Below are 57,671 nucleotides of genomic sequence, written 5' to 3'. Positions count from 1 at the left end.
GCATGATACTGTCCCGTTCTGACCGGCCGGCTAACAGGAGCCGGCTGTGTTATTCAGTGTACCTGACAATGCCGCATACAGGTATGCTGTCTGGTTGTTAAGTATCTCTGACTACTCCGGCATGATACTAGATACTTTACCGCAGCCGGCGCAGAAAAAACCAGTGATTAAGCTTCGCTGGCACCAAATAACAGATTTTCTTTAATCGCACGGATTTTGTCACGAATCTGTGCTGCCTCTTCAAACTGTAAATCACGTGCAGCAGCCTGCATGGCTTTTTCCAGCTTGGCGATTTCTTTAACAGCATCATCTTCGTTACGGATTTCTCCGACTTTGAGTTTGCTGCGCCCACGCCCTTTGCTGCCGTTTTCATCGTGGTAAACGCCATCTATCAGGTCGCGTACCTGTTTTTTAATTTGCTGCGGCACGATACCGTGTTCTGCATTAAAAGATATCTGGCGGGCACGGCGGCGCTCAGTTTCATCTATGGCGGCTTTCATGGAATCGGTAATCTTATCGGCATACAGTATAGCTTTACCGTTAACATTACGTGCAGCGCGGCCTATGGTCTGAATCAGGCTGCGGTGACTGCGCAGAAAACCTTCTTTATCCGCATCCAGAATTGCCACCAGTGAAACTTCGGGAATATCCAGCCCTTCACGCAGCAGGTTAATACCTACCAGTACATCAAACAATCCCAGACGCAGGTCACGAATGATTTCTACCCGTTCGACGGTATCAATGTCACTGTGCAGATAGCGTACTTTTACACCCAGCTCAGCGTAGTAATCGGTGAGCTGTTCGGCCATGCGTTTGGTCAGCGTGGTGACCAGCACGCGCTCCCCCTGCTCACGGCGGATATTGATTTCCGAGAGTAAGTCGTCTACCTGTGTGGCCACAGGACGGATAATGATTTCCGGATCCACCAGACCAGTGGGTCGCACCACCTGCTCGACTACCTGACCGGCATGTTCTTCTTCATATTTCGCCGGTGTAGCCGAAACAAATATGGTTTGCGGCATCACCCGCTCAAATTCATGGAATTTTAACGGCCGGTTATCCCGTGCAGACGGCAGGCGAAAGCCATAATCCACCAGATTCTGCTTACGTGAAGCATCGCCCTTGTACATACCGCCAATCTGGCTGACGGTCACATGGCTCTCATCGATAAACATCAGTGCATTTTTGGGCAGATAATCCATTAAAGTAGGCGGCGGCTCTCCTTCCGGTTTGCCGGAAAAGTGGCGCGAGTAGTTTTCAATACCTTTGCAAAAGCCCATTTCATAGAGCATTTCCAGATCAAAGCGGGTGCGCTGTTCAATGCGCTGCGCTTCGACCAGACGTCCTTCATGGGTAAACCATTTAATCCGGTCGCCCAGCTCCTGTTTGATGTTTTCGCATGCCCGCAATACAGTTTCGCGCGGGGTGACATAGTGGCTGGACGGGAATACAGTATAGCGCCCGACCCGCTGTTGCAGGCTGCCGGATATCGGGTCGAACAGCTGCATACGGTCTACTTCGTCGTCAAACAGACTGACACGCAAAGCCAGCTCAGAGCTTTCCGCGGGGAAAATATCAATCACATCTCCGCGCACGCGGAAAGAACCGCGGGCAAAGTCGATATCGCCACGCTCATACTGCATGGCTACCAGACGCGCGATGATATCGCGCTGGTCGATTTTCTGCCCTTCTTTCAGGTGCAGAATCATCTGATGATACTCATTAGGGTCGCCAATACCATAAATGGCCGATACAGTTGCCACAATCACCACATCCTGACGCTGCATCAGGCTTTTGGTGGCACTCAGACGCATCTGCTCAATATGCTCGTTAATGGCCGAATCTTTTTCAATAAACAGGTCACGGCTGGGCACATAGGCTTCCGGCTGATAGTAATCATAATAGGAAACAAAATACTCGACTGCGTTTTCCGGAAAAAACTCACGCATTTCCGCATATAACTGGGCAGCAAGCGTTTTGTTGTGTGCCATGATAATCGCCGGCCGGCCGCTTTGCGCAATCACATTGGCCATAGTGAATGTTTTACCGGAACCGGTAACGCCCAGCAGAGTCTGGCCGGACAAACCGTCTTCCAGCCCCTCCAGCAATCCTTTGATTGCAGCCGGCTGATCACCAGCAGGGGGAAATGGCTGGTGCAGTTTAAACACACTACCCGGATACTGAATAACATCCATAAATTTGTAACCTAAATAAAATTCAACTCAGCAAAAAATCACGGCTGAAACAGCCAAAACCGCCGGCAGCGGTTTTGGCTTACAAATAAGGCCATTACAGGTAAAAAGCAAGTTTGTACATAATGCTTTATATCACTTCTGCTTGCTGAAATACTGGCTGCTGCCAGACTTTACTTTTTATAGTAGTTTTCTAACAAATCAGTGATTTAATCAGAAAGTTAATATTCATAGCAGCCAATCAGGCATATTATGCAGAGCCTGTCCTGCCGGCCGGTGGTTTTGCGTTAGCCGACAGCAGGCAAGAGATAGTTGGTGTAATCATACTGTGCCATGTCTGGCTATGTTGTAAAACCCGCAAAGGGTATATTTTTATGCGCTTTTCCAGATTGATTTCTGTATTACAGCCATTCAGAAACATTATAATCAAATCATTGATTACACCAACCAGAATAACCGGTGAGTACCGGCAGAATATTGCTATACAGGGGGAAAAGTATTATGGGTAAACTTAGTCTGAGCAAATGCCAGCCAATCGAAATTGATGCCGACAATCCGTTTAAAAACGATGCACTGGGCAGAGAGGAAAATATCACCGTTCTGACTCAATTTATTACCAGCTTTAAACAGTCTATTGTACTGTGTATTGATGGTGGCTGGGGACAGGGTAAAACCACCTTTATCAAAATGTGGCAACAGTATCTGAAGAATCAGCATATTCCTACAATTTATTTCAATGCATGGGAAAGTGATTATACTGACGATGCTTTGATTGCGCTGATTGGGGAAATTAGTTTATCTATAGAAAAATTAAAAGTTCAGGATAAAACTGAGGCCGAAAAAATAATTACCCGTATCTATGAATATACAGCCAATCTTACTAAAGTTGTTTTACCTTCTATTACTAATCTAAGTATTAAAGCTATTACAGGTGGTTTAACCAGTGCTGATGAATTATCTAAAACCTTAGGTGCATTGGGGGAATCCCTGGTGAAAGAACAGATTAAAAAATACGAAGAATCCCGGAGAACTTTAAGCAAATTTAAAGAAGAATTAAGTAAACTGGCAAAATGCTATGCCGATGGCGATAAACAAAAGCCGTTGGTAATTTTTATAGATGAACTGGATCGCTGCCGTCCTGATTTTGCAATTGAGGTACTGGAAAAAGCCAAGCATTTGTTTAATGTCGATAATATTATTTTTGTACTGGCGACGGATAAAACTCAGCTTGGTCATTCTATCAGGGCTGTGTACGGTCAAGGGCTGGATGTTAACGGCTATTTGCGCCGGTTTATTGATTTTGATTATTTTCTACCACAATCAAATCAACCATATATACTTTATTTAATGAATAAATTTTCACTTGGAAAGTATTTTCAAACAAAAGACACAAACGTACCGGCTAGTGAATTTTTAGTAGACATTGTTCACAAATACACATTAAGCTTAAGAGAACAAGAATCTCTTTGTAATATTTTCAATGTTGTTATTAGAACGAAAATTAATATTCGTTTAAAAAATTGGACACTTATTACATTTATCTTTTTAATTATATTAAAATTAAAATTTCCGGATATTTATAAAAATTTGGATAATACAAATATTAGTGATTTTCTTGATGAAACAATAAAAAATATTGATTCACATTGTACTTCAGATGATAATAATTCTAATTATTACTTAGAATTATTAGAAATTTTATTTTTAGAACTTTTAAGATCATTACCATATATTTATAATTCAAATTTATTAGAAGATGTAATTGAGCAAAATGCAAAAAAATTTAATTTTGATGAAAATAAAATAGAAAGACTAATTGACATTGCATTTGAATATGAATACGGAAAACTTAAAATAAATTTACAAATGCTGTTAAACATAAAAAAAGCCATTGAAATTTCTAATTCATTTAAAATTAATTAATTTTCCGGATAGGTACTTATCTACATTTTTTATCTTTTTTACGAATAAAGAATTAATATCTGAAATATTGAAACCTGCTGGCAAAAATAAAATTTGAATAAAAAAACCGCCATACAGGCGGTTAAATATTTATTTTTTCGGTGTACGTTTAGAATAATCAATGGCTTTGTAATAATCTGCGCCACTACCTGCCGGCGGTTTGGCTGCCTTTTTAAGACAGGCATTAATCACTGTTTCATCATTCAGTCTGAACTGTTTACTGTCCAGTTTACCGCTTAAGGCCTGATTTTTGATTTTTTTAGCGATATTGATTAAATCCTCACGTGACATAAAACCGGTCAGATTATAAATCCGGTTCTCTGCAATTTCCTTTTCAAGGCCGTTTCTTTTTATCAGATTATAATATTGCAGCATGCCATTATTCAGATATTCTTCTGGCGTCCCTTTCAGAAACGCCGCTCTGATTTCGGTGGAAACAACATTATCGGCAGCAGATAAAGATTTCTGCCCTTTATAGGCCATGTCATACTGATTGTTGGCTGTGGATACAAAAGCTTTTAACGTAATGCACTGCGGTGGCAGATCATTCACATCGCTGGTTTCATAATTGTATTCTTTGGCAGCGGCACCGGCGGATATACAAAAAAATAAAACTGAGGTAAGCAGCAGTTTGTTCATACAGTTTTCCTGGTTAATCAGATATTGCTTTAACTTTATTTATCAAATCAGATAAAGCCAGAGCTTTTATTCAGACAGCAGACAATAAAGCTTAAATTCTGTTTCTCTTAATTTATGATAACTTCACAATAAAGATATCATTAAATCATTAATGTTTAAAGATATAGTGTGTATGGTAAATAAGTTTTATATTTTTTTGTCTGCCGAAGTCATTTTCTCTGCATATTGTGCTGATTAATTACCGAATGGTTTCAGTGGTCGGATTAGCAATTTTTAGATAAATCTGAATAGCTTTGCTGGTGTATCCCAGAGTATATTGTGTGTCAGCTGTTTATCCTGCAACAGCATATTCAGCTGCGTAGACAGATAATCAGGGGTAATCTGCTGTTCAAATTGGGTATGCGGCCAGTCGCTTCCCCACATCAGCCGATGGCTGCCCAGATTTTCTACTAATAAAGGGATAGCAGAAGCAAAGAATTTGTGACCTTCTGCTGCGGCAGCACTAATCCGGTATGCTCCCGACAGTTTGCACCATATCATTCCGCTACGCCCCCACTCGAGCAACTGCTGAAAACCATAATCGCGGGCAGGCTGACAATCCGAAGGCCGGCCGAAATGATCAATCACCACTTTCACATCTTGTTTGAGCAGTGTTGCAATCATGTCACTGAGTTTATTACTGCGGCAATGTACTTCTACATGCCAGTTAAGCTCTTTCACTTTATCAAGCAGATTTTGCCATGAATCGGTTTGTAAATCCGGCTGGACACCATCAATAATATTCAGGCGTATACCGACAATACCGCCTTTATTTAGTGCTTCAAGTTCAGGCATTGTGACAGAGGGCTCAACACAGGCAACGCCTCTGAGACGGGGTTTAGTCTGTGCAATAGCCTGGAGCATAAAGCTGTTGTCATAACCCAGAAAACTGGGCTGAATCAATACGCCATGTGTACAGCCATGAGCATCCAGATGTGCCAGATAATCAACGAGCGGCGCATTTTGTGCCGGTGTATAGCGACGGCCGGCCGCCATCGGTAAATCCAGCATAAAAACATGGGCGTGGCTGTCTATAATACCTACCGACTCCTGATTCATGTTATTTCTCTTTCTCAATCTGCTATTTGTCAGATATCTGACCGTCCTGATCAATTTCGCTTAAGTCGCGCCCTTTGGTTTCCGGTAACAGCAATACGCTAATGACCACGATTGAATAAGCCCAGCTGGCATCTATACCGATGGCTGAACCCAGCGACATTGAAGCGCTCATATGCCCGACCAGAAATGGAAATACAGAAGAAAGAATACGGCCGAAGTTATAACAGAAGCCCACTCCGGCACCTCTGTACTTCTGCGGATACAATTCATTAAATAATGCGCCCAGACTGGAAGGAATACCGGCAGCAAAAAATCCCAGCGGAAAACCCAGAAACAGCATCTGGGTATTGGTTAAGGGGACAAACAGATAAATACGTACTGTAATTACACAGCAGATAGCAAAACAGGCAACATTAAAACGCCTGCCGATTTTGTCGATTAAAACTGAGCTGGCCATACAGCCACACCAGAAGGCAACGATGATTACTGCCAGATAAGCACTGGAATTGAGCACAGAAAGGTGACGTTCTGCTTTCAGATACGTAGGCAGCCACGACATGATTGCATGATAACCGCCATGAGCACCCAAACCCAGCAAACCGCCTAGTAAAGTAGTACGAATCAGTGAAGGAGAAAAGATGCCGAACAGTGCTTCGGTAATAGGCATGCTGTTTTCGTTTTTCGAAACTACACTAGCTTGTTTTACCGGCTCCTGTACATGCCGGCGTACATAGAAAATCAGTAGTGCCGGCAATAAACCAACTGCAAACATGATGCGCCAGGCGAAAGTTTCCGGAGCCAGACTGAATACAACGGAAAACAGTATAACGGCCAGTCCCCACCCCACAGCCCATGCACTTTGTACTGTTGCCATCACTTTGCCGCGATACTGGCTGGAAATGGTTTCTGCCATCAGTACAGCTCCGGCTGCCCATTCACCGCCAATACCAAATCCCTGTAAAGCTTTCAGCGCCAGCAACCAGTGATATTCGGTAACAAATGCCGCCAGAAATGTAAAAATTGCAAACCATATAATCATAATTTGCAATGTTTTAACGCGTCCGTACCGGTCTGAAAGAGCTCCTGCAAACCAGCCACCCAGTGCTGAAGTGACAAGTGTGGCACTACTGAATAAGCCAGCCTCCCCTTTACTGATAGCAAAATATACAAGCAGTGACGGAATCACCAAACCAAACATCTGTGTTTCCAGAGCATCGAGTGCCCAGCCACTAAAGCATGCCCAAAAGGTTTTTCTTTCATTTGCTGAAACTGCCCGGTACCACTTAAACATAAAGTTTCTCTTTCTTTATCTAATTTTGAGAATATCAATTTGTTATGCTTGCAGCAGATATAAAACTTAATTTTTAAAACTTTATGTCTTTAATTTACGCTTAATAGCATTTAAAGCCAATAAAAAAACATAATGTAATTCAAAATAAAATAAAACAGATGAAATTTTTCATTAATCACCCTATTTCGATAATCAATCTATTAAACATTAAGATATACAAGATTTATCTTTCCAGATACATACACTAGTATATTAGTCTTTTTCCATTTAACTACAATTATATACAATAAAGTTTTGATTTTAAGCAAATCTTTAAGTCTTTATTGCACATAAAGGTTATTAATTAATAAATTATTTTAATTCTAATAAAATTGGCACATTTTGTGCACCTTTTTTTCTATTATATTTGTTTTAGCAATAAATTATGAAAATTTATTCTTAATAACAAATATTATTTTAATAAAAATATATTTTTTAAAAATAAATACCAATAAATATCCAATATTTATCCGTAGTTGTCCCTGACAAGCATTAAAACATACATTTTATTTGGCATACAATTTATGCAAATAATATTAAATGATTATTATGGTGAATGAACCATTTTATGGACAGACAATATATAATTTTATTTTTATAAAAAAAAATTATATATATCTCTGTCTTGATGTTTATTTATAATCCATCTTATCCTCCCTGAATTTAAGCTTTGATTAAATTAAAACAAACCCATATATCAGATTATATTTTTAAACAATATATTTAATCAAATTAATTTTTACATAAAAAATTTAATTTTAACATTAAATAATTTTACTTTATTTATTGCTATAATTTAAGGTTTTTAATACCGCTGAAATTTATTTCAAAATTATCTATAAAACAGATGAAAGTTTTGAATTAGATAATAAATATAGTGTATTAATACTAAACAGAATAATTTCTGCAATTTCCATACCTGATAAGATTAAGAAACCGAATTCCATTTTTTATAATTTATTAAAGTAAATATGAAATTACAGCTAAGAATATTTTTATTTACGCCTTTATTTGATTTTTCAGTAAGCAAACACTCTATTTTTTAATCATTTAAACCGGACAGTGTTAATTGTGAGAATGTGCTGTAATACTCCTCTTCCCTATTTTGGTTTTAAAAATAATTATTTTCTTCATACAAACTGACTTTCTCTTACTTCGTGATTATCTAAATACGAACTCCATAATTATTTATTTTCGGGCAAATATACAGGGAAAGAAGATAGCTATGTTTTCGAATAGCAATCTTTATACAAGATTTTCAGGATAATTCTGTAACAGCAATTAATATTATTCTCTAAAACTGTAGTGATGAAAAAAACACCATCAATACTGGCGAAGTAATATTAACAATAAAACCAAAGCTGATTGCCACCGGTACGGCAGTAATGCCGCCGGAAGACTGTATTACCGGCAAAGTAAAATCCAGACTGGTTGCACCGCCTACGCTGACGGCTGTAGTGGGATAACGACGCATCAGTACGGGAATAAAAATAAGCGCAAAGAATTCGCGTGCCAGATCATTAAACATGGCAATACTGCCCCAGACTGCCCCGTAAGCCTGACTCATGATAATGCTGGAAAGTGAATACCAGCCATAACCGCTGCTGAGTGCCAGCCCTTTACTTACAGACACATCAGGCATAATCAGAGCAAATAGCAAACCGCCAAGCAGGCTGGCCAGTGTGAACAATCCGGCACAGATAACGCCGCGGCGATTGAGAAATACCTGATGCAGGGTAATGCCGCTGCTGCGCAACTGCATGCCCACCAGTAAAAGTAAAATTATCAGCGCTTTATTAACAGCAGCCAGCGGGCTGCCCAGCCAGTCAAAAGAGAGGTAATTGCCGGCGATCAGCCCGGCAAGCAGACAACCAACCTGCTTGAGACTGCCCATAATACTGGTATTGCCGGACTGGCCTGTTTGCTGCTGCCGGTTCAGCCGCCACGGATAACGACGGTCAAACCAGATAAATATCAGGAGGTTGGCTGCGATAAGGCAGACGAATAATACCGCTACAGTTAAGCTGATATTAGCCAGTTGTGCGCCCAGATCGGGCTCTTGCGCCAGAGATAATCCTATTAGAAATAAAATCAGATACACCAGCCATGCCAGCCCGTAATTCAGCCAGTTTACAACCCGTGCCGGTGTGGGTATGCAAAATCCGATAAACAAGGGAACTAGGATGATTAGCAGGGAGATTAAATGTTGCATGGATAATTGTGTACGGCAGAATTAGGGATAATAAACGGTTTAGCTACAGGCAGGTACAAAACAGGCAGCACATTGTGTGACAATGGCTGCCTGTGAAATACACGTTCAGGTTTTACTGATCAACGAAAGCGCGTTCGATAACGTAGTCACCACGCTGCCCCATTTTCGGGGAAATAGTCAAACCAAAACTGTTAAGTGTTTCACAGCTGTCTCTGAGCATTTCGGGGCTGCCGCAAATCATTGCCCGGTCGTCAGCAGGATTAATCGGCGGCAAGCCAATGTCGGTAAACAGTTTACCCGATTTCATTAAATCAGTCAGGCGCCCGTGGTGGATGAAATCTTCCCGGGAAACCACCGGATAGTAAATCAGTTTTTCACGTACTAATTCACCCAGATATTCATGATTGGGTAACTCTGTGGTGAAATGATCATAATAGGCCAGATCTTTTTTATAGCGCACGCCGTGAATCAGAATGATTTTTTCAAACTGTTCATAGATGTCCGGGTCTTTGGTTACGCTGAGAAATGGTGCCAGACCGGTACCGGTAGACAACAGATACAGATGTTTGCCGGGGTTAAGGTCACCGGCAATCAGGGTACCGGTAGGCTTTTTACTCACCAGTACTTCGTCACCCGGTTTCAGATGCTGCAGGCGGCTGGTTAACGGACCGTCCTGTACTTTAATACTGAAAAAAGCCAGCTCTTCTTCCCAATTGGCACTGGCAATACTGTAGGCTCTCATCAGGGGTTTACCGTCTACCATCAGACCAATCATCACAAACTGACCATTCTGAAAACGTAATGATTCGTCCCGTGTACAGGTAAATGTGAAATATGCGTCTGTCCAGTGGTGTACAGACAATACTTTTTGTGTGTTATAGGCTGCCATTAATTATCCATGGTTAAGGAAAGCGGTATCATTAGCGTAAACCGAAAACACGCCAGCTTTCTGTTGCCATTCAGGGACATTTTATGCTCTGGTCGCTGACGTAAGGTGTGAATTTTAAGACAATTTGATGTGCTGTTCAATGGGTTTTAGAGTATTCACTTTAATAAAAGTACTCTGTTTCAGACAGTTTTATCTGAACAGCAGTAAATATATCAACAGGTTGCCATAATTATAGCAACCTGTTGATGTTAAGCTGGTTTATCCGCAGTTACAGACGGCCATGGCACAGTTTATATTTCAAACCGCTGCCACACGGGCACGGATCGTTACGACGAATAACAATACCGCGCGCTTCCAGAGCTTCCGGGCTGAAATCTTCATCTTCTGCTACATTATCAGCAGCGAATACTTCTTGCTGCTCTTCTTCAGAGGCCGGTTGAAAACGCACTGAAATCAGCAATGAAGCAACGGTATGGCGAATATTGCTCCACATGGCCTGAAACATTTCAAATGCTTCGCGTTTGTATTCCTGTTTCGGATTTTTCTGGGCATAACCGCGCAGATGAATACCCTGACGCAGGTAATCCATATCGGCCAGATGTTCACGCCAGCGGCTGTCAATGATTTGCAGCATGATGTCGCGTTCAAATTTGCGCATGGTGTCGATGCCAACCAGTTCGACTTTATAAGCATAATCTTTTTCTACTATATCCAGCAGACGTTCAGAAATGCTTTCGTTGTCGAGGCTGTTGTCTTCTTTAAGCCAGTCATTGATGGAAACTTCAATGTTGTAATCAGCAGCCAGTTTGTTTTCCAGACCGGAAATATCCCACTGCTCCTCCATACTATCCGGCGGAATAAAGCTGTCTACAGTATCAACAATTGCATCATGGCGTATTTCCTGCATCAGACCGTCAATATCGTTGCTGGCCAGAATATCGGCACGCTGATGATAAATAACCTTACGCTGGTCGTTGGCTACATCGTCGTATTCAAGTACTTGTTTGCGCATGTCGAAGTTACGGTTTTCGACTTTGCGCTGTGCTCCTTCAATCTGGCGATTGAGCATTCCGGCTTCTATGGCTACGCCGCGTTCAGGAGCCAGACGGTTAAGAATGGCTGTTGCACGGTCAAGTGCAAACAGGCGCAACAGCGGATCTTCAAACGACAGGTAAAAGCGGCTGGAACCGGCATCACCCTGACGACCGGCACGGCCGCGCAGCTGATTATCAATACGGCGGCTTTCATGGCGTTCGGTACCGATAATGTGTAAACCGCCAGCTGCAATCACGGCATCGTGGTCAATCTGCCATTGCTGCTGTAATTTGTCGATTTCGTTCTTTTTCGCTTCTTCGGTGAGGCTGTCGTCGGCATTAATGGCATCTATCTGCGGTTTGATATTGCCGCCGAGCACAATATCCGTACCACGACCGGCCATATTGGTGGCTACGGTAATCATGCCGGGGCGGCCTGCCTGAGCAATAATATCCGCTTCACGCGCATGTTCTTTGGCATTGAGAACATTGTGTCTGAGGTGTTCTTTATCCAGTAAGGAGGATACCAGTTCGGAATTTTCAATACTGGTGGTACCAACAAGGATTGGCTGACCTTTGGCATGGCGCTCTTTGATATCGGCAACCACAGCTTCGTATTTTTCTTCGATAGAACGATATATCTGGTCGTTCAGATCTTTACGTATCATCGGGCGGTTTGGCGGGATGATAACGGTTTCCAGACCGTAAATATTCTGGAATTCAAAGGCTTCCGTGTCGGCAGTACCGGTCATGCCGGCCAGTTTGTCATACAGACGGAAGAAATTCTGGAAAGTAATGGAAGCCAGTGTCTGGTTTTCTTTGTTGATTTCCACGCCTTCTTTGGCTTCAACAGCCTGATGCAGACCATCAGACCAGCGCCGGCCGGCCATCAGGCGGCCGGTAAATTCGTCAACAATAATTACTTCCCCATCCTGTACCACATAATGCTGGTCGCGCTGGTAGAGTGTATAAGCACGCAGCGCAGCCATCAGATGATGCATCAGCATGATATTGGTAGTGGAATACAGGGAATCGCCTTCCTGCAGCAAACCCATTTTGGTGAGAATCTGCTCAGCATGCTCATGCCCCTGATCACTGAGCACTACCTGCCGTGCTTTTTCGTCTACCCAGTAATCGCCCTCACCGTCTTCGCTTTTCTGGGCAATCAGCTGTGGCGGAATCTGATTCATTACCTGATAAAGGGTGACGTTATCGTCAGCCTGACCGGAAATAATCAACGGTGTACGGGCTTCGTCAATCAGAATGGAGTCTACTTCATCAACTACTGCAAATGAGAGCTCACGCTGCACTTTTTCGCTTTGATCACTTACCATGTTATCGCGTAAATAATCGAAGCCGTATTCATTGTTGGTACCGTAGGTAATATCAGCCAGATAAGCGGCTTTTTTATCGGCATGATCCATGTTGCTGATAATGATGCCGACAGACATGCCCAGAAACTCATACAGCGGGCGCATGATTCCGGCATCACGTGCAGCCAGATAATCATTCACGGTAACCACATGTACGCCTTTACCGGTCAGAGCATTCAGATAGACGGCTGTCGTGGCAACCAGTGTTTTCCCTTCACCGGTACGCATTTCAGCAATTTTGCCATAATGCAGTACCATACCGCCGATAAGCTGCACATCAAAATGCCGCATACCCAGTACACGCTTACTGGCTTCACGGCATACAGCAAAAGCTTCTACCAGCAGACTATCGAGTTTTTCCCCATCAGCCAGACGTTGTTTGAATTCAGCAGTTTTAGCCTGTAGTTCAGTATCGCTTAAAGCCTGAATTTGTGGTTCGAGCGCATTGATTCTGGATACTTCTTTACGATATTGTTTCAAAAGCCGGTCGTTGCGGCTTCCGAGAATTTTTTTAGCTAAGTTTTTCAACATAAATCAACAGTCCGGCACCTGCTGGCGCAATAAATAGTAAGCTTGAAATAGGAGATTTTAACACAAGCGCCTACGCTGCTGTGCGGCTGTTTGCATGCCTGTGTCAATTATGTGCAATCTGAAGCTGTTCAGAAGTTACTGATTGCTGTTTATGGTGCTTAATATAATGGTAAAACCCTTTTTTCCAAGCGCTGTCTGACACTACAGAAGCTGTTCATGTCTTTAACGCTGCTATGTGAAGATGAAAAAATTTATATGCAATACCGATTATTACTGTTCCGGCAACTGAATTTTGTTTAAAAAATAGTTGATTGCACACCAGTACAAGAATAATGATTCATAATCAGGACTGAATAAATATTATTTATATTTGTTTAATCTTGTCATCCTGATTAAATTATTTTTTATCATTGTTTAAAGCATCTGACAAATGTACAGACTGAAATAGCTCAATTGCTCTTTTCACTTAAACGGCGCAGTGCTGCCGCCAGTTCCGGATGATGTGTTAAGGCCTCTGCCGAACGTGCCAGCGTATCACGCGCCACAGGGCTTAAGCTGGCATGCTTTACTGCTTCGGGTTTTGATTCTGCCGGCTGAACTTTAACCTTTACGGTTTCAATTGAAGCATCAATCTGCCGCAGTTGCGGCAATAATGCCGGCAACACCATACGTAAACGTGAAGCAGCCATACTATTTTGCGCAATCACCACCAGACAACCGGTGCGTACACAGGCGACATTAAACTGAGTTCGCATACTTGCCGGCAACTCCTGTTTCAGACAGTTACTCAGGCGTTGCCAGTGTGCGGATTGCTGCAATAATTGATTAAGCTGGGCGTTTTTTTTGCCGAATTGATTCAGGTTCATACTGCCATACTAACTTAATTTGCCGGTGACATCAGAATATTTGGTTTAATTTGAAAGTTATAGCTAAGTTTACACTCGTTATATCAGAAGCTGATTTTATCCGGTGATTAAAAGCCGTTTTCCATAATAATCTGTCCCGGTACTCTGTTACGGTGCATGCTATACCCCATATCCAGTAAGGTCTGAAAAGTATCGGTAACCATGGCCGGATTACCACACAGCATAAAACGGGTTTGTTCAGGAGTGAACTTCAAACCCAGACCTTCTGCCAGCGTACCATTCTGCAATAATTGCGGCAGACGCTGACCGAGTGCTCCGGCAGTTGGTTCACGGGTAACTACCGGCTGGTAAGTCAGTTGATCTGTATATTCGCCAATCAGAGGGTGATGGATTAACTCGTTTATATGCTGGCTGAAAATCAATTCATTGGCATATGAAACGGAATGTACCAGCCCGATATGCCGGAAACGTTCCCAGACAGCAGGCTGTTGCAGCATAGACAGAAACGGCGCAATGCCGCTACCGGTACTGAGCATGATCAGCTGCTCGCCGTCAGTAAACCGCCCCGGCAGAAAAAAGCCAAAAGCGGTTTTATCCAGCAGTATAGAATCGCCCGCCTGCAATTGTGCCAGCCGGGCACTCATCGGTCCGCCTTCAATCAATACTACAAAGTATTCGAGTGTATCTGCATATTCGGCAGATACAACAGAATAGGCGCGCCAGATAAAACCTGCGCCATCACGAAAGCCCAGACGCGAAAACTGACCGGCACTGAAGCGATAGGCTTCAGGCCGAGTGATGGCAAAAGTAAGCAGTTTAGGGGTATGCTGTTTAACCCAGAGTACGGTTTCTTCAGTAAATTTGGCTTCTGCGGCAGCCTGCATGCAGTTATTCCTGTGTGTGTACCACCGCCTGAGCGGTGACAGTATGATTACAGTCTGATATCGATATCCTGATATTTTCGGCTGGCTTCGGTATGACTGATTTCAATACCATCACTTACTGCCCATTTTCCATCATTAATACGCTGGTATTGCAGGCTGAAACTGCCATCACCGATTTTATGCAGGGTAAAGGTTTCGCCCGCCGGAATATAAAAGGTGCGTATAGCAGTAAATTTACCGGCGTGCAATTCGTATAATTGGGCAAATACCGGCGATTGCAAGGAGGTGGCATGTACGACAATATTGTTATTGCCGCGCTCACGCAAAACCGGATAACCGGATACATAAGCAGCTTTAAGCGGAAAAAGCTGTCCATTGGGTGCCGCGGTAACGGGCATGCTACTCTGCTCATTAACGTTATCAGCCGGCGGATATGCCAGCCTCCACCACACTCCGCCCATAGCAATCAGTACGGCAATCCCCACAATCCATAACCAGCCATGACCGCGTTCGTGCAGGTCGACAACTTTATCCTGATGGTTAGGCAATAAAACCGGAGGCGCAAATGGTGTCTGCCGGCGCGCCAGCAATGCCGGTGACAACCTTGCCTGCAGGCTTTGCCGCGCAATCCACACATCATGATGATGGCGCTGCTCCGGATCAGACAATACTGCATATGCTTTATTAATCTCAGCCATACGCTGATGCGCCTGCGGATTATGCGGATTGCGGTCAGGATGGTATTTTTGTGACAAAGCCCGATAGGCCGCACGAATAACTTCGTCGGATGCCCCTTGAGCAACATTTAATACTTCATAATAATTGTGCACGGATTTTTCACTTACACAGGTTAAATCAAGGTATTGAGTGCATGATTGATATCATCCCAGATATCTTCAATATCTTCGATACCGGCTGAAATGCGCAACAGGCCTTCACGGATGCCCAGAGATTCTTTAACTTCTTTACTCATGCCGCTATGCGACTGGCTGGCACTGTGATTAATCAGGCTTTCGACGCCGCCAAGGCTGGCCGCCATCCGAATCATGCGCAGATTTTTTATCACACTATTGGCTGCTTCGCGACTGTTCTGACGTAAATATATGGAGACCACTCCGCCAAATCCATGCTGCATCTGTTTACAGGCGATATCATGGTGCTCATGCTCCGCCAGACCCGGATAAAATACTTTTTCTACCGCAGGGTGCTGCTGCAAGCGTCTGGCCAGCTCAGCCGCATTGGATAAATGCCGGTCCATACGCACAACCAGTGTTTTGATACCGCGTAATACCAGTGCACAGTCCATCGGGCCGGCCACGCCGCCGGTATTAATACTTAAGGCACGTAATAATTTTTCATGTGCTGGATCTTTTACCACAACAATACCCATCAGCACATCTGAATGTCCGCACAGGTATTTGGTTGCGGAATGAAAGACGATATCCACACCCAGATTCAGCGGATTCTGTACATAGGGTGTCGCAAAAGTATTATCCATACCGACAATGGCACCGGCAGCTTTGGCTTTAGCAGACAGTTCGGCGATGTCTACCAGACGCAGCAGCGGATTACTCGGGGTTTCCAGCCATACCATTTTTACTTTGGTCTGTGCCAGTATCCGGTCCAGATTATCCGGATTGGTAAGATCGGCAAAAATAACATTTACACCCCACTGGGCATATACTTCGGTTAATAAATCATAAGCTCCGCCATAAATATCGGCTACCGCAACAATGGTATCACCCGGCCGCAGAAATGTACGCCACACAGCATCGATTCCGGCCATACCACTGCCATAGGCAAAACCGGCACAGCCATTTTCCAGCTCGGCGACTGTGTCTTCAAGTACTTGCCGTGTCGGATTGGAAATACGCGCATAACGGAACGGAATATTTTCGCCGATTTCATTCATGGCGAACATGCTGTTCTGATAAATAGGCGGCATTAGGGCACGGTTATGCTCTTCCGGCTGATAACTGGAATGGATGGTCTGTGTGGCAAATTTCATATTTTCTCCGTTTGATTACTGGTTTTGCTGTTCAGACAGCTGTTTATACGGGTAACGGCATTAGTACTGAGGCTGCTAGTTTAGCACGCACTCTGGTTATCAGGCAGCATGCTGTTTCTTTTACACTAATCCCGACTGATTTGCTCGGAATTAAGGCATACAGTATAATTTTACGCCTTATATGCCGGCGGTTTCTGTGGTTTAACTATACTGCGCCGGCTGGATTCAGATTTGTTTTGCAAGGAAAATTATCAGAATGGACACTATTGCCGACGTGCAAAGCAGTGTTGATAAACGCAATATGCCAATCAATCAGGTTGGCGTGAAAGGCTTACGCCTGCCGCTGAGTATTATTTGTGCTGCAGGTAAACAACATACTGTTGCTGATTTAACCATGACTGTGTCACTGCCGGCCGAACAGAAAGGCACACATATGTCACGCTTTATTGAGTTAATGCAGACACAGCATGACAGTATTGATTTTGCTGTACTGCGGCAGCTGACTACCGCCATGTTAGAAAAACTTCAGGCAACAGCAGGTAAAATCAGTATGCGCTTTCCTTTTTTCCGGCAAAAGCAGGCTCCGGTAAGCGGTATTTCCAGCCTGCTGGATTATGAAGTGGTACTCAGTGGCGAAATTCAGGCTGGTATTTATCAGCAAACATTACAGGTTATTATTCCGGTTACCAGCCTGTGTCCGTGCAGTAAGGAAATTTCTGCTTACGGAGCGCATAATCAGCGTTCACATGTCACTGTTACGCTGGTATGCACTGAATCAATTGCTATTGAAGAAATTATTGATCTGGTAGAACAACAGGGTTCATGTCAGTTATACGGTTTGCTGAAACGGCCGGATGAAAAGTATGTCACTGAATATGCTTATGATAACCCCAAATTTGTTGAAGATATGGTTCGTGATGTTGCTACCGCGCTAAAAACTGATACACGTATTCAGTCTTTTACAGTAGAAAGTGAAAATTTTGAATCTATTCATAACCATTCTGCCTATGCACTGATACAATACCCGTAAACTGATTGTTTGCAGACTTAGCTTTATCTGGATAAACGAAATCAGAAAGCACTTAAGGGGAGATAATGACTACCCTTCGGTTCTGCCGGTAGTCATTTTCTTTGTTGATTGTTCAGGTTGAAATTACACTGGTTACTGTGACCATTTTTTATGTATCACAATCCTACCCGTTCTCGTGTCTGTATGGCTTCCCTGTTAAAACTGCTGTTTATGCTCCTGGTATTGCTGCCGGGGCTGAATAGTGCGGTACTGGCTGCGGACAATAAAAATTTATTACCTCCGGAACAGGCTTTTGTACCGGAACTGATCGTTCATAATCAGGATATTCGTGTACATTTTGTTATCGCCGACGGCTATTACCTGTACCGGAATAAAATTCAGATTACTACTGAACCGGCGGATATATTTGGTGAAGGACAATTTATCCGGCAGGGACAGCAAAAGCACGATGAGTTTTTTGGTACCCAGCAGGTTTACTACAATCATGCAGATGCAGTCTGGCACTATAAGGCAGATGCACAGACTGTTCCGTATCAGTTAACTTTATCTTATCAGGGCTGTGCAGATGCAGGAATCTGTTATCCGCCGGTAGAAAATACATTTACCATCAGCCGTACCGGCAAATATCGTATTACGCCACAATCAACACATATTCAGCCAGTCCCGCCGGATACTTTTACTGACCCTCCGGTTAAGGCTCCGCCACCGGAGTGGTCAGGCAGCTCAGGCGGAGACAGTCTGTTTCAGCTTTCCCGCGCAACACTGATTACCAATTTAATGACTTTTTTTATTGCTGGGATGGGATTGAGTCTGACAGCATGCATGTATCCGCTGCTGCCGATAGTATCAGCCATCGTCATGGGTACCCGCCGGAAAACCACTAAATTGCGGGCATTTATCCTGTCATTTGTTTATGTACAGGGGCTTGCTTTTACCTACACTATTGTTGGTATTGTTACTGCCCGTACCGGTGCGTTTCTGACCGGATGGCTGCAACAGCCTGCGGTAGTGCTGGCTGCCGCAGCCATACTGGTAATACTGGCTTTATCAATGTTTGATTTATACAGTATTCAGTTGCCGGCACGCTGGCAGACGTTTTTTCAGCGGGTCAGCGGTCGCTTTCATGGCGGACATTTGCTCTCTGTGCTGATAATGGGGGCATTGTCAGCGCTGATTGTCGGCCCCTGTGTCGCACCACCTCTGGCTTTTGCACTGGGTTATATTGCTCAGAGCGGGGATGCTGCTCTGGGCGGCATGGCTCTGTATGTTATGGCACTGGGTACCGGCATCCCGCTGATTCTGATTTCTGTATTCGGTGTGCATATTCTGCCCCGTGCCGGTAAGTGGATGATTGGTGTCAAATATCTGTTCGGTCTGATGCTGCTGGGTGCCGCTACCTATATTGCCACTCCGTTTCTGAATTACTATCTGGTAGTCACTATTTATACTTTACTGATGCTGATACCCGCAATCTATTTAGGCTGGCAGTGGTATCATTCATCAGCACGCCAGCGCTGGTTTAATGCGATTACCGGTATACTGTTTCTGGCTTGTGGCATTGGTTTTGTTTCTGCCAGCATAATGAACTGTGTGACGCCTTTACATCGTTTTCTTACTTTAACTCCGCCAAACGGTCAGCATTTCGGTCGTTATTTTGATAAGCCGGAACAATTGCGTCAGGCTATGCAAGAGTTGTTTGATGAAGATCCGAATAAGCCGGTACTGGTAGATTTTTATGCAGACTGGTGTATATCCTGCAAGGAAATGACTGCATTTACTTTAAGTAAAGCTTCAGTCAGACGGGTAATTGAAGAAAAGCGTTTTTTACAGATTGATGTAACCAATAATACGCCGGCACAGCGCAGAATGATGCAACGTTATGGTTTATACGGACCTCCGGGATTATTTGTTGTACACAGAAACGGCTATCGCAGCCAGCCACTGATTGGCTATGTACCGGCCTCAGAATTGTTAAGCTGGTATGACAAACAAGTACAGAAAGCACAATAAATTAACAGCCTCTTTGCTTGCAAAGAGGCTATTGCACAGAGAGTTAACAGTGCATACTTTTTCTGTTTGAGTGTGTTTCAATCCTGATAATGACGATCAGCCACTTTTAAAGCGCGCCGTGCCAGTGCCAGATTGGCTGTTTTGCGGTCGAGTACCATAAACATAAACACACCTTGAACATTCTTCATCGGCCGCAATAAATAATATTGTTTATGCAGGCTGATAAGAATATCGTCTATAGCATCTTCATTGTTGTCCTGACCATAAAGGCGCTCAATAGCCTTTATTTCTGAACGCACAATTTCGGTATTGCCGGCGGACAGAATGTCAAGATCCATGCCTGACGGACTAACCCCGTCTATAAACATTCCGCTTTCATAATCCACGACAGCACACGCCATGACACCTTTAGTTGCCGCTAACTCATCAATGACGCCATCAAATCTCACTGTGATATCCTTCTTTATATTGCCAGTATTTTAATTATGGCAGAGTATTTAATTACCTATTTTCCAATTTTTTCCAGCTTTTGACCAGTATTAACTATTCTTATAAAGAAATTTTTTAATTTGATATCTGTAAACATGCATTTATGTCATAGCAATAAAATCGGCACAGAAGCAAATTTGTATCCGGATAACCGCTCAAGTTACTTTGGTACAGCTATAATAACAGTCTTAACTGGTGCCGGATGCTGTTATGCTGTATGTTTATCAATCCAATCAACTATCTGATTTAGCTGCTTTGTTTGCCAGCGTATATCAGCATACCTCACCACAGTCAGCATGGGCTGCAACAGAAATCGTGGTACAGAGTCAGGGTATGCGCCGCTATCTGAATCACTATCTGGCTCAGGAGCACGGTATTGCCGCTAATCTGCATTTCAGTCTGCCGGCCAGCTACATCTGGCAATTAACTCATCAGGTATTACCGCAAACACCAGCGCTTAACCCGTTTCAGTCAGAAGTATTGCGCTGGCGTTTACTGGGATTGTTTCATAGCCCGGCGTTCAGACAACCCCAGTTATGCCAAACTGCTACCGCACTACATTCTTATCTTGATAGCAGTACTCAGGCACCTTACCATCTGGCCGGAAAACTTGCTGATATGTTTGACCAATATTTAATCTATCGCAATGATTGGATAAATAATTGGCAGGAAAACAAATCTGCGAATCTGGGTGAAGATGAGCAATGGCAGGCAGAGCTATGGCGCTGGCTGAACAATGAATCAGATTTACCACACCGTGCCGGCTTAATGCAGGAATTTCTGAGCAAACTTGATTCTGAACATTTACCTGAGCGGATATTCGTATTCGGTATTGCCACACTGGCACCGGTTTATCTGCATGCATTACAGGTAATAGCACAATATACTGATGTGCATATATTTGCAGTAAACCCGTGTGCTGAGTACTGGGGCAATGTTCTCTCAGCAGATATGCTGCTCAATAGTCAGGAAACTGACCTGAGTGTGGTTGGTCATCCTTTACTGGCCAGTCTGGGCAAACAGGGGCGGGATTTTTTTGATGCGCTCAATGATCTGGGTGAAGTAGTGTATATGCCTTCTGTCTATGCTCAGTGTGATGAAGTGGCAGATACTCTGTTACACCGGCTGCAAAACGATATCCAATGCCTGCAACATCCGAAACAGTCTGAACCACCCTACCGGCTGCAGGAATATGATAATTCCATTCAGATTGTGGCGGCGCATTCCTGCCTGCGCGAGCTGCAAATTCTCAAAGAGCAGCTGATTCAGGACCTGGCCGCACATCCGCACTGGCAACCGCAGGATATTGCGGTACTTACACCACATATTGGGCCTTATCTGCCTTTTATCCACGCAGTATTCGGACAAACGCAGGGCGACACGCCTGCTCTGCCTTACAATATTGCTGACGTTAAAATCAGCCTGCATGAACCACTACTGCAATTATTCGAAAAACTGCTGCAACTGATGCAGAGCCGGTTTGATATTGAAACTGTGCTGCCTTTGCTGGATGAATCTGCTCTGCGCGCACGTTTTGATTTAAACGACAGCGATGCAGAACTGATTCACCGTGTCTGGAGCGAACAGGGAGTACGCTGGGGCGTGGATGCAGATATGCGTCATGAATATGGCGGACAGGGTAAGCACTTTACCTGGCAGCAGGCGCGTGAACGTACAGTACTCGGCTGGCTGCTGCCGGAAAATAAATATACGGCACTGTGGCAGCAACAGCTTCCGTGGTTCGGTGATATCGGCCAGACTGAAATTCTGGCACGCGCACAACAGTTAATAGACTGTCTGATTAAACATCATAGCTGCTGGCAAAAAGCAGCTACCATTCCCGAATGGATTGCGCGTACACGACAACTTCTGCGGGATTTAGCCGATACCGATTCTCTGTCCGGACATGCCATGCAGCAACTGGAAACCAGTCTGGCTGAATGGCAAGCGCAGGCAGCACTGGCACAATTTAATCTGACTATTGAACCGGCCATTGCAATCGAGCATTTGCAGAATTATTTATCCACTACCCGTCAGGCCGGATTTCTGCGCGGCGGGATTACCTTTTGCAGTATGGTACCGATGCGCAGCCTGCCCTTTCGCTGTATCTGTCTGCTCGGTCTGAATGACGGCGAATTTCCCCGTACTACCAAATCTGCTGCTTTCGACCTGATTGCACAGTATCCGCGCCGCGGCGATCGTGCCCGTCGCAACGATGACCGCTATCTGTTTCTTGAATCTATTTTAAGTGCGCGCGAAAAACTGTATTTGTCGTATATCGGTAAAGATATTCGCAAAAACGAAGAACTGGCCCCCTCTGCTCTGCTTTATGAGCTGACCGATGTTCTGGCCGCCATGACCGGCTGTAATCCGCTGGTATTTAATCAGCAGCATATCATCAGACACCCGTTACAACCCTTTTCCTATCGCTATTTTAACGGCGATTTAGTCAGCTGCCGCAGTGATTACGCCACGGCCCTGAATCAGAATATAGTTAAGCCTGAGCCATTTTATGCAAAAATAACTGAACCGGAAAAACAGAATCAGGAAGTTGATATTGAATCCTTTATCCGGTTCTGGCGTAATCCGGTACGTCACTGGCTTCAGCAGCAGTTACAATGGCAGGCACCCTATCAGGAAACACCAGTCAGTGCAGCAGAACCGTTTGCAATTGAAAACAGTGCATCGATTTATACTGCCTATACCCGTGCACGCCGGCAGCATCTGGATTTTGCTGAGGTAGATGCAGCACTGGCAGTAAGCGGACTGGTGCCTGAAGGCGAGCTGGGTGTGATTGTCAGCCAGGTTTTACGCAATCAGACACTGGCTCTGGACAGCAGCATACTGTTCAGTCCCGCTGTCGCCGATATTGCCTTTATTTTTGAACACGAACAGTTACAGCTAAGTGGCAACATCAGCCGTTTACATCAGTGCGGGCAACTGATTGAACGGAATCACGCCCCGACAGCACCGGATAATATTGAGTTATATCTGCGCCATTTACTCCTCTGCGCTACTGAAAGCGAAGGTGCACAGGACACATATGAGCTTTATCCGGCCAAACCGCGCATGCTGGCAGCAATGAGCCGGATTGATGCACAAGCGCAACTGGCTTTATGGCTTGAGTATTACCGGCTGGGTCAAAGCCGGCCACTGCCCTTTTTTCCGAAAACCAGCCTTACCACAGCCCTTAAATGGTATCGTAACCTGCAAAAGAAAAACCGTACGCCCGAATATGGTGCCGAAGAACGCAGCACCGCGTTTAAAGTCTATGCAGACAGCCATAACGGAAAACCGCAGGCCGACTATCCCGAAGTAGCTCAGGTATTTGGCCGCGATGAAGAACTGCCGATTGACACCCCTCTGTTCTGGCAACTGATTGAAGAATTACTGCTGCCCATGACAGCAGTGCTGGAAACCGCTGATAAATTATAATGAGCCAAGCATTAAATCCGATTACCATGCCCTTAAACGGCAGCAGCCTGATTGAAGCTTCTGCCGGTACCGGGAAAACCTTTAACATTGCCGCCCTGTTTGCACGGCTGGTGTTACTGGAACGTATGCCGGTTGACGCTATTCTGGTGGTCACTTTTACCAAAGCAGCTACAGCGGAGCTGAAAACCCGTCTGCGTACCCGCCTTAATCAGGCTCTGGCTCTGTTACAAAATAATCTGCCTGCGGAACAGAATGACCCGGTACTGCAACAGCTGATTGACTGTGCCCGCAGTCAGGATGATGATGCCAGCCTTATTCTCCGTCTGCAGGCAGCCATTACCCAGTTTGACCGTGCAGCCGTTTACACCATTCACGGATTCTGCCAGCGCGTACTCACTGATTATGCCTTTTTATGCCAGACACCATTTGATACGGAAACTATTGAAACTGATCCGGAAATGCTGTGCCGGTTTGCCGAAGACTTCTGGCGGCAGCAGGTAAGCAATAACAGCAGCATGGCCACGCTGGCCGTCGCTTACAAACTTACCCCTGCCCGGCTTATGCAGGAAATGGGACGGCACTGCGGCATGGTAGACTTACAGGTACGCCAGCCGCCGGTTGCGGATATAGCCGGCATAAATAACTGCTGGCAACAGGCATGGCAGAGCGTATGTACACATTTCAGCCTTATTCAGGATTCATTCTGGCAGTTACATCAGCAACTAAATGGCAATATTTACCGCCAGAAAAGTTATCAGCAGCTTTTCACCGACCTGCAGCAGGTAATGGAAAGCGAAGTAAACTGCCATTCTTTTTCTTCTTCTGTACTGGAAAAATGTGCCAAACTGGCCTCATCTCAGTTACAGGAAAACACCAAAAAAAATCAAACGCTCAATAATGAGCTGATAGCTAACATTGCCCCACTGGTCGAACTGGCAGAAGCTGTTACTGCCATGCTGACTGCTGAAGACAGCATATCACTGCAATTACAACTGGACTGTTTTAACTACGTGCGCCAGTGTCTGAATCAGCACCGGCGCAACAGCCATCAGCGCAGCTTTGACGATTTACTGGCAGATCTGGGTCTGGCACTGTCTGCGGATAATCCCATGTCTGAAACACTGGCCGCAGCACTGGCGCAAACATGGCAGATTGCACTGGTAGATGAATGTCAGGATACTGATCCGTTGCAGTATCGAATTTTCAAAACTGCGTTTGCCGAACAAAACCGCCCGCTTATTATGGTGGGTGACCCGAAACAGGCTATTTACCGTTTCCGTGGTGCTGATATTCACGCCTATCTGCGCGCCGCTGCCGATACCCCGCCACAGCAACGCTATACCCTGACCACCAATTACCGCAGCCATCAGGCACTGGTACAGGCCATTGGCCACCTATTCAGCGGCAAAAAGCTGCCTTTTATTCTTGAGGGTATCAGCTATCCGCAGGTACAGGCACAGGCAGAAAATAACCGTCTGCATTACAGTCACGGCAATACTGTTATACCGGCGGTAGTGGTGCGCTGGCTGCATGAAAAAATAGATGTCAGCGATAAGGGAGCGGAAATTATCCCGAATAAAGACAGTTTGCGGACACGTGCGGCCGAATATTGTGCCTATGAAATTGCCGGCATGATTAATCAGGGTATGCGCGGAGAACTGCTACTGAGTAACCGTCCGTTACAGGCTGGCGATATTGCCGTATTGGTGCATTCACATAATGAAGGCCGCATGATTGCCGGCGCATTGAAACGCTGCGGCATCATGAGCGTCTCTCTTGGAAACCATTCAGTTTTTTCCAGCACTGAGGCACAAGCTGTCGAGGCTCTGTTACGTTTCTGGCTGCAACCGCAGCGCACCGAAACATTACGCTTTATCCTTGGCGGTGTACTGTTCGGCTGGACAGCAGCACAGCTGGCAGAACTGAACCGGAATGAAAATACACTGAGCGAATGGATACAGCTGGCACTGCAAACCCGCGAACAATGGCAGCAGTATGGTATTTATCCTGCCATACAGTGGTTTGCCGGCCAGACCGGCATGGAAATCAGACTACTTACGCAGCGCAATGAGCGCAGCCTGACCAATCTGTGGCAACTGGCCGAATTACTGGCTGCTGCTGAACAAACTCTGCCGACGGCCAACGCCCTGCTGAACTGGCTGACCAGTGCCATCAGCAACGAACGGTCAGCAGGTGAAAGTAGTTTGCTGCGACTGGAAAGTGATGAAGCACTGGTTAAAATTGTGACCATGCATGCTTCCAAAGGGCTGGAATATCCGGTGGTATTCTGTCCGTTTGCATGGGATGGTAAAGAGACCATTAATAATCAGGAACACTGGCAACGTCTGCATCAGCAGGATAAAGTGGAATTGATTGCCAATAGTTTGCTCAGTGACAGCGACCGGGATGAGCTGGAATGCGAAAGTATGGCCGAACGTTTGCGTCTGTATTATGTAGCCTTTACCCGGGCACGCGAACAACTGATACTGTACACTGCCGCCTGCAACAATACCGCCAGTAACCCCATGGCATGGCTACTGGACGGTCAGCCGGACAATACCCTGAAAGAATCCCGCCAATTCTGGCAGGAAACACATAAGCCCAATCTGCCCAGTACTTTACGTGCTGCATGGCATCAATGTCTGGCTGCCGGCAACCCTGAGCTGTTTCAATGGTGTGAAGGCAATGTAGCCCCTGCCTGTATTGATATCAGTAAAAAACCCGAACAACCTTATCGTGCGCTAACACCGACAGTACGGACTTTTCAATCCATACGCTATACCAGCTTCACCAGTCTGAGCCGGCATGATTACAGTCACCGCGAATCTGCTCCGGAAGAAGAAAAAATAGCACCTGCGCTGGATCAGGCTGAAGTACAGACTCAGCCACTGAGCCCCGATACAGAAGCGGAAACACCTGTGCTCGCATTCGAGCGCGGTATCAACGCCGGACTTTGTCTGCATGCCATACTGGAACAGACCGAATTCAGCCTGCCGGCTACTGCAACGGAACAGGAGCATATTCTCGACTGTCTGGCGCGTTATGGTTTCGACAGCCGGCACAGCACCACCATGCAGACGCTTACTGATACCGTACGCCAATGCCAGCTGTCACCACAAACCATTATTGCAAACATACCTAAAGCACAACGAGTGGCTGAAATGAATTTCATGCTGCGGGTTGCCGATTTCAGTATCGCAGATTTACAACAGTGGTTTACCCACACATCCGGATTACCGCAATGCTGTGTTCAGGCAGCACAGGAGCTGGATTTTTCTACGGTAAACGGATTTATCAACGGGGCTATCGATCTTCTAGGCGAAGACCGGCATGGTCAGGTATATGTTATTGATTACAAATCCAACCATTTGGGAAATCGTCTGTCAGACTATACTCAGGAAAACATGGACGAGGCTATTGCCAGACATCATTACTACCTTCAGGCACTCGTTTACAGCATTGCCTGTGCACGATTTCTGCACAGTCGCCGGCAGCTGCCGCCCAGTATCAGCGTACGTTATCTCTTCCTGCGCGGACTTAATCCGCACAACCAGAATGGCATATGGAAATGGGATATAGACACAGCCAGTCTCAGACCATGGCTGGTAGAACATGACAAAGTATAGCAGCTGCGGTATATTAACCATTCCAGCTGTATTTTTCGCTAAGGAAGCAACAACATGCTCAACAAGCCCGAAGAATTTATCATGGCCATACTTGCCGGCATATGGGTCGTTATCACCTTTATTATCTGTCGCTATCTGCATCTGCCAACTGATACGGGTTTATTAGTTACTACCCTGACATTGATATGGGCACTGGTATTTTTCCTGTTATGGCAGCGCGGGCGTACATGCAAAATCTGGCCGGTTTTTCTGGGGCTTCTGGTTATGTGCTGGTGGCGCGCTATTTGTTACTCATCTACCGAGATTATTCTTAACAATGATAACAGTACCTCCACACTGGTACACTGGTACGGCAGCTGGACAGCTCTGATTATTTATGCGCTGATTCCGGTCATTGCCGGTTACGGATTCAAGTGGTGGCAACATAAACGCCGTAAACCACAAGTAACGGCTTGAGGTTGCAATTTACCTGAGATAGTCTGATACATATTGTTAAAAATACAATTAATACAAAACTCCGGATTGATGAAATTACAGGTAATTAAATAAGGTTATCGCCAGGAGCTGAACAAATTGAATAAAAAAAATCAATTTATTGAATTTTTTAATACAAAAAACTCCCTGAAACTTTCATTAATTTGTTTAACTATTTTTCATCTTTTCTGGAAGCTTCTGCCGCCACCTTTGTGGTACCCCGATTTTAATAATGGCATAATAGCTTTTATTGAATCACTATTAATTTATGGCTGCTTATATGTCTGCGGTCTTTTACTAATATGGGTATTCGGGCTAACAATAACACAGATATTTTCTTCATACTTCAATGATATAAATAGTCCGAATAAGACACCATCAACCGTTACACTATTGTGTTATTCAATCAGTAATTTTCTGATTTTTGCCTTATCCTTTTCCTTAGGGAAAAACGCACATCCCATGTTCTTTATTTTTAATAGCTATCCTGTTTTTACTTATGCCTTTGTTAATAGCATTGGTGCTTTTATTATTTTGATATTTAAACTTATCTGTCAGGTTTTATCACTTAAACGTTGTAAAACAGCTTCTGCTTCCGATAATTCATTAACCATCAAAAAAGCTAACACTGATCAAAAAGCCGGCACGGGTAAATTCAGTATTAAAAAATTGCTCATTTTCGCGGCAGTTTATCTATTTGTGCTGACTTGCAGTAACAGCATAATTGGTAAAGGATTAATGACTCCTTATTTTGAAGGTGACATACATGATATCCTCTCTGTAGTAATGTTTCTGTGCTTTATACTTTACTGGATTGATATATTACTGGCCTTTGCTCTCGCTATCAAAGATAGTGTTACCCGAAAAAATCAAGTTACATGGTCTGATTTATTCAATTATTTAACTTACAGCTCGGTCTATTATTTACTGGCACTCACTATTTTATATCCGCTAACAGGCGAATTATCTGGTACAACAGCCGGAGAACAATTCGGAATAGTATGGCTGATCAACTATTCGCTCTATATTATTTTAAATTATATTGCTGTACTCATTATTCTGCCGGTAAAAGCATTCAAAAAAGCATTACCCGAATAATCAGTTTCCAGTGTTATTTTTATCAGCCAAAAAGCATAATGTCATATTAATAAAATATTCATGTAATATTAAATAATATGTATTATTCAATATAGGGTCCGGGTAAAAAATTTATTATAAAATCAAATCCAGCTAACGATAACCAACTTTTAACTGCCGGTTATTTCTCCCTTATTAAGATTGATACTTTCATTCAGTTGAGTAAATTCAGGAAATCACACCGGCAATAAGACCAATTAACCAGTAAGCTTATATACTGAAAAATTTTATCCGGATATCTGAAACACACCGATATTATGAACACAGCCACCATTACCAGCCTGATACAGCGCCGGCGTCTGCAACGCATGCGATTACTGGCTACCAGTATGCTGATTATTGCCTGTGTTTTATTTGTTTTAAGCTGCCTGCTGCAAAAACAATATCCGGCTCTGGTCTATCTTAAAGCATTTACCGAAGCCGCTATGGTAGGTGCACTGGCAGACTGGTTCGCAGTTACTGCCCTGTTTCGCCATCCCCTTGGTCTGCCTATTCCTCATACCGCAATTCTGCCTCAGAAACAGGAAAGAATCGCCAATGAATTCGGACGTTTTATTGAAAATAATTTTTTGCAGGATAAAGCAATTGCTGGACGCATCTACCGTATGCATCCGGCCAGCAGAACCCTGCAATGGCTATGTGCTCCGCAAAATCAGCAAAAATGGCTGCCTGCTCTGACCAGCCAGATTCCGCTGCTGTTAAATACCGCCAGTGCCCGTGAAGTAGCCGGATTTTGCAGTCAGCTGCTAAACACCCAGTACAGCGGTGCACGTCTGGGCAAAACACTGGCTAACTTTCTTCATTTAATCCATAAACAAGGTATTGATACACTGCTGATACGATCTTTACTGCAACAAATACGCCAATGGCTGCAAAACGAACAGACACGGGCACAACTTGAAAAAAGTCTGTTATCTTGGGTAAGTAAAATTGAAAAAAGCGATCCCAGTACTTGGGATAAATTTAAGGCTTCGCTGAAAACGACACTGACTGCACGTATTGATGACTGGGTCGCCGGCAAAGCACTCGATTGGGCAGACTCCTATATAGATGCGGTATTGGCGAACCCGAAGCATTCTTTCTGGCGCGCCTGCCGGAAACAGCTTCTCGTTACCGAACGCAAATTACGTCGCAGCCGGAGCTGGCACAGACGGCTTGCGGCCGGACGGCAGCAACTGCTGCGCTCTACAGCATTGCAACAAAGCATAATGGATTTATGGGATAGTTTTGTGGCATGGAGTGAACACGACACCAGCCAGAGTAATTCATGGTGGCAGCAACAGCTCGGCCGGTTATCTACCCATATACAGCAGCAAGCCATGCAAAACCCGCGATTTATGCAGCGTCTGGATACCCGAATTACATTGTGTGCAAAACTCATCACTCGCCAGTATAAAAATCGCGTCAGTCAGTTCATTGCCGATAAAGTCAAAAGCTGGGACAGTAAACAAATGGTTGATAAACTCGAATTGAGTGTCGGGCGTGATTTACAGTTCATTCGTATCAATGGCACGCTTGTTGGCGGTTGCATCGGTCTGCTTATTTATATTGCATCTCAATGGATAGCCGCCTGAACATACATAAAATTACATTGAGTTAAAAAATTAAATTTATTCAAAGATTCATTTATATTTTTTAAGATATAATAAATTACATTATTTCAGCCATTCAGGCACTCCCATGCATTATCGTGACAAATCTCTTTTCTTCTTAGCCCTGTCCTGTCTTATTTCTACAATTCGTGCCCAGCCACAACCAGAAAATACAGAAGCGCATACAGCAGAATTAAGTCCGGTAGTGGTGGTCGCTTCCAAACAAAGTACCTCGGGAGTTGAAGTAATCAACCCCAAAACAGCCCTTCAGCCTTTACCCGCACAGGACGGTGCTGATTTACTTAAATCAGTTGCAGGAATGAGTGTCACGCGTAAAGGCGGTAGCTCCGGTGATCCCCTGCTACGCGGTCTGGGCGGTTCGCGCCTGCTGATCAGTGCTGACGACCAGTTTGTACTGGGCGGCTGTCCCGGACGTATGGACCCGCCCACCTCCTATCTGTTTCCGGCCAGCTACGACAGAGTCATTATTACCAAGGGACCACAAGCGGTTAATCAGGGGCCGGGAATGATTAGCGGTTCTGTACGTTTTATCCGTGATGAAAAACCACTATCTCAGCCCACTGCCAAATTAGACAGTGCCTTTACAAAAGGATCATTCGGGCGCAGTGATGCTTATATCGACGGTACACTGGGTAATCAGTACGGCTGGCTTCGGCTCAATGCCAGTCACAATGAGTCTAAAGATTACAAAGACGGTAATGGAGACACCATTCATTCTGCATTCAAACGCAATAATCAGATGGCTCAGGCAGCTCTTACCCCATTTACTGACACCCTGCTGGCTGTACAATATGAACACAGCACCGGCCATGCCCGCTATGCCGACCGCAGTATGGATGGTACCCAGTTCGACCGCCATGGCTGGTCAATGAAATTGCGCCAGCAAAATATCACCAACTGGCTGAGTCAGCTACAGTTTGAATATGGCCGCAGTAAAATCGACCATGTGATGGATAATTTCAGTCTGCGTACTCCTGCACCGATGAAAATGGTTTCCGGTATGAGCAAAATGGCATCGGATATGCCCAATATGAATGGTATGCATACCACCATGCCGGTACGCCGCATGTATTCAGTAATGAATCCTTCGCGTGAAATAAAATCAGCTAAATTGTCAGCACAGATAGAGCTGGGAAATACACACAGTGAAATCGGTGCAGACTGGCAGAATGATGAAGTCAGCACCCGACCTATGGTAATGAGTACCAATAAACAGCAGGCAGAAAATTATTACAAACTGCCCTTTATCTGGAACCAGACTTATAAACGTCACGGTGCCTATATTCAGAGTGAATGGAATATAAATGATAATAACAGTCTCTTTGGCGGTTTTCGTCATGACTGGACCAGTACCCTATTTAATCCGCAGAAAAATGCCATTGCCTCAAAGTATTTGCACCAGCATCAGGGACTGAATGCCGGCTTTATCCGTCTGGAACACCGCAACAATAAACTAACCAGCTATCTCGGCTATGGTATTGCCGAGCGTGCTCCTGATTACTGGGAACGCAGTAAAGCCAACGGCGAAAAATTGCGTAAGGAAACCAACCATGAAATCGATGCCGGTTTAAGCTATCAGGGTAACAGCATCAGCAGCTCAATTGATATTTTTGCAGGACAAATCAATGATTTTATTCTGATTGAAAGCATTAACAGCAAAAATTCAGCCCGTCAGATAGATGCGCGCCGCTATGGCTTCGAAGCCAGAACCAACTGGCAGTTCGCACCACACTGGAATCTTGGCGGCAGCCTCGCCTATACCTATGCCAGTAACCGCAGTGATAAACGACCACTGGCACAAACCCCGCCACTGGAATGGCGTACTTACCTCAACTGGGAAAACGAGCATTTCAGCGCCGGTGCCTTGTGGCGTGTTGCGACCAGTCAGCACCGCTATGCCAAAAATCAGGGCAACATTGTCGGCATGGACTTAGGTCGGAGCAGCGGCTTTGGAACACTGGCATTAAATGCCGGCTGGAAACCCGGTAAAAATATGCTGGTACAAATCGGAATCGACAATGTCTTTAACAAAACCTATGCCGAAGCAGTAAATAAATCTGCTTATGATTTTGATACCTATTCCGTACAACAATACCGAGTTAACGAGCCAGGACGCACACTGTGGGCACGAGCACAGATTAAATTCTGATAAATATTTCTTACCAAAGAAAAATAAAAACCCCGCAATGCGGGGTTTTAAATCACAAAACCGAACTACAGTAACAATAAATTATCGCGCTTTGGAGTGCAGCAACTTCTGTTGCTGACGCAAACGCCAATATTGCTGTTGCTGTTTCGGAGTCAGAATCTGATAGATATCATGTTCGCGTTTTAACTGTAAAAAATCATAATCAGCACGTGCCTGTTGCTGTTCAGCCCAAAGACGCTGTTCCTGTGCAATCATATTTTTAGCTTTAACATCATCAAATTGCTTATTTAATACTAGATTTTTACGCTCCTGTTGCAAATTAACCAGAATCTGACGATTTTCATTGCTCATAAGCGGACGCTGGCTGGCATACTGATGATCAATTTTCTGTACCAGTGCCCTTTGCTGATTACTTAAATTCAACTGAGGCAAAATTGAATGTGGATTTACCGGACCCAAAACCGGTTTCTGCTCATGCACAACCACTGTTTCAGTTTCAGTGACTACTGCTGTCGGCGGCTGTTCTGTTCCGGCAGCAGCAAAAGCACCCATACTCATTGAAGACAAAGCAGCAAGCGTTACTACACGGATAAAAGTTTTCATAACACAACTCCTTGTTATTTGAGTTAAGAATACATTCATATTTAACAAACAGTATTTCATAGTAGTATGTAAAATCATGAATATAATTGAAATTAATTAGTAAACAATTTTATTAATTCTTTAAAAAACAGCACCCGTCCCAGGTGCTGTTTTTTAGTGCTGGTCAGATTTACTTTTTATCCGGCAACGCATAAGCAATTACATAGTCACCAACATCATTTGAATGGCTGGTACCACCGGCTGAAATAACCACATACTCCTTACCGGTTTTCGGAGAGACATAAATCAGCGGAGCAGCAACCGAACCCACTGGCAGGCGTGCTTTCCAAACTTCCTTACCAGTTTTGGCATCTATTGCACGCAGATAATAATCCTGCGTACCTGCAAAAAATACCAGACCGGAGGCAGTGGCTGTCGGACCACCCAGCGTAGGCATACCAATCGGCATTGGCTGTTTTGTCTTAATATTCAGAGGTCCGGTATCCTGAACTGTGCCCATTGGCACCTGCCATACTAGCTGCTTGGTGTTCAAATCAATGGCACTCAGCGTACCAAATGGCGGCTGCTGACATGGTACACCCAGCGGAGATTGCAGAATGTCGATTTTCACACCGCCATAAATACCGGCAACCTGCGGCCGAATCGTACCCATAAATCCCGGTACTTCATCAGTAGAAACCTTGAACTGTTTTGCCTCCTCACGGGTAACCAACTGCATACGCAGTGCCATGCGCATATCGTTCACAAACATCAGATTCCGTGATTCATCAATTGAGATACCACCCCAGTTCATGCCGCCAAGCAGACTTGGCCATTCAATATACGGCTGTGCACTCGGTGGCGTAAACCGGCCTTTGTATACAGAATTCTTAAACAGAATACGGCAATATAACTGGTCAAACGGTGTGATACCCCACATACTGCGTTCAGTCAGAGGCTCATTACCAATATTGGGCATACCTACAGAATCAGGCTGCGTAGCAGACAAATGTTCACCTTCGGCTGCCGGAGCTGTAGGTACAGGGCTTTCCACAACTTTAGTGACAAATTCACCGTTTCGCCGGTCAATTACAAAAATCTGCCCGGTTTTAGTAGTTTGAATCAGAGCAGGAATTTTCTGGCCTTTATCATTGGTAACATCATACAGTACAGGTTGAGAAGGCAAATCATAATCCCATACATCATGGTGAACCAGCTGACGTACCCAGCGTAATTTACCGGTGCTGGCATCCAGAGCAACCACTGCTGCCCCGAATTTTTCCTTAATATGATTGCGGTCACCACCCCAGTAATCCGGCGGTCCATTGCCGGTTGGTAAATAAACCAGATTCAGTTCTTTATCATAAGTAGGAATAGTCCAGACATTAGGTGTTTCAAGTGTGTAATTCTGACCGGGCTTAGCCAGACCTTCAGGTTTACCAATATCCCATGTCCACACCAGCTTACCGTCACGTACATCAAATGCCCGTACCGCACCAGATGGTTCACCGTGAACAATATCGCGAACCCAGCCGCCTACAACAGTTAAATGTCCCATCATTACCGGCAGAGAAGTCGGATGATAGCGCTTACTGTTTTCAGTCGGCCCCATATAAGCCTTGAGATTCACATAACCATTGTCACCAAAACCCGGACATAACGTCCCTTTATCTGCATCCAGAGTAAACAGACGTGCATCCACTGTAGATACAACAATTCTGCGCCGGCATACAGACTGAGTATAAGCGGCTTTTTCAGCATTGGTTAGGCTATCATCCTTATCCATATCATAATAGCCTACCCCGCGGCAGGTTACATGCTCCGCAGTACGTGCTTTAGGATCAAAGCGCCAGATTAGCTTACCAGTATCCGCATCAATTGCAGATACCAAATTTTCCGGTGTGCATGAATACAGCTTGTCACCAATCTGCAATGGTGTATTTTCGTCTACACCGATTGCTTTACCGGAAGTACGGCGACCAGTATGAAATGTCCATGCTACCTGCAGATTACGCACATTATCCGGATTTATCTGGGTATACGGCGCAAAGCGGGTACCGCGCTGATTTCTGCCAAAAAATGCCCAGTCAGACGGATTTTGAGCATTTTCATGTGCCGCATCAGCATTCTCACTGATATTAACCTGATTACGAATCTGACCATGCGGATAAAACGACGCAATCAGCGTGGCCAGTAAAGTCAGAAATATAACAACACCGCTAAAATTATAAAAACGGCGGCCGGAAGCTGAAACACCCTGATAGCCACTGCCTGACCACAAAGTCATCATAAGAAACAGTGCAGGTATAACCAGACGCGGCATCAGAGCCCAATAAGTTAACTCCGTTGCATCTGTTAATGCCCAGATTAGCGTTGCCACAAACACTGCCAGCGAAAACAAGGCAGTATAAGACTTACGCAAACCAACCATTATCGCAAGTACCAGATAAGCAATACCAGCCAGTAAATAATAGCCGGAACCGCCCAGTATCAATAGCTTAATTCCGCCATAGCCTAGCGCCAGACCGCCAGCCAGCAATATCAATACAAGCAGCCAGCGTGGCAGATTACGCCAGCAACTTCCTGAAGAACCAGACATCAACTACTCCTAACCTGAATGTGTGAATAAATATTACTAACCAACATGCAAAGTACATAAAACTTTACTTATCAGGCAGCAATATTTTTAAATTATTTAAAATTAGTTATTTATAAATTAATAAATACAAAAAGATACTTTAAATAAACATAAATAAATTAAAATTTACAAAGTAACTAAATTATTAACCTTTAAATAAGCCATTGTCAAAAAATTAACACTCAGTTTTTTAATACAGGAGGGATACTCGAATAATGTACTTATCTCAGTACAATCCGAGTTTTATTCACATACAACAAAATATGTTTCTGCCGGAAAGAAGTTAACTTCTTATGCATTGAATCATTATAAAAACAACAGACATGAAAAAAGCGAAATTGCGGTATTAAGCAATTTCGCCTAAAAAAGCACCCGTAACGATGCCGATAAATAAAATTAGCAATCAGGCTTGTGCAGTCAGCGCGGCAACGGCCGGTAAAGTCTTACCTTCAAGAAACTCCAGAAATGCCCCGCCACCGGTACTGATATAACTGATATCATCAGTAATACCAAACTGAGCAATTGCAGCCAGCGTATCACCGCCACCGGCAATTGAATAAGCATCACTATCAGCAATTGCCTTTGCCAGCACCTTAGTACCATGAGCAAATGCAGCAAATTCGAATACACCTACAGGACCATTCCAGACAATCGTTTTTGCCTCTTTCATCATCTCAGCCAGTCTCTGTGCTGATTGCGGACCAATATCCAGAATCATATCGTCTTCGGCCACATCGGCTACGTTTTTAATTTCAGCAGCTGCATCAGCAGCAAAACGTTTGGCTACCACCACATCAACAGGCAAAGGAATATCACCGCCCTTAGCAGCTATCTTAGCCATAATCTGCCGTGCACTATCAACCAGATCAGCTTCAGCCAGCGATTGCCCTACAGGCAGTCCCTTTGCCAGTAGAAATGTATTGGCAATTCCGCCACCTACAATTAAATGATCCACCTTATCGGCCAGACTTTCCAGAATCGTCAGTTTAGTTGATACTTTACTTCCGCCCACAATAGCCACTACCGGAGCCTGCGGATTCTGTACTGCATGAGTTAACGCTTCCAGTTCAGCTGTCAGCAGCATACCGGCACAGGCCAGCGGTGCAAATTCTGCCACTGCGGCTGTAGATGCTTCTGCACGATGTGCAGTACCAAAAGCATCATTAACATAGACATCACCAAGCGCAGCATAAGCTGCAGCCAGAGCTTGGTCATTTTCCTTTTCGCCGATATTCAGACGAACATTAGGCAGCATGATTACATGTCCGGCCTGCAACTGTGGTTTGTGTTCACGCCAGTCTTCTGCCACACTGACATTCTGACCTAATAATTCTCCTAATCGCTTCGCCACCGGAGCAACACTGTCTTCCGGTTTTGGAGCGCCGGCTTTCGGTCGTCCCAGATGTGTCAGCACCACAACTGCTGCACCCTGCTGCAAACAAAAACGAATCGAAGCTAAAGAAGCACGAATACGCGTATCATCAACAATAACACCATCTTTAATAGGCACATTCATGTCTACCCGAATCACAACGGTCTTGCCAGACACATCCTGATCAGCTAACTTTTTAAACAACATGGTTGAGTTCCCGCAATAAAAAACGCTGATAAATTTGTTATATCACTCCGTACCTCCCAAAGAATGACAACATCAGCGCATCACAAACAGATAAAATAGTTATAAATCACAAAAAGCTTGAAAAACTTTGAATTATCTTATAATTTACCCATAGGGTAAAGTCACAGACAGGATAAAACTGCGCGTACTTAACCAGTCCCATCACATAATTTATTTAATTGCAGTACACACATACTACCGAGGTACAACATTATGACTCTTGCTTACTGGTGTGTTTTAATAGCCATGCTTCTGCCATGGATTGCAGCATCTTATGCTAAAAAAAGTGGTGGTTTTAAAGCTGATGATAATCATCAGCCCCGTGAATTCATGGCTAAAGCACAGGGTAAAGCTGCACGTGCTAATGCTGCACAGCAAAATGGTTACGAAATATTTGCACCTTTCGCTGCTGCGGTCATTATTGCCCATGCAACTGATAACGCTGCCCAGTTCACCATTAACTTCTGGAGCGTATTGTTTATTCTCAGTCGCCTAGGTTATTTTTATTGTTACATTAAAGATAAATCTTTTGCCCGTTCATGTATCTGGGGAGTGGGCGTTATCTGTATCATTGCGCTTTACATAGCTGCAATCTGAATACAATACTGGCAAGTAATTTTGATAATTCAATCTGCAATAAAGGGGTAGTATATGAGCAAACAATCAGGTTCATGTCTTTGCGGCAAAGTTAAATTTTCTCTGGAAACAGATAATCACTCACTGAGTGCCTGCCATTGCAGCACCTGCCGCAAATGGAATGCAGGTCCGCTGATGACGATTATGCATAATGGTAAGATTCAGTTTGAAAATACAGAATTCATCAAAAATTACAATTCATCAGAATGGGCGGAACGCGGATTTTGCTCAGAATGCGGTACTCATCTGTATTATCACTTAAAAAATAGCGACCAATACTACATAGCCGCATGGACACTTAACCAGCCTGACGCCCTGGATTTCAATCTTCAAGTTTATATTGATAACAAACCGGAATGCTATTCTTTCGCCAATCAGACACATAACCTGACCGAGGCTGATATTCAGCAAATGATAGCAGAGCAGCAGAAATAATCGCGGCCGGATTAGTCTATCCAACAGTTCTTATCCGAATAAATAACTATATTGTTTTATTTAGTTTAATTGCGACCATTCAAGCGGTATGCATTATAGATTAATAACGCATTATAGATAGAGTTTATCTAAATAAAAATAGGAATTGGAGTTGGTATGAATGTAATTAAAAAAAGCTTTTTAATTGGTATTTGTTTGTTGAGTTTCACAGGTGTTGCCGCTGCAAAAGATATAAAGCAAAGAAATATCACTCAGGAAGAAGAAAATCGTACACTAGTTATCAATTTTTACAATAACTTTTTTAATAAACATCAACTTGCTGAGGCAACAAAAACACTGGCTGAAGATTATAAACAACATAATCCTTATGTCGCTGATGGTAGAACACCTGCGATTACTTATTTCGAAGATTTCTTTAAACAAAATCCGCAATCAAGTGCCATCATAATTCGTTCATCTGTGGAGGGCGATATAGTATGGTTACATGTCCATTCTAAAATCAATGAAGATGATCTTGGTAAAGCAGTAGTTGATATCTTCCGAGTTAAAGATGGAAAAATAGTTGAGCATTGGGATGTGATTCAAAATGTACCAGAGCAGGCAGAAAATAATAATACGATGTTTTAATGATTAATCCGACAACTTATAAGCGCCTTAACGGCGCTTTCTTCGTTCAAGCAAAAACAGACCATATATATTTAATATATAGTCTGTTTTCAATTGGATATTCAGTGAAATTAAACTGTATTACATACGCTCAACAATCATTGCAATACCCTGACCGCCGCCGATACACAGCGTAGCCAGACCGAACTGAACATCTTTTGCCTGCATACCATATAACAGACTTACCAGAATGCGTGTACCACTGGCTCCAATCGGATGACCAATCGCAATCGCACCACCATGGATATTGGTCTTATCCATATCAAAATGCAATTCGCGGCCTACTCCGAGGAATTGTGCAGCAAAAGCTTCATTTGCCTCAATCAAATCAATATCAGTCAGTGCCAGACCGGCTTTCTGCAAAGCTTTCTGTGTCGCAGGTACAGGTCCCAGCCCCATCAGTGCAGGGCTTACACCAGCACTGGCATAACTGCGAATACGTGCCAGAGGCTGTAATCCGAGTTCTTTTGCTTTGCTTTCCGCCATCACCAACACAGCAGCAGCACCATCATTAATTCCTGATGAGTTGCCGGCAGTCACTGTTCCATCGGCACTGAATGCCGGTTTCAATTTAGTCAGTGCTTCAGCAGTTGCCTCTGCCCGCGGATATTCATCACGCGCAAATACAGTATCACCTTTACGTGATTTAATTGTTACGGGCACAATTTCTGCATCAAATACACCGGCTGCAACCGCCTGCGCAGCCAGCTGCTGAGAACGTAAAGCCAGCTCATCCTGTTCCTGCCGGCTGATCTGATATTTCTGTGCAATATTTTCAGCAGTAATCCCCATATGATAATGATTGGTAGCACAGGTCAGCCCGTCGTATACCATAGTATCAATTACCTGCTGATTACCCATACGATAGCCCCAGCGTGCACGGCTATCCAGCAGATATGGTGCCCGCGTCATATTTTCCATACCGCCGGCTATCACTACCTCTGCATTCTGCGCGGCAATAGACTGAGCGGCCAGTGCTACCGTTTTTAATCCCGAACCGCATACTTTATTAACAGTATACGCTGGTACACTATCAGCCAGTCCGGCTGCCAGGGCTGCTTGTCGTGCCGGATTCTGTCCCAGCCCGGCCTGCAGCACATTACCCATCACTACTTCATCAACCAGCCCGCTTTCAACACCGGCACGGCTTAAAGTTTCAGCAATAACCAGCTTACCCAAATCTACTGTGCCTACACTGGCCAGCGAACCATTAAAGCTGCCTACAGGTGTACGTGCTGCACTGACAATAACTGCATTTTCCATATTTAACCCCTAAATCTGACTGTTACCAGCCTATAAACCACGCTGGCTGATTGCCATTTCACGGAAATCTTCAGCCACAGTAAATTCAGCCTGAGTTTTAGCCTTAATTGTTTCCAGATCAACGCCTGGTGCATGTTCCAGTAAAACCAGTTGTCCGTCTTTAAAACCAAACACAGCTAATTCAGTAACAATCAGATTAACTTTGTTTTTTGCTGTTAGCGGTAAAGTACATTCTTTCAGAATTTTGGATTCACCATTTTTAGTACAATGCTCCATACCAATAATAACCCGGCGCGAACCGGTTACCAGATCCATTGCACCACCCATGCCCGGTACCATTTTGCCCGGCACCATCCAGTTTGCCAGATTTGCCTGCTGATCGACTTCAAGACCACCCAGTACACAAGCATCAACATGGCCGCCGCGAATCAGTGCAAATGAAAATGCACTGTCAAAAGTACAACCGCCGGCAGCAATACCACATGGCTGACCACCTGCATTCACCAGATTAGGATTGGCTTTTTCAGGGTCCAGTGCAGCCAGACCGAGAAAACCGTTTTCAGACTGTAAAGTAATATGAATATCTTCCGGTACATAATTGGCTACCTGAGTTGGCAGACCAATACCCAGATTCACCACATCCCCGTCATTGAATTCCAATGCAATTCTGCGTGCAATTAATTCTTTTGCATTCATGGTGACTCTTCCTTTATTCCGGATAAACAATATAATCAACCAGCGCTGCCGGTGTAGTCGCCGCATCAGGTGAAATCTCACCCACTTCAACCACATTGCCAGCTTCAACAATTACCTTTTTCGCAGCTAGAGCAACCAGCGGATTAAAATTCTGAGCAGACAGTTCATACACCAGATTACCCAGCTTATCTGCCGTTTTTGCTTCCACAATGGCCAGATCGGCCTGTAATGGCAATTCAAGCAGGTATTCCTGTCCGTTTACCGCGATTTTCTGTTTGCCTTCTTCGACAATTGTTCCCAATCCGGTAGGTGTCAGCACACCACCTAGACCTGCACCGGCAGCACGAATCCGCTCTGCCAGCGTACCCTGCGGTACCAGTTCAACTTCAATCTCACCGGCAATCATTTTCTTACCGGTTTCCGGATTAGTACCGATATGCGAAGTAATCACTTTTTTGACACGATTATTCGTAATCAGCGGGCCGACACCGGTTTCTGCAAACGCAGTATCATTTCCAATAATAGTTAAATCCTTAACCCCTGAATCCAGAATAGCCTGTACCAGTCTGGCGGGCGTACCGATTCCCATAAAACCGCCAAACATAATGGTCATTCCATCCCACAGATGATTTTTCACATCCGCTAAACTGAGCTGTTTTGTTTTCATACTCTTCTAACCTGAGATAAACCAAAGACCGGACAAATACATAACAACTGATTTTGTTATAGATCTATGACAATATTTGATTTGCCGGCGATACCCTGAAAAGCACCGCCGGCAAGTGATTAATTACTCAATGTCCATATCCAGAATTGCTGCACTCAAACCTTTACCATGCATATCATGTGCCAGCGTACGAGTAACACCGCCGCCCAAAGCACCATACATAACAAAATTCAGTGCACCAATATTCGGTAATTCATAGCGCACAACATCACCAGTCACGATGTCTGCAAAAAACGCTTTAACCTTTTCCGCAGTCACTGCTGCTTTAATACGTTCATAATCTTCAGGCCGATAAGCAATTACCGAAATATTTGAAGTATTACCTTTATCACCAGTACGAGAGTGTGCAATTTCACGTAACTTCATTATCAAACCTCCAGATAGTCAATACTGGTTGTCACCAGATTACGGGGAATAAATGTTGAATCCATAGCCACAATTTCTTTTACAGATTTCATAGCACCGCCACCGCCGGCCGGACCATTGGTATATAAAGCTTCAACTTCATTACCCACAACTGCTGCCGCAGCTTTAGTTGCGAAACGTCCGGCTACACGCACACGAACTTCATACGGCTGGCTGCTCTGTGACAAAGTTGCACCGTGCAGAGAATCAATACCAATCAGATCAAAACGCACCTCTTGTGGTTCTGCATGTGCAATTTCAAACCGCTCTTTTACGATGGCCAGTGCCAGACGACCGCGTTCTACCGCTCCCAGACCGGCATAGCTCATCTCACCTTCACCAATAAAACCATCTTCATAACCTACAGATACCTTCAGCGTCTCAGGACGGGCACGACCTGTACCGCCAGTAACAGCAACACGGTCTTTACCTACTTGTGTAAAGGTTACCTGCGTAAAATCTGCGGTGACATCCGGTGTTTTATATTCATCCGGGCGATGAATTTCATACAGCATCTGTTCCTTACAGGTATCAGGAGTAACCATGCCGCCAGAGCCTTCAACTTTGGTAATTACTGCATCACCATCGGCACTGATCTCGGCAATCGGAAAGCCCAGACGTGCCAGATCAGGTACATCGCGGTAACCCGGATCAGCAAAATAACCACCAGTGATCTGGCCGGCACACTCAAGCAAGTGTCCCAGAATAGTGCCCTTACCCAGATGCTCCCAATCTTCTGCACCCCATTTAAACTCATGCATCATGATTGACAGGAACAGAGACGGGTCAGAAACACGGCCGGCAATAACAATATCAGCACCATTGTCCAGCGCCTGTACCATTGGTTCAGCGCCGATATAAGCATTGGCTGAAACAATTTTCTTACCGCATTGTGAAACCGGTTTTTGCAGCTCATCCAGTGACAGATCCTGCTGCATAACCTGTTCGTAAACATCATCGCCTTCAATAATGGCAATTTTCAGATTTTTTGCGCCCAGAGAACGTGCGATTTCGGCAGTTACTTTGGCTGCTGCACGCGGATTGGCAGAACCCATATTAGTAACAATCTTGATTCCCTTTTCCAGACAGGCCGGTAATACTGCCTGCATACGCGCTGCCAGTAATTCATTAAAACCGGTTTCCGGATTATGCTTTTTCTGGCGCTGACCGATAGCAATCGTGCGTTCAGCCAGACATTCAAATACCAGATACTGAATATCCCCTTTTTCCGCCAGCTCTACAGCCGGTTCAATCCGGTCACCGCCATATCCGGCACCACAACCAATTCTGATTTTTTTCATATATCATACCCTTTTTACATTCAACAACTTAAAAACAACCTGTTTATATCGGGAATACTCCGAATAACATCGCACCTACAGCCATCACGATAGAAGCCAGCCAAAGTATCGGAATAGAGAATTTCTGATGGTCAGCCAAATCAACGCCAGACAGACTGCACAACAGGAAGGTAGCCGGAGTCAGCGGACTAACCGGGAAACCAGTAGTCATCTGTCCAAGTAAAGAAGCCTGAGCCACCTGAATAGGCGGGAAACCACCAATATTGGCCACCACCGGCATAATGCCGAAATAATAGGAATCAGGGTCAAATACCAGACTCAGCGGCATTGCTACCAGACTGACAATAAACGGAATATGAGAAGACAAACTGTCAGGTACAAAATGACCGGCTGAATTTGCCATAGCTTTGAGCATACCGGATTCACCCATAATGCCTGTGAACACACCGGCAGCAAACAAAATGGATGCCATCATCAGCGCGCCCTTAGCATGAGCATTAATCCGTGCAGATTGTTCAGCAGGCTTGCGGTAATTTAATGTCAGCGCAATACAGCAGGCCACCATAAAAATAACCACTGGTGATATTTTTGTGGCTACCATACCCGTAATTACCAGAATCACCAGAGTAATATTCGCCCAGAACAAATGCGGCCGACGCAGCTTTTGCTCCTCTTCGGTTAATTCTTTTGGCGCAAAATGTGTTGCTGTTTCTTCATTTTCACCACCGATTACTGCACCAGCACCGGCTCCGGCCAGACCTAAACGTTTTTCTTCTTTGCGCCCCCAGTACCAGCCCATAAACACCATAAAGGCCAGCCCGCAAATCTGCGCCGGAATCAGCGGAGTAAACAGATCATGTGTAGATACATCCAGTGCTGCGGAGGCACGAATCATCGGTCCGGTCCATGGCAGGAAATTTACACCAGCACTCAGCGCTGTAATTCCGGCAAGAATTCGCTTATCAATACCAAGTTTGTTATATAAAGGCAGCATGGCCGGCACAGTAATCAGAAATGTCACTGCTCCGTTACCATCCAGATGCGCAATCAGTGCCAGAACACCAGTACCAATAATAATTTTCTTAGGATTAGTACCTACTACCTTCAGAATCTTGGCGATAATCGGATCAAACATCCCGGCGTCACTTACCACACCGAAGAAAATAATGGCAAACACAAACATCGCAGCCATAGGTGCCAGTTTGGAAATCCCTGCCACTACCATTTTTGGTATCGCGGTGTAATGAGGTAATATTTCCTGCCCTCCCTGAAACAACGGTACGATATATAGTGCGATTACAGCCCCTAGAATAGGAATAATAATCAAAGCGACTATTGGCGATAACCGCTTGCTCATAATGCAAAATAGCAAAGTTGCAATAGTTAATATGCCTACTAAAGCCAGCATAAGAATCCCCTTTTTGGGTTATTATTAAAAAAGAATAAATGAATAAATATTTAAGAAAGCCTTTGCATTCTCGCCATAACGACACACCCTGTCTAATCGATAATAAAAATCGATTAATAAACAAATTCGATAAATCCGGCAGCATATGAAAAATTTGATAAAACTCAATATATATTGACGCTAAATATGCTATTGTAGATAGCGATATGGATTTAAATACGGCAAATAATGCTATATGAATATATCAATTAAGCAGATAAAAGCCTTTCTGGCGCTGGTAGAAGAAGATAACTTCACCCGTGCAGCCCAGAAGATCCATTTGTCTCAGCCTGCATTCAGTAGCCTGATTGCCAATCTGGAACAGGAAATCGGCTATCGCCTGTTTGACAGGGATACCCGTAAAGTTCAGCTGAACGAAGACGGAATCCACTTCATCAAACTGGCACGTGAACTCATGTTTGCCTATGAGCGCACTACCAAAGAAATCCGCTCACATGCCAATAATCATAAGGAAAAACTGGTACTGGCAGTTATGCCGTCTATCGTCGTACAATGGGTTTCACAGCTGCTGGCTACTTTTCATCATCAGCATGCTAATGTCCAAGTTGAATTACTCGATACACAATGGGATTTGTGCCTGCAAGCCCTGTTACAAGGACATGCAGAACTGGCGTTAACCGCAAAATCTCCCTCTTTAACTGAAATTTCTGCTGAGTTCCTTTTTTCTGACAAGTTCCATCTCATATGTCATATCAATCATCCACTGGCCAGTAAAGCAGATATTGAATTAAAAGATTTACTAGAATATGGCATGATTGGATTTACTAAAGGCACCAGCATTCGCCATTTCGTTGATAAAATTGTAGATTTATTTGGAATAAATTATGTAGTAGAAGTTAGCCAGCTCACCACCATGATGGGACTGGTAGCGGCTAATTATGGCATTGGCATAGTACCGAGATTAACATTATTTCAATTTGAACATAAAAATCTCGTAGTCAGAGATGTCAGAGACATGAATCTGGAACGTTCCATTTATCTGATTAAACATAAAGAGCGCAAACTATCACCGCAGGCTGAGAATTTTTATCATCACATTAAAGCCAACATATTCAGAGACTAAAAAGTATATACAGATAGCTAATACTATCTGGATGCAGCGGTAGCAGGTACAGCACGACGATATTTAGAAGTTGGGTTCGAATTAATCGTTACACCACTGACACTAATATCATTTTGCAATTTTTCATAAGTTGCCTTACCAATGCCTTTTACACGCATAATATCTTCCGTGGAATGAAAAGGTCCATGGGCATTACGATAATCAATAATTGCCTGCGCTTTAACTGCACCAATATTCGGTAAAGATTGTAACTGCTGTGAAGAAGCAGTATTAATATTAACAGCGGCCCATAACGAAGCCATAGCAAACAACAGTACCAGAATCATACAAATCTTTTGCACTCTGTATTCTCCTTTGATTGATAAAATGTGCTGATCAAATCATACTTATAAATTGACAATAGCATAAAATATAGACTCAAATTATGCAATTATTATTTTAATTAATAAGAGTACGATACTATTATGAATATCCCAACTTAACTGTCCCTTTTTCAAACCATCAAAATCAGATAAAAACAGTCTTACCTTGAAAGGTTTGTGTAGATTCAGGATAATTCGTACTGGATAACCTTTGTCTCTTGCGGCGGAGTACAGTCCATTAACTCACATCGCTATCGCAACCAGCAATTCCCTTATCAAAAGGCAACTTCATGGCTTCACATCTCGCTAATGCTATTCGCTTCCTGGCAATGGACGCAATTGAACAGGCTAACTCAGGGCATCCGGGCGCACCAATGGGCATGGCCGAAATGGCTACTGTAGTGTGGCGCGAATTCCTGCAACACAATCCAGCTAATCCTAAGTTTTACAACCGCGACCGTTTCATCCTTTCGAACGGACACGCGTCCATGCTGCTGTATAGTCTGCTGCATCTGAGCGGTTACAATCTCAGTATTGAAGATCTGAAAAACTTTCGCCAGCTGCACAGTAAGACCCCGGGACATCCGGAATATGGCTACACTGATGGTGTAGAAACCACAACCGGACCACTTGGACAAGGAATTGGTAATGCCGTTGGTATGGCACTAGCAGAAAAAATTCTGGCTGCCCGATTTAATAAACCGGGCTTGAATATTGTTGATCACCATACTTACGTATTTGTCGGCGATGGCTGTCTGATGGAAGGAATATCCCATGAAGTATGTTCACTGGCCGGCACGCTTAAACTGGGCAAACTCATTGTTCTGTATGATGACAACAACATCTCAATTGATGGCAAAGTAGACAATTGGTTCAGCGAAAACATTCCTGAACGCTTTACCTCTTACGGCTGGCACACAGTTGCCGATGTAGACGGTCATGATGAAGCTGCTATCCGTGCAGCTATTACCGCAGCAAAAGCCGAAACCGAGAAACCATCGATTATCTGTTGTAAAACCAGAATCGGCAAAGGTGCCGCTAACAAAGAAGGCAGCCATAAAACCCATGGCGCACCATTAGGTGCCGAAGAAATTGCCGCTACCCGCGCTGCTCTGAACTGGGCACATGCACCATTTACCATTCCGCAGGAAATCTATGACGACTGGAGTGCGCTTAAAGCCGGTACACAACTGGAACAGCAGTGGCAGAATTTATTTAACCGTTATCAGCAACAATACCCTGCTGAAGCAGCTGAATTTATTCGCCGCATGGACGGTAAACTGCCGGAAAATTTTGCAGAACACGTTCAAAATGCATTAAATGAAGTATGCAGCAAAGCTGAAAAAGTGGCCACCCGCAAAGCCAGTCAGAACAGCATCGAAATTCTGGCACAAATTCTACCTGAATTTGTAGGCGGATCTGCAGATCTTACCCCCTCAAACCTGACTAACTGGTCTGGTAGTACTGCCGTGACAGCCACCAGTGGCGGCAATTACATCCATTACGGCGTGCGGGAATTTGGTATGGCAGCCATTATGAATGGTTTGAGCCTGCACGGTGGCATCAAACCATTCGGAGCTACTTTCCTGATGTTCAGTGAATACGCCCGTAATGCTTTGCGCATGGCTGCACTAATGAAAATCAACCCGATTTTTGTATTCACACACGATTCAATCGGCTTGGGAGAAGATGGCCCGACACACCAGCCGGTTGAACAAATTGCCACCCTGCGTCTGATTCCTAACATGAGTGTATGGCGACCGTGTGACAGCGCCGAATCACTGATAGCGTGGGCAGATGCCGCCGCTGCAACCAGTCATCCCAGTTGCCTGATATTCAGCCGTCAGGGGTTACCATTTATGCCACGGGATAAGCAGCAACTAGCCAATATCCGTCGTGGCGGTTATGTACTGAAAGCACCCGATACAAAGGCTGCGCAGGCGGTACTTATTGCCACAGGATCTGAAGTGGAGCTGGCTGTCAATGCTCAGAGCAAATTAGCTGAACAAGGTATTGCCACAACAGTTGTATCTATGCCTAATACCCATATCTTTGATCAGCAGGATCAGGCCTACCGTGACAGCGTCTTACCTGCTCATCTGCCTCGTATTGCCATTGAAGCCGGTGTCAGTGATTCATGGTATAAATACGTGGGTACGAATGGTGCCATTATTGGTATTAATCGTTTTGGTGAATCCGCACCAGCTGAGAAACTCTTTCAGGAATTTGGTTTCACTGTCGAACAGGTTGTTGAAGTAGTGAAAAATATCATTTAAATGAGCATATAAAAAACGCCGGCATTGTTTGCCGGCATTTTTTATATCATTATGATAGATTTAATCTTTTACATTTATATGACGTGTTTCCGGCATCATCAGAATAGCTATTACAGATAATAAACTGGTACCTGCTACATAATAAGCCGGCGATACTGCACCAAAATGCTTGATCAGCCAAGTAATCACAAATTGTGCCGTACCACCAAACAAAGTTATACTAATAGCATAAATTAGTGATACAGCGGTTGCGCGTAGTTTAAACGGTATCATTTCCGGAATAGCCACTAAACTACTGGCGCCGCTCATCCCTGTTAACAACGTTACCATCATTGTTACCAGCAACAGCATCGCCACACTTTCAGTTTTTACCAACAGATAAAACATCGGCACAATCAGCAACATTAAAGCCACCCGTGGCCATAATATAATACTTTTACGACCATATTTATCAGCCAGCATACCTGCCAGTAATGAAAACACAAACATCATCAACCCACCCGAAGTAGTGCAGATTTGCGCAATATTTGGCTTAAGTTTAAACGTATCGATAGCAAAAGTAGTCATATAATTACCTACCTGAGCGGTAATAGCCGTCGACATCAGCACCATAACTCCCAGTATCACCTCGTTCCTATAACGGGAAAATATGATTTTTATCATCTGAGTACCACTGTGATGAGTCGGTTCTTCCAGTGTTTCCGGTAAGGCTCGGCGAATATACAGAGCAATCGGAATTAATACCAGACTTATCAGAAAAGGGATGCGCCAGCCCCATGCATTCAACTGTTCCAGAGTCAGAATACTGGAAACAGTAAAACCAACCAAACCACCAACCACTACCGCAATTCCCTGACTGGCCATTTGCCAGCTGGCATAAAAAGCACGTTTATCTGGCGGAGCAGATTCAATCAGCATTGCTGAAGCCGGACCTACTTCTCCACCTAAAGCCAGCCCCTGAACCATACGTGCAATAACCACAATAACAGGAGCTGCAATCCCGATCACCTCATAGCTGGGTGTAACAGCCAGTCCCAGCGTTCCCAGCGTGATTAATGCCACTGTCAGCATCATCGCTGCCCGGCGACCTTTCTTGTCTGCATAGGCACCAATAAGTAAACCACCCAACGGTCGCGTAAAAAAACCGACACCATATACAGCTACTGCAGCAAGCAAACTGGTGTATTTATCATTATTGGTTGAGGGAAAAAACGATTGCGCAATATACACTGCAAAAAATGAATAAATAATAAAATCATAAAATTCCAGTGCATTCCCTGCCACCGCCGCCGCAATCGCTTTCGCCGGTGGCTTATTATGCTCTATAGCTACTTGTCCTGTATTCATATCATTACTCCAATTTTTTTATTAAAAATTCAAATCTGATTTATTTAAAAAGCGCTCAGCCAGTGCTACCCAGTATGTCGCACCAATAGCTATATTTTTATCATTGAAATCATAATAAGGATTATGCAAATCAAAACCGGAAGCAGCATCAACTTCTTTCAGACCATTACCAATAAACAAATAACTTCCCGGACATTTTTCCAGCATAAATGCAAAATCTTCACTTCCGGCCATTGGTTCAGTCTGATCGACAATATTTTCTTCCGCTACCACTTCACGTGCTACCTGACGCGCAAACTGAGTTTCTTTACTGGTATTAAATACAGGAGCATATCCATGCTGATAATCCACTTCAGCCACAACATTAAAGCTTTGTGCCTGAGCCTGAGCGATGGCCACAATACGTTGCTGTAACAGCTTACGTACTTCAGGCTTGAAGCAACGCACAGTCAGCTTTAGTTCAGCCTGTTCAGGAATTACATTATTCGCCACACCGGCATGAAACATACCCACTGTAACCACAGCCGAATCCAGCGGACTGACATTACGTGACACAATTGTCTGTAAAGCCATTACGATAGAAGAAGCAGCCACAATCGGATCATGCGTATTGTGCGGTTTCGCGCCATGCCCGCCCACACCTTTTACTGTAATAGTGGCCACATCAGATGAAGCCATCATCCAGCCATCATAAAAATGTAACTGTCCCTGCGGATAACCCGGCATATTATGCATACCATATACGGCATCACACGGATATTTTTCAAACAGACCATCAGCAATCATCCGCATAGCACCACTACCAGATTTGCCATATTCCTCCGCCGGCTGAAAAATCAGATTCAATGTACCATTAAACGATTTTCTGCTGGCTAATACCTTAGCCGCAGCCAGTAGCATTACAGTATGTCCATCATGACCACATGCATGCATTTTGCCTGTATGCTGGCTTGTATGCGCAACGCCACTTTCTTCAGTAATCGGCAATGCATCCATATCAGCCCGGATACCAATCCGTCTGTCACCATTTCCAGCTTGAAGTTGCGCTACCAGACCAGTACCACCAATACCCCGTTCAACTTTATATCCCCACTGCTCCAGCAAAGCGGCAACTTTATCGCTGGTTCGATTTTCTGCAAAAGCCAATTCAGGGTGTTGATGAATATCATGACGCAGCTGAACAAAAGTACTTAACTCAGCTTCAATCAGCTCATGAATCTCTTTCATAAACATACCTTTACATTTTTAATGAATTAAGAAGACTATAGCTTAACAAACAAAATTATTATTGACAAAACAAAATAATTTAATACATTGTCTTATAAGATTAATTTTTTAAGTATATTTAAAACAAAATATGAATAATAAAAACCAGTTATTTATATAACCCAAAAGAATAGTTTTCAATATTAATCTGTTTTGTCTCTTTTACATTAAAAAATTTAAACACCCGTCTGATGACAGAACAAAAAATGCACTTTTTGAAATTTAAAGTGCATTTTTATATTTAGAAAAGATATTTAATTAAACCGTGATTTAAAATATTTTTACTCAAGTTTTAATCATTCTTTAATTTTTACATTAAAAAACAATAAAGTTATCAATCCTATTATTGCCAGTATAGGCAAAAACCATAAATATCGCCAAGTTACCGGAAAATAACTCAGACGTAACACTCCATTAAAATCAGGCGGTACAGAAACCTGTACCAATGAACCGGAACTATCTGCAGTAACAGATAATAAATGATCATCAATCTTAGCAGAATAGCCATACCACCATAAACGCGGGAATATCAGAGTAATATTATCTTTATGCTCTGGAATCTGAACCCAATCTGTATTATTTTCGTGTTTCACAATTCTGACACCAGCTATATCAGGATATACAAAGGGAGAGTTATTTTCCCACCCTTTTGTCAGAGTAAATGGTAACGATACATACAAATCACTACGGCTATCTGCTGACTGAACTTCACTATATCCGCACTGCTTAAACTGATGACTAAAAGCAGCATAATCATCCTTATTAACGATAATAGTGCTAATCCGCATCAACACTGCCTGACAAACATTGAATCCTTTTGCATTCTGTAAAATATTCTCCAATGCCGGTTTAGATGTAAAAATACCATGTGCAGACTGATTAACCGGTAATATTTTCTCGAGTCTTTTACTACCTACAGGAGAATAACCATTTATTGATTTAATATCATAAAAACCGAACTGAGCTGAAGCAATATCATTTAATTGCCGGGTTTGTTTTAAATAAATATTTAATGGAAGAGACAAAACATAACCTTGTAAATTAACATTATCTGGTAACTGAATACGTTCAGCTAATTCAGTCTGACGCTGATAAGAACCGCCTAATGTAGGTAATCCGTTAAGGAACAATAATAAAATTAATAAAGTTAAGCCTATCATCCCGTATGGACTTTTTCTCTCTATAATTTTCGGGCTCAATATAAGCAGCCAGACAGAAAAAATTTGCAATATAATATAAAACGGATGAAGATTCCAAGAATTAAAAAACACCAGACAAAATACAAATAGAATAACTAAAAAATATTTTTTATTAAAATTAACTAATATACTTTTTTTAAAATTAAATAAATCATGTTCAAGTAAAAACAGCATCAACACTAAACTCAGAATCAATGTTAATGTATCAAAGCCAGCATAAACTGGTAAAAATAAAAAAAATCCACCTAAGATAATATATAAAGAAATATAAATTTTTTTATTTAATATTAGCTTTTTACCTCGGATGGCATGTGCATACTGTAAAATATAGAATATAGCTAAACAGATAAAAAAAGAAATAAAGGGTAAAAATCGAAATGGCCAGCGCAAAGGGCCAAACTGGGATGGCATTTGTGATAAAAGAAAAAATATTATAATTAATGTGGAAAACCATTTCAGAATATTATCTCGTTGCCAAAGTTCTTTGATATTTCGGTAAAAAAATACCATAGGTAAAAATAAAGTAGAAAAACCCAAAGGTACTAACACCAGCCTATAGCTGATATAAGTCATATAATCATAAAAAGTGGGAAAAAACCCCAGAATAATAGTAGACCATGAAGGAATAAAAGTTCTGAGTGAACTATCAAATCCATTTACACGATTAGTTAAATCATGCGAAAAAATATATTCGGAATAAATTGGGAAAGAAAAAATAAGTGCCAGAATAGCCGGAATACTCAAGTAAACAACTTTATTTAATTTACCTGATTGTTTAAATTCAAAAACCAGAGTTATTCCGACAAACACAGCATAACCTATTACTCCATGTGGCCAGCCGGAAGAAAGCAAAAAAATAACTGATATAAAGTTTAGAATAATATTGATTTTAGAGTAATTTTTTTTAAGTAATAAAAATGTGGCAATAGACACCATTGCCCAAGCCTGTCCGTTTGCCGCATTCCACCAGGCACCCAGATACTGATAAAGAAAGACCGGCTGAATAACTGTAAATGCGGCCAGTGTATAAGCATAACATTTATGTAATCTGAATACTCTGGCAATAACCAAAGAAGATAGCGAAACCAATACGATATTTATAAAAGCCAGTATCCAGCCAGATAACAGAATATGATGAAAACGAGAAGTAATAAGAGAAACCAGAATATTCTGAGGTAAAAATATACCTTTACCTAAATCAATCATCTCATTACCACCGATATACATAGAGTCAACTATAAAAGGTATTCTCCCTTCTGACCAAATATGGCCAATCTGTCTGAAAAAACCAAGCATTTCATAAGAAGCATCATCAATACAAAAAAAATCACTCTGAAACAGACTACATATAATAATTATTGAAATTGCATAAAATATTGAAAATAACAATGCCTCTTTAACATTTACGTTTTCATTACTCATTATTGGGTTTTCTTTATATTAATATAATTATCATATGCAGCACACATAGCAGTTATATCTGAACATGAAGGTGACCAGCCTAGCAACTGATTAACTTTTGTAATATCAAGCAAAGTATTCTGATCAGCAATGGCATACTGCTCAGGATATAATAGTGTCATACCTATTTTATCCAGTCCGGACAGTACCGGTTTAATCAATCTTGCAGGAACCGGTATTAAAAAAGATTTTGAATTAGCATGTTTGATGATTGCCTCTAACAGCTCTCTGGTTGTCGGAGGATTTAATGAACCCAAATTAAAATTTTCTCTGGGAAAGTTATTTTTACAGGCCTGCAAAGCGGCAGTAACACAATCATCAACACTTACCATTTGATAACGATTAGTACCATTTCCTATCATCGGCACAGGTAAATTTAAAGATATCAGCCTGAATAATTTACCTAATATACCTAAACGCCCAGCACCAGTAATCAGTCTTGGACGAAAAATAGTAGCATTTAATTTTTCATAACTTCGAATTAATTTTTCTGCTTCAACTTTACTGCTTCCATAAGATCCCAAAGGATTTTGGGGATGCTCCTCTGATACCGGACATGAATTCACCATACCATAGGTCATATCAGTAGAAAAAAATACCATTCTGGTTGTACCTGCTGCTGACATTGCCTGCAAAATATTTTGAGTACCAGCAACATTCACCTCAAAAAACCAAGCCTGACGATTTGATCTGGGTACATTATCAGCAAACTGTCGTGCAGCCAAATGATAAACAATATCATCCGGTTGAAGATTTAATTTTCTTATATCCTGAACTGAACGTATATCACCATAAACAAACTGACTCTGTTTTTCCAGAGTGCAATCAGTATAGTTTTTTATGTCAAAATTAACTACTTCATTGCCATTCTGTAATAATTTTCTTATGAGAATCTGTCCTGTGAACCCACTACCTCCGGTAATAATATGACGCAATTTACGCACTCCTGGAAATAATTATGATTCCTATACAAATAGTAATCAAACCTATAATACGAAGCAGATTAACATTTTCATGTAAGAAGAAATACCCGATAAAAGCAGTAATGATATAACCAATTGATAAAAGCGGATAAGCCAGACTCACTTCAGTTTTGCCCAATACAGCCATCCATAAGCCAATACTAATTGCATAAAGGCACATACCAGTAATAAACCATGCATTCAATATTAGTTGATATCCAAAGTAAAAATAATCAGAAGCACTTTGGGGAAACGTCCCAAGTGTCTGCATAGTTTTACGTAATGCAATTTGCGCCATAGCATTTAGTGTAACGCTGATAACTGCAAGCATAAATGTTAATAGATTCACTCTAACTCTTCCAAATCAGAAAACTAAATATATCTGGCTAACAATATAATATATATTATTAAAGTCAGTAAAATCAGACTTTTTTTATCTTGAATAAAAAATACGATTGGATCATCGTGCATTAAACCTCTTTTAGTCATCATCCATAAATTACCAATCAGATAGACCATCAATAATTGTGCCAACCATAATAAAGCAGGAGTTCTATAATAAACAATGGTTTCCGGAGCATTAATATAAAGACCAAAAACAATAATGGCACCAATATATGTACTGATACCTAATGGCCAGAGAATATCTAAATCGGATTTTATATACCCTCTACCGGCAATCGAATTATTCTCATCAGACTTTGAAACTAACTCGGCACACCTTTTCACAGTAGCCAAACTTAAAAATATTAAGACAGAAAATGCCAGTAAAGAGTAACTTAATTCTATATTAGCAACTACTCCGCCTGCTAATATTCTGACGGTATATAAAACGGATAAAACTATTATATCTAATAATATAATCTGTTTTAATCTTAAACTATATAATGTTGTTATTAATAAATATAATAAAAATATACCAAAAAAATATCTTGATATCAAAATAGAAATTAATCCTGCACTCATTAAAAGCAATAAACTTACCCTGAGACCCTGAGCAATCGATAAATTTCCAGAAGCAAACGGTCGATGTCTTTTATTCAAATGCTGACGGTCATTTTCCAGATCCCATAAATCATTTAAAATATATGTTGCTGATGCACCTAAAGAAAAAGCAATAAAAGCAGTAGATACTATTAAAAATTTTTGAAAATCATAAAACTGAAAAGAAGTAAGGAGTGGAACAAAGAGAAGTAGATTTTTCAAACATTGATGTAAACGTATGGCTTTCAGCCATGACATCATTTTTTCATCTTTATTGCTGAACTGTTTTAATACCGGCGTTCCGCTTTGCTTTATTATTTTTATAAGTTTATCAGTTTTATTTCCTGTAACAATAGCTCCGCTAGCCTCTTTCCAAATTGGCAAATCAGCACTATCATCCCCTGCATATATAAATTTTCGTCCGATTTTCTGTTCTATCGCATTAAATTTGTTTATTCCTTTTAAATTTTTTTGTGAATCCGTAGCAATAACATCATCAAAGCAATTCAAAAAATCCGCTACTTTATATGCAATATCTTTATAGGCAGCAGTAGCAAGTATGACTTTTCTTCCTTGTTGCCGTTGCTTTTGTATGTAGTTAACTAATTCATGACGATAAGGTATTTTATCAGCATTAAAATTACTATGTTCATAGACAAATTTTTTAAATTCTGCTTTACCTTGGAAATATATTTTTATTAATTTGAAAAGCTTAAACGGATATAATTTAAGCATACTGATCAGGGTTTCATGTAATGAATCAGTCAGAATTAATGTTCCATCTAAATCCACAACTAACGGAAGACTTGATTCTGTCACTATTTTCCCCTGCATATCGATAAAATAATGCAATAATTTTACATAGATGTTTACTCATCATCAATACAGTTACCTAAAGCATTCATCATGCATAACCGAAACTCAGACTAACGCACAGATATACCTGATAGAAACCTACGGCACACGCAACTACACTCAGTTCGACTATAGCGACCCCAATCAGCAAATCTACTTTCTCTTCGGTCGCGAAACTACCGGACTGCCCGAGGCATTCGCACAGGCACGCGCCGAGCAGTGTCTGCGAATCCCGCAGTCAGAGCACATCCGCTCACTGAACCTGTCCAACGCCGCCGCCATCGTCCTCTACGAAGCACTGCGTCAGCAGTCCTTCCCCTCTCTGGCCTAGATACAGTAACAGCAGCCATCAGGCTGCTGCAGTATTGTTTTTCTTCTGTGGTACTTCTCAGTAGTTAAAGTAAGAAACCCGGCTGACTAATCAACCGGGTTCTTCTATGGGGAGTCTGGCGGTGTCCTACTTTCACATGGGCAATCCAT

The 57,671-nt window shown here is 43.1% G+C and carries 44 protein-coding genes (1 of these 44 running past the window's edge); 15 read left to right on the top strand and 29 right to left on the bottom strand.

What is annotated here, in order from left to right; translation table 11 throughout:
- Window positions 1-4 carry the 5' portion of a hypothetical protein gene (locus tag H3V01_RS00220; protein ID WP_198185576.1) on the bottom strand. 431 nt of this gene lie to the left of the window's left edge, so 4 of the gene's 435 nt are visible here — the first part of the coding sequence; it begins with the start codon at window positions 2-4; its stop codon lies off the left edge, out of view.
- A 163-nt stretch (window positions 5-167) separates the two neighbouring features.
- Window positions 168-2,195, bottom strand: a complete 2,028-nt coding sequence (gene uvrB, locus H3V01_RS00215) for an excinuclease ABC subunit UvrB (protein WP_198185574.1) — start codon at window positions 2,193-2,195, stop codon at window positions 168-170.
- A 498-nt stretch (window positions 2,196-2,693) separates the two neighbouring features.
- On the opposite strand from uvrB, the gene H3V01_RS00210 reads away from it, so the two are divergent.
- Window positions 2,694-4,115: a KAP family P-loop NTPase fold protein gene (locus H3V01_RS00210; protein WP_025330005.1), complete on the top strand. Its 1,422-nt coding sequence runs from the start codon at window positions 2,694-2,696 to the stop codon at window positions 4,113-4,115.
- A gap of 129 nt (window positions 4,116-4,244) precedes the next feature.
- On the opposite strand, the gene H3V01_RS00205 is transcribed toward H3V01_RS00210, so the two are convergent.
- The 10 genes from H3V01_RS00205 to H3V01_RS00160 form a co-directional block, all read right to left on the bottom strand.
- Entirely contained in the window at window positions 4,245-4,793 is a 549-nt protein-coding gene (locus H3V01_RS00205) for a hypothetical protein (RefSeq protein ID WP_025330004.1), read from the bottom strand.
- A 273-nt stretch (window positions 4,794-5,066) separates the two neighbouring features.
- Complete coding sequence (locus H3V01_RS00200; RefSeq protein WP_025330003.1) at window positions 5,067-5,891, bottom strand: amidohydrolase family protein; 825 nt, start codon at window positions 5,889-5,891, stop codon at window positions 5,067-5,069.
- A gap of 22 nt (window positions 5,892-5,913) precedes the next feature.
- Entirely contained in the window at window positions 5,914-7,182 is a 1,269-nt protein-coding gene (locus H3V01_RS00195) for an MFS transporter (protein ID WP_025330002.1), read from the bottom strand.
- A gap of 1,333 nt (window positions 7,183-8,515) precedes the next feature.
- Window positions 8,516-9,433 (bottom strand): lysine exporter LysO family protein, encoded by a 918-nt coding sequence (locus tag H3V01_RS00190; RefSeq protein ID WP_198185572.1) that lies wholly within the window; start codon window positions 9,431-9,433, stop codon window positions 8,516-8,518.
- Between the two features lie 112 nt (window positions 9,434-9,545).
- On the bottom strand, window positions 9,546-10,322 hold the full coding sequence (locus tag H3V01_RS00185; RefSeq protein ID WP_037393939.1) for a ferredoxin--NADP reductase: 777 nt from the start codon (window positions 10,320-10,322) through the stop codon (window positions 9,546-9,548).
- A gap of 268 nt (window positions 10,323-10,590) precedes the next feature.
- Window positions 10,591-13,260: a preprotein translocase subunit SecA gene (secA, locus tag H3V01_RS00180; protein WP_198185570.1), complete on the bottom strand. Its 2,670-nt coding sequence runs from the start codon at window positions 13,258-13,260 to the stop codon at window positions 10,591-10,593.
- A gap of 449 nt (window positions 13,261-13,709) precedes the next feature.
- Window positions 13,710-14,126: a DciA family protein gene (locus tag H3V01_RS00175; protein WP_084547741.1), complete on the bottom strand. Its 417-nt coding sequence runs from the start codon at window positions 14,124-14,126 to the stop codon at window positions 13,710-13,712.
- A gap of 107 nt (window positions 14,127-14,233) precedes the next feature.
- Window positions 14,234-15,010: a ferredoxin--NADP reductase gene (locus H3V01_RS00170; protein WP_198185568.1), complete on the bottom strand. Its 777-nt coding sequence runs from the start codon at window positions 15,008-15,010 to the stop codon at window positions 14,234-14,236.
- Window positions 15,011-15,057: 47 nt separating this feature from the next.
- Window positions 15,058-15,840, bottom strand: a complete 783-nt coding sequence (locus H3V01_RS00165) for a J domain-containing protein (protein ID WP_025329994.1) — start codon at window positions 15,838-15,840, stop codon at window positions 15,058-15,060.
- A gap of 20 nt (window positions 15,841-15,860) precedes the next feature.
- Window positions 15,861-17,018: a trans-sulfuration enzyme family protein gene (locus H3V01_RS00160; protein WP_198185565.1), complete on the bottom strand. Its 1,158-nt coding sequence runs from the start codon at window positions 17,016-17,018 to the stop codon at window positions 15,861-15,863.
- Between the two features lie 256 nt (window positions 17,019-17,274).
- On the opposite strand from H3V01_RS00160, the gene folE2 reads away from it, so the two are divergent.
- Together folE2 and dsbD are read left to right on the top strand one after the other, a co-directional pair.
- Entirely contained in the window at window positions 17,275-18,048 is a 774-nt protein-coding gene (gene folE2 / locus H3V01_RS00155; protein WP_198185563.1) for a GTP cyclohydrolase FolE2, read from the top strand.
- A 150-nt stretch (window positions 18,049-18,198) separates the two neighbouring features.
- Window positions 18,199-20,058 (top strand): protein-disulfide reductase DsbD, encoded by a 1,860-nt coding sequence (gene dsbD / locus H3V01_RS00150; protein ID WP_232332564.1) that lies wholly within the window; start codon window positions 18,199-18,201, stop codon window positions 20,056-20,058.
- A gap of 77 nt (window positions 20,059-20,135) precedes the next feature.
- Here the strand turns inward: dsbD and H3V01_RS00145 are convergent, their stop codons facing one another.
- Entirely contained in the window at window positions 20,136-20,507 is a 372-nt protein-coding gene (locus tag H3V01_RS00145; protein WP_025329990.1) for a hypothetical protein, read from the bottom strand.
- Between the two features lie 250 nt (window positions 20,508-20,757).
- On the opposite strand from H3V01_RS00145, the gene recC reads away from it, so the two are divergent.
- The 6 genes from recC to H3V01_RS00115 all read left to right on the top strand — a co-directional run bounded on the left by recC (window position 20,758) and on the right by H3V01_RS00115 (window position 32,981).
- Window positions 20,758-23,982 carry an exodeoxyribonuclease V subunit gamma gene (gene recC, locus H3V01_RS00140; RefSeq protein ID WP_198185561.1) on the top strand — a complete coding sequence of 1,075 codons (3,225 nt, stop codon included), beginning with the start codon at window positions 20,758-20,760 and terminating at the stop codon, window positions 23,980-23,982.
- Entirely contained in the window at window positions 23,982-27,608 is a 3,627-nt protein-coding gene (gene recB, locus H3V01_RS00135; protein ID WP_198185559.1) for an exodeoxyribonuclease V subunit beta, read from the top strand. Before recC ends, recB begins: the two co-directional genes overlap by 1 nt.
- Before the next feature lie 54 nt (window positions 27,609-27,662).
- A complete protein-coding gene (locus H3V01_RS00130; RefSeq protein ID WP_025329987.1) occupies window positions 27,663-28,064 on the top strand; it encodes a hypothetical protein in 402 nt (133 codons plus the stop codon).
- Between the two features lie 480 nt (window positions 28,065-28,544).
- Window positions 28,545-29,180 (top strand): hypothetical protein, encoded by a 636-nt coding sequence (locus H3V01_RS00125; protein WP_198185557.1) that lies wholly within the window; start codon window positions 28,545-28,547, stop codon window positions 29,178-29,180.
- A 296-nt stretch (window positions 29,181-29,476) separates the two neighbouring features.
- Window positions 29,477-30,793, top strand: a complete 1,317-nt coding sequence (locus H3V01_RS00120) for a DUF445 domain-containing protein (protein ID WP_198185555.1) — start codon at window positions 29,477-29,479, stop codon at window positions 30,791-30,793.
- Between the two features lie 106 nt (window positions 30,794-30,899).
- Complete coding sequence (locus H3V01_RS00115) at window positions 30,900-32,981, top strand: TonB-dependent receptor domain-containing protein (RefSeq protein WP_198185553.1); 2,082 nt, start codon at window positions 30,900-30,902, stop codon at window positions 32,979-32,981.
- Between the two features lie 81 nt (window positions 32,982-33,062).
- Here H3V01_RS00115 and H3V01_RS00110 read toward each other — a convergent pair whose 3' ends face one another.
- From H3V01_RS00110 to H3V01_RS00100, 3 genes are all read right to left on the bottom strand, one after another.
- Window positions 33,063-33,584 carry a Spy/CpxP family protein refolding chaperone gene (locus tag H3V01_RS00110; RefSeq protein WP_198185550.1) on the bottom strand — a complete coding sequence of 174 codons (522 nt, stop codon included), beginning with the start codon at window positions 33,582-33,584 and terminating at the stop codon, window positions 33,063-33,065.
- 169 nt (window positions 33,585-33,753) lie between these two features.
- Window positions 33,754-36,162: a membrane-bound PQQ-dependent dehydrogenase, glucose/quinate/shikimate family gene (locus H3V01_RS00105; RefSeq protein ID WP_198185548.1), complete on the bottom strand. Its 2,409-nt coding sequence runs from the start codon at window positions 36,160-36,162 to the stop codon at window positions 33,754-33,756.
- Between the two features lie 442 nt (window positions 36,163-36,604).
- Complete coding sequence (locus H3V01_RS00100) at window positions 36,605-37,780, bottom strand: phosphoglycerate kinase (RefSeq protein WP_198185546.1); 1,176 nt, start codon at window positions 37,778-37,780, stop codon at window positions 36,605-36,607.
- A gap of 252 nt (window positions 37,781-38,032) precedes the next feature.
- On the opposite strand from H3V01_RS00100, the gene H3V01_RS00095 reads away from it, so the two are divergent.
- The 3 genes from H3V01_RS00095 (at window position 38,033) to H3V01_RS00085 (ending at window position 39,517) form a co-directional block, all read left to right on the top strand.
- Window positions 38,033-38,416: an MAPEG family protein gene (locus H3V01_RS00095; protein ID WP_025329980.1), complete on the top strand. Its 384-nt coding sequence runs from the start codon at window positions 38,033-38,035 to the stop codon at window positions 38,414-38,416.
- Window positions 38,417-38,470: 54 nt separating this feature from the next.
- Window positions 38,471-38,890 carry a GFA family protein gene (locus H3V01_RS00090; protein ID WP_198185544.1) on the top strand — a complete coding sequence of 140 codons (420 nt, stop codon included), beginning with the start codon at window positions 38,471-38,473 and terminating at the stop codon, window positions 38,888-38,890.
- Window positions 38,891-39,046: 156 nt separating this feature from the next.
- Window positions 39,047-39,517, top strand: a complete 471-nt coding sequence (locus tag H3V01_RS00085; RefSeq protein ID WP_198185542.1) for a nuclear transport factor 2 family protein — start codon at window positions 39,047-39,049, stop codon at window positions 39,515-39,517.
- Between the two features lie 120 nt (window positions 39,518-39,637).
- On the opposite strand, the gene H3V01_RS00080 is transcribed toward H3V01_RS00085, so the two are convergent.
- From H3V01_RS00080 to H3V01_RS00055, 6 genes are all read right to left on the bottom strand, one after another.
- A complete protein-coding gene (locus tag H3V01_RS00080; protein WP_198185540.1) occupies window positions 39,638-40,819 on the bottom strand; it encodes an acetyl-CoA C-acetyltransferase in 1,182 nt (393 codons plus the stop codon).
- A 30-nt stretch (window positions 40,820-40,849) separates the two neighbouring features.
- Entirely contained in the window at window positions 40,850-41,515 is a 666-nt protein-coding gene (locus H3V01_RS00075; RefSeq protein ID WP_037392084.1) for a 3-oxoacid CoA-transferase subunit B, read from the bottom strand.
- Window positions 41,516-41,528: 13 nt separating this feature from the next.
- Window positions 41,529-42,182 carry an acetate CoA-transferase subunit alpha gene (gene atoD / locus H3V01_RS00070; protein ID WP_198185538.1) on the bottom strand — a complete coding sequence of 218 codons (654 nt, stop codon included), beginning with the start codon at window positions 42,180-42,182 and terminating at the stop codon, window positions 41,529-41,531.
- Between the two features lie 123 nt (window positions 42,183-42,305).
- Window positions 42,306-42,608, bottom strand: a complete 303-nt coding sequence (locus H3V01_RS00065) for an AtuA-related protein (RefSeq protein WP_025329974.1) — start codon at window positions 42,606-42,608, stop codon at window positions 42,306-42,308.
- Between the two features lie 2 nt (window positions 42,609-42,610).
- Complete coding sequence (locus H3V01_RS00060; protein ID WP_198185535.1) at window positions 42,611-43,948, bottom strand: acyclic terpene utilization AtuA family protein; 1,338 nt, start codon at window positions 43,946-43,948, stop codon at window positions 42,611-42,613.
- Window positions 43,949-43,991: 43 nt separating this feature from the next.
- Window positions 43,992-45,356, bottom strand: a complete 1,365-nt coding sequence (locus tag H3V01_RS00055; protein ID WP_096765455.1) for a CitMHS family transporter — start codon at window positions 45,354-45,356, stop codon at window positions 43,992-43,994.
- A 235-nt stretch (window positions 45,357-45,591) separates the two neighbouring features.
- Here H3V01_RS00055 and H3V01_RS00050 point away from each other — a divergent pair, with 235 nt between their 5' ends.
- Entirely contained in the window at window positions 45,592-46,479 is an 888-nt protein-coding gene (locus H3V01_RS00050; RefSeq protein ID WP_025329971.1) for a LysR family transcriptional regulator, read from the top strand.
- A gap of 23 nt (window positions 46,480-46,502) precedes the next feature.
- Here the strand turns inward: H3V01_RS00050 and H3V01_RS00045 are convergent, their stop codons facing one another.
- Window positions 46,503-46,820: a ComEA family DNA-binding protein gene (locus H3V01_RS00045; protein WP_279118859.1), complete on the bottom strand. Its 318-nt coding sequence runs from the start codon at window positions 46,818-46,820 to the stop codon at window positions 46,503-46,505.
- A 311-nt stretch (window positions 46,821-47,131) separates the two neighbouring features.
- Here H3V01_RS00045 and tkt point away from each other — a divergent pair, with 311 nt between their 5' ends.
- Window positions 47,132-49,117, top strand: a complete 1,986-nt coding sequence (gene tkt, locus H3V01_RS00040; RefSeq protein WP_198185533.1) for a transketolase — start codon at window positions 47,132-47,134, stop codon at window positions 49,115-49,117.
- Window positions 49,118-49,177: 60 nt separating this feature from the next.
- Here tkt and H3V01_RS00035 read toward each other — a convergent pair whose 3' ends face one another.
- The 6 genes from H3V01_RS00035 to H3V01_RS00010 all read right to left on the bottom strand — a co-directional run bounded on the left by H3V01_RS00035 (window position 49,178) and on the right by H3V01_RS00010 (window position 57,155).
- Complete coding sequence (locus H3V01_RS00035; protein ID WP_078474608.1) at window positions 49,178-50,464, bottom strand: MFS transporter; 1,287 nt, start codon at window positions 50,462-50,464, stop codon at window positions 49,178-49,180.
- A gap of 21 nt (window positions 50,465-50,485) precedes the next feature.
- Window positions 50,486-51,691 carry a M20 aminoacylase family protein gene (locus H3V01_RS00030; RefSeq protein WP_198185531.1) on the bottom strand — a complete coding sequence of 402 codons (1,206 nt, stop codon included), beginning with the start codon at window positions 51,689-51,691 and terminating at the stop codon, window positions 50,486-50,488.
- Between the two features lie 335 nt (window positions 51,692-52,026).
- Window positions 52,027-54,351 (bottom strand): hypothetical protein, encoded by a 2,325-nt coding sequence (locus tag H3V01_RS00025; protein ID WP_198185529.1) that lies wholly within the window; start codon window positions 54,349-54,351, stop codon window positions 52,027-52,029.
- Window positions 54,351-55,325: an NAD-dependent epimerase/dehydratase family protein gene (locus tag H3V01_RS00020; RefSeq protein ID WP_198185527.1), complete on the bottom strand. Its 975-nt coding sequence runs from the start codon at window positions 55,323-55,325 to the stop codon at window positions 54,351-54,353. Before H3V01_RS00020 ends, H3V01_RS00025 begins: the two co-directional genes overlap by 1 nt.
- A 1-nt stretch (window position 55,326) precedes the next feature.
- A complete protein-coding gene (locus tag H3V01_RS11115; protein ID WP_198185525.1) occupies window positions 55,327-55,701 on the bottom strand; it encodes an EamA family transporter in 375 nt (124 codons plus the stop codon).
- 23 nt (window positions 55,702-55,724) lie between these two features.
- The gene (locus H3V01_RS00010; RefSeq protein ID WP_198185523.1) at window positions 55,725-57,155 is read right to left on the bottom strand and encodes a UbiA family prenyltransferase; all 1,431 of its coding nucleotides are present in this window, start codon (window positions 57,153-57,155) and stop codon (window positions 55,725-55,727) included.
- A gap of 46 nt (window positions 57,156-57,201) precedes the next feature.
- On the opposite strand from H3V01_RS00010, the gene H3V01_RS00005 reads away from it, so the two are divergent.
- Window positions 57,202-57,522, top strand: coding sequence for a tRNA (cytidine(34)-2'-O)-methyltransferase (locus tag H3V01_RS00005; RefSeq protein ID WP_198185521.1), 321 nt, complete (start codon window positions 57,202-57,204; stop codon window positions 57,520-57,522).
- Window positions 57,523-57,671: the final 149 nt, after the last annotated feature.

The organism is Snodgrassella sp. M0351, assembly GCF_016100575.1.
GTDB classification, from domain to species: domain Bacteria; phylum Pseudomonadota; class Gammaproteobacteria; order Burkholderiales; family Neisseriaceae; genus Snodgrassella; species Snodgrassella alvi.
Note: the sequence above shows the minus strand (reverse complement) of the source record. Positions and strands in the feature narration are given on the sequence as shown.

Coding starts and splice junctions, on each gene's coding strand:
- H3V01_RS00200 (WP_025330003.1), bottom strand. CDS start 5,891: ATGAATCAGGAGTCGGTAGGTATTATAGACAGCCACGCCCATGTTTTT.
- H3V01_RS00090 (WP_198185544.1), top strand. CDS start 38,471: ATGAGCAAACAATCAGGTTCATGTCTTTGCGGCAAAGTTAAATTTTCT.
- H3V01_RS00185 (WP_037393939.1), bottom strand. CDS start 10,322: ATGGCAGCCTATAACACACAAAAAGTATTGTCTGTACACCACTGGACA.
- H3V01_RS00170 (WP_198185568.1), bottom strand. CDS start 15,010: ATGCAGGCTGCCGCAGAAGCCAAATTTACTGAAGAAACCGTACTCTGG.
- H3V01_RS00075 (WP_037392084.1), bottom strand. CDS start 41,515: ATGAATGCAAAAGAATTAATTGCACGCAGAATTGCATTGGAATTCAAT.
- H3V01_RS00115 (WP_198185553.1), top strand. CDS start 30,900: ATGCATTATCGTGACAAATCTCTTTTCTTCTTAGCCCTGTCCTGTCTT.
- H3V01_RS00195 (WP_025330002.1), bottom strand. CDS start 7,182: ATGTTTAAGTGGTACCGGGCAGTTTCAGCAAATGAAAGAAAAACCTTT.
- H3V01_RS00065 (WP_025329974.1), bottom strand. CDS start 42,608: ATGAAGTTACGTGAAATTGCACACTCTCGTACTGGTGATAAAGGTAAT.
- recB (WP_198185559.1), top strand. CDS start 23,982: ATGAGCCAAGCATTAAATCCGATTACCATGCCCTTAAACGGCAGCAGC.
- H3V01_RS00175 (WP_084547741.1), bottom strand. CDS start 14,126: ATGAACCTGAATCAATTCGGCAAAAAAAACGCCCAGCTTAATCAATTA.
- secA (WP_198185570.1), bottom strand. CDS start 13,260: ATGTTGAAAAACTTAGCTAAAAAAATTCTCGGAAGCCGCAACGACCGG.
- H3V01_RS00060 (WP_198185535.1), bottom strand. CDS start 43,948: ATGAAAAAAATCAGAATTGGTTGTGGTGCCGGATATGGCGGTGACCGG.
- recC (WP_198185561.1), top strand. CDS start 20,758: ATGCTGTATGTTTATCAATCCAATCAACTATCTGATTTAGCTGCTTTG.
- H3V01_RS00100 (WP_198185546.1), bottom strand. CDS start 37,780: ATGTTGTTTAAAAAGTTAGCTGATCAGGATGTGTCTGGCAAGACCGTT.
- H3V01_RS00005 (WP_198185521.1), top strand. CDS start 57,202: ATGTTTACTCATCATCAATACAGTTACCTAAAGCATTCATCATGCATA.
- H3V01_RS00050 (WP_025329971.1), top strand. CDS start 45,592: ATGAATATATCAATTAAGCAGATAAAAGCCTTTCTGGCGCTGGTAGAA.
- atoD (WP_198185538.1), bottom strand. CDS start 42,182: ATGAAAACAAAACAGCTCAGTTTAGCGGATGTGAAAAATCATCTGTGG.
- H3V01_RS00030 (WP_198185531.1), bottom strand. CDS start 51,691: ATGAAAGAGATTCATGAGCTGATTGAAGCTGAGTTAAGTACTTTTGTT.
- H3V01_RS00035 (WP_078474608.1), bottom strand. CDS start 50,464: ATGAATACAGGACAAGTAGCTATAGAGCATAATAAGCCACCGGCGAAA.
- H3V01_RS00160 (WP_198185565.1), bottom strand. CDS start 17,018: ATGAAATTTGCCACACAGACCATCCATTCCAGTTATCAGCCGGAAGAG.
- H3V01_RS00125 (WP_198185557.1), top strand. CDS start 28,545: ATGTTCTTTATTTTTAATAGCTATCCTGTTTTTACTTATGCCTTTGTT.
- H3V01_RS00205 (WP_025330004.1), bottom strand. CDS start 4,793: ATGAACAAACTGCTGCTTACCTCAGTTTTATTTTTTTGTATATCCGCC.
- H3V01_RS00110 (WP_198185550.1), bottom strand. CDS start 33,584: ATGAAAACTTTTATCCGTGTAGTAACGCTTGCTGCTTTGTCTTCAATG.
- H3V01_RS00080 (WP_198185540.1), bottom strand. CDS start 40,819: ATGGAAAATGCAGTTATTGTCAGTGCAGCACGTACACCTGTAGGCAGC.
- H3V01_RS00210 (WP_025330005.1), top strand. CDS start 2,694: ATGGGTAAACTTAGTCTGAGCAAATGCCAGCCAATCGAAATTGATGCC.
- tkt (WP_198185533.1), top strand. CDS start 47,132: ATGGCTTCACATCTCGCTAATGCTATTCGCTTCCTGGCAATGGACGCA.
- dsbD (WP_232332564.1), top strand. CDS start 18,199: ATGTATCACAATCCTACCCGTTCTCGTGTCTGTATGGCTTCCCTGTTA.
- H3V01_RS00190 (WP_198185572.1), bottom strand. CDS start 9,433: ATGCAACATTTAATCTCCCTGCTAATCATCCTAGTTCCCTTGTTTATC.
- uvrB (WP_198185574.1), bottom strand. CDS start 2,195: ATGGATGTTATTCAGTATCCGGGTAGTGTGTTTAAACTGCACCAGCCA.
- H3V01_RS00105 (WP_198185548.1), bottom strand. CDS start 36,162: ATGTCTGGTTCTTCAGGAAGTTGCTGGCGTAATCTGCCACGCTGGCTG.
- H3V01_RS00130 (WP_025329987.1), top strand. CDS start 27,663: ATGCTCAACAAGCCCGAAGAATTTATCATGGCCATACTTGCCGGCATA.
- H3V01_RS00025 (WP_198185529.1), bottom strand. CDS start 54,351: ATGAGTAATGAAAACGTAAATGTTAAAGAGGCATTGTTATTTTCAATA.
- folE2 (WP_198185563.1), top strand. CDS start 17,275: ATGGACACTATTGCCGACGTGCAAAGCAGTGTTGATAAACGCAATATG.
- H3V01_RS00120 (WP_198185555.1), top strand. CDS start 29,477: ATGAACACAGCCACCATTACCAGCCTGATACAGCGCCGGCGTCTGCAA.
- H3V01_RS00055 (WP_096765455.1), bottom strand. CDS start 45,356: ATGCTGGCTTTAGTAGGCATATTAACTATTGCAACTTTGCTATTTTGC.
- H3V01_RS00085 (WP_198185542.1), top strand. CDS start 39,047: ATGAATGTAATTAAAAAAAGCTTTTTAATTGGTATTTGTTTGTTGAGT.
- H3V01_RS00095 (WP_025329980.1), top strand. CDS start 38,033: ATGACTCTTGCTTACTGGTGTGTTTTAATAGCCATGCTTCTGCCATGG.